The sequence below is a fragment of the Novosphingobium sp. genome, assembly GCF_036820275.1.
In the GTDB taxonomy this organism is placed as follows: domain Bacteria; phylum Pseudomonadota; class Alphaproteobacteria; order Sphingomonadales; family Sphingomonadaceae; genus Novosphingobium.
Genome location: NZ_DAISLT010000014.1, coordinates 57,672 through 115,342, shown reverse-complemented (window position 1 = coordinate 115,342; position 57,671 = coordinate 57,672). Strand labels below are relative to the sequence as shown.

Genomic DNA, 57,671 nt, shown 5'->3' with positions numbered 1-57,671 from the left:
CCTGGCTGAACTGGCGCTGGCGGTTGGCCTGCTGGGCCTTGGTGACGATCGGCAGGGAGGTGCTGTCGCCGTCGTTGGCCGGGTTCCAGTCCCACCAGCGGTAGGCGGTGATCGAGGTCAGTGCCGCATTGCCGAGGTTCCAGTTGACCTCGCCCGAGACGCCGTAACCGGCCATGTTCGACTGATAGTGGCTGTTCGCCTCGCCCACGCGGTCGAATGGATCGAAGGTGGGGAGGGTGTAGCCCGGGAAGCGCGCGGCGCGCTGTGCCCAGTTGTTGGCGATCGTCGCACCGTTCTCGTAAGTCGTGTGCAGGCCGGCGAAGACGTTGAGGACGTGGTTCTGCTTCTGCTTGGCATAGTCGCCGATGATGCGGACTTCGAGATCCGGGTCGGGCGTGAAAAGCAACTGCCCGCGGATCGACTTGTTCAGATAGTCCTGCGCGCGGCGGTTAGTGGTCTTGTTCCAGAGGAAGCCGTCGTTTTCGCTGATCGCGCCGGAGAGGCGCACGGCGAGCAGGTCCTTGAAGATCCCTGCCGAGCCCGAGGCGCGGAACTGGTAGAAGCCGTAGTTGCCGATGCTGGCCTCGGCCGAAAGCTCGGGGTCGAAGCTGGGCTTGCGCGACGTGACGTTGATGACGCCCGAAGTGGTGTTCTTGCCGAACAGCGTGCCCTGCGGCCCGCGCAGCACTTCTATGCCCTGAAGGTCGACGAGGTCGAACTGCGCAAGGCCGACGCGGCCGTAGTAGACGTTGTCGATATAGAAGCCGACGCCGTTCTCCAGCCCGTCGTTGGTGAGCGAGATGTTCGAGCCGAGGCCGCGGATGTTGATGTTGGTGTTGCGGGCGTTGTAGGAGATGACCTGAAGGCTGGGCACCTGTTGCGAGATGGCGCCGAGCGTGTAATCGCCCCGCTTTTCGAGGCTGGCGGCGCTGATCACGCTGATGGCGACCGGCACGTCCTGGACATTCTCGTCGCGGCGGCGCGAGGCGGTGACGACGATGGCTTCTCCGCTGCCGCTTTCTGCGACGGCTTCAGGCGCCTCTTCGGCAGCGAGAGCGGCGGGCGCGACGGCGATCAGCGAAACGGTGAGGGCGAGCGGACTGGTGGCGGTGACGAAACGGCGAAACATGCAAGTCGATCCCTGTTTTCATGAGTGCGCACCGATCTTTCGTCGGGCGTGACTTTTCCGGTCTTTCGGGTGTTCTGGCTGACGGTCTTCAAGGCGCGAGGCGGCGGCCGGGGCCTGCGATCAGGCCTCGGAAAACCGGCTCGGGACACGCGTGTCCTCTTCGCGAAACCCCCGGTTTCGGATCGAAGTGCGTGAAGTCTGTCAGCAAGGGCGCGGGTCCGCTGAAAGCGGTCCGCCGTTGCGCGTCAGGCGCGCGGATTCATGGTCTGCATCGTATCACCTCATCGTTGGCGTGAGGGGAACACGATGCCTGGCGCTGTCGCCTGGAGCATCGCGCGCTTTAGCGGTTGGTAACGCGGAGCAAGCTGCTTCCCTATCAAATGCCGCGGACCCGTGAACCTTGGAATGCACGGGCGGACTGGTCAGCCGTTTGCCGTGCGGTGTGCTTGTCTAGCTATTTGGTTGAGAAAGCGGGGTCAATGCAAGGTTTTCTATCGGGGGCTATGGCAGGGATTTCGGGGTATTCCCTTTTGCCTCGTGAATATCGCATGATATCCTATGCTTGCATGGGATCGGCTGATCCGGCTTGCGTCCCGGATAATCCTTTTGGAGATGGCTGGTCCGTTTCGGGAGAGGGTTGTAACGAAGCGGCATGACCGTCTTGCCTTCCGCTTCGCCCGCGAAACCCTCTCTCCTGCCGCTGCACGGCCGCCGGGCGCTCGTTACCGGCGCGGCGGGCGGTTTCGGCAGGGAGATTGCGATGGGTCTGGCGCGGGCCGGGGCGCATGTGATCCTGCATGGACGGCGCGGCGAACAGCTTGCCGCGGTCATCGGGGAGATCGCCGCGGCGGAGGGTTCCGCCGAGATTGCCGCGTTCGATCTCGCCGATGGCGATGCGGCAAGGGATGTGCTGGGGAAGCTGGGAAAGGTCGATATCCTCGTCAACAATGCCGGTCATCGCGATCGCCGCGAGATGGCGGAACTCGATCGCGATGCCGTGCGCCGGATGCTGGAGATCAACCTCGTCGCGCCGTTCGATCTGGCGCGAATGCTGGCGCCGGGCATGGAGGAAGGCGGACGGATCATCAATGTGACATCGATCGCCGGACAGATCGCCCGCTCGGGGGACGCTGCCTATACGATGGCCAAGGGCGGGCTGGACGCGATGACCCGTGCGCTCGCGGCGGAACTCGGCCCGCGCGGGATCACGGTGAACGCGGTCGCTCCCGGCTATTTTGCGACCGAAGCCAATGCCGCGATGGTCGCGGACCCGGAAGTGGCCGGACATCTGGCGCGGCGGACATCGCTGGGGCGCTGGGGGCGGCCCGAGGAAATCGTCGGGCCGGTCCTGTTCCTCGCCTCCGATGCGGCGAGTTATGTGACTGGACAGGTCATCGGCGTGGATGGCGGCTATCTCGCGCATTTCTGAATGTTGCGCGTGACGCATTTGAATCAGCGTTTTGTGCAACATTGATGGCATAGCGCTGGATGGCCTGTATTTGCGAGGCCATCCAGCGGCGAAGTTGCGCTTCTTGCGAGGGAAACGCCCGACCGGGCAGGTGCCAAAATTGTTTTAAAGCCGAAGCGGTATCGAAATCGCGCAGCCTCAAGGCATCGCCTTTTGAATGACTAATGTAATAAAATCATGATGTTGATGTCGGTCTGGAGGGCGATCGGCTGATATCGAGGGAAGGTGTAATGCGATGTAGAAAGTGCAATTGCGAGATCGCCCGACTGCCTCGCGATGTCCACGAACCTTCGCAAAACGGCACTATGTTGCACAATATGCAACTACGCATTTCTTTTCTTCATTTGCGTTAATCCCGATTCTCGCCCAATTAGAGCGGGCCTTTCAGGCATCCTCTCCCAAAAACTTTCCAAGGGCTGGTCTTCGGACCGGCCCATTTTTTTTGTCCTTCGCGCGCGAGCACGCTTGCAAATCCGGTGGTGCTGCCCTGAAGGCGATGGTCGGGAATTTGCACGCAGCAGGGAGATTTCGAATGCGCCTCGGGAAATTTGCAGGTCTGGCCTCTGTTGCGCTTGGCCTCGGACTTGCGGGCCTCAACGCCGCTTCGGCCAGCGCGGCTCCGACCGCCACCCCCGCTGCCGCAAAACCTGCCGCCCCGCGCTGGTCGCTGGCGATCCATGGTGGAGCGGGCGTGATCGAGCGTGGTTCGCTCACGCCGGAGCAGGAAAAGGCCTATCGCGAGGGTCTGGACGAAGCGCTTCGTGCCGGTGCCGCCGTGCTGGACAAGGGTGGTACCTCGCTCGACGCCGTGGCCGCCGCCATCCATGTCCTGGAAGACAATCCCCTGTTCAACGCCGGACGCGGTGCGGTCTTCACTGCCGAGGACCGCAACGAACTGGACGCGGCGATCATGGACGGCCGCACGCTCAAGGCCGGTGCCGTCGCCGGGATTACGCGCACCCGCCATCCCGTGGATGCCGCGCGCGCGGTGATGGACCATAGTCCGCACGTCATGCTGGCCGGCGAGGGTGCCGATACGTTCTCGCGCGAGCAGGGCCTAGAGCAGGTCGATCCTTCCTGGTTCCGCACAGAGAAGCGCTGGGAGCAACTGCTCAAGTGGCGCAAGGACCATCAGGCCGCGCTCGATCCGACCCATCTTTACGGCACCGTCGGCGCCGTGGCGCTCGATGCCGCCGGAAACCTGGCCGCGGCCACGTCGACCGGGGGCATGACCGGCAAGCGCTGGGGCCGCATCGGCGATTCCCCGATCATCGGTGCGGGCACTTATGCAAGAAACGGCGAGTGCGCGGTTTCGGCGACCGGCTCCGGCGAATACTTCATTCGCGAGAGCGCCGCGCGGCAGGTCTGCGACCGGGTGGGCTACCTTCACCACACCCTGGCTGCGGCTGCGCAGGAGACGATCGATTCGGTCGGCGCGATCGGCGGCGACGGCGGGCTGATCGCGATGGGACCGGAAGGCATTCCGGCCTTCGCGCTCAATTCCTCGGGCATGTACCGCGGGCAGGTCTCGGCGGTCAGCGCGCCGCAGACCGCGATCTATGCCGACGAGGCGCTTCCCGTCCGACAGTGAGTGGCGGGCCACTCCTCGGCGAGGAGGCCGAAGAGCAGCGTGTCGCGAATGCCGATATGGGTGTGCCATTCTGCGCGCAGATGGCCCTCACGTTGGAAGCCAAGGGCCTCCAGCAGCGCTATCGATCCGCGATTGTCCGGATCGGTATCGGCGAAGATGCGCCTTTGGCCTTCCACGAAGAGCCTGTCGATCACCGCGCTGACGGCTTCCCGGCCGATCCCGCGACCTTGCGCTTCGCGGGCTAGAAGGTAGCCGATCTCGCTGACGCCGGGCCGCTTCTGCCCGGCCGACACGAAGCCGATCGCCCGGTTTTCGCCGCGCTCGACGATGGCCCATGTGCGCCACGAACCGGCCCTCTCCAGCGCAAAATCGGCGCGCAGTTCATCGAGGTCCGCGAAGGGCGCGCGCGACCACCATGTCATGCTGTCCGGATCGGACATCGTCGGGAACAGGGCTTCGGCGTCGTCCGGCGTGCGGAGGCGCAGGGTCAGGCGTTCGGTCGCGAGCAGGGGGAGGGCTATGTGGTTCGAGGTCATGATCCATGCCGTCGTATCACGGCGAGTTGTCGGGCTGCCAGAGTTCGATCGGATTGCCTTCCGGATCGTGGATGCGGGCGAAGCGGCCCACGCCCGGCATGTTCCATTCCGGGTTGGTGACGACGACGATGCCCGCCACGAGCAGCCGGGTGCAGAGTTCGTCGAGGTCATCGACCCTGAAGTTGAGCATCCACTGGCGATCCGATGGAAAATAGTCGGTATCGGCGGGGAAGGGCGCGAAGACGCTGGGGCCTGCCTGGGTGTCCCAGGCGCCGTAGGGCGCGGAGCCGACGCCGAGATGCTCGGCATACCAGGCGCGCAGGGCTTCCGGGTCCCTTGCACGGAAGAAGAAGCCGCCGATCCCCGTCACGCTCATGTTTTCGTCTCCCTGCGAGCGCGAAGGCATATCACGAGTGGATGCCTCAGGCGATATCCAGAGCGACCGGCATTTACGAAGTTCACATTTTGTTCGCTTGGTGCTAGGTCGAGTCCATGCCGGATGCAGCGGACAGGAAGATCATCCACGTGGACATGGACGCGTTCTTCGCGTCGGTCGAACAGCGTGACGATCCCTCCCTGCGCGGCAAGCCCGTGGCAGTTGGCCATGCGGCCGCGCGTGGCGTTGTCGCGGCGGCCAGCTACGAGGCGCGTACGTTCGGCGTGCGCTCTGCCCTGCCTTCGGTCACGGCGCTGCGGCGCTGCCCGGAACTGATCTTCGTGCCGCCCCGCTTCGAAGTCTACAAGGCGGTGTCGCGGCAGATCCATGCGATCTTCGCCGACTATACCGACCTGATCCAGCCGCTTTCGCTGGACGAGGCCTATCTGGACGTCACCGCCAACCGGCGCGGCCTGCCCACGGCGTGGAAGACGGCCAAGGAAATCCGCGCCCGCATCCTGGAGGAAACCGGGCTGACCGCGTCGGCGGGGATTTCCTACAACAAGTTCCTCGCCAAGCTTGCCTCTGACCAGCGCAAGCCCAACGGCCAGTTCGCGGTGACGCCGGATATGGGCGCGGACTGGGTGGAGACCTTGCCGGTCAAGCGCTTCCACGGCGTCGGCCCGGTCACGGCGGCAAAGATGCAGCGGCTCGGGATCGAGACCGGGGCGGACCTGCGGGCGAAGTCGCTGGCGTTCCTCCAGCAGAATTTCGGCAGTTCGGCCGAATGGTATTTCCAGATCGCGCGCGGGATCGACGAGCGACCCGTCAACCCGGACCGCGAGCGCAAGTCGTCCGGTTCGGAAACCACGTTCGACCGCGATCTGATGCTTGATGAAGAGATCGAGGCGGGGGTGCTCGGGCAGGCCGACGACGTCTGGGCCTGGTGCGAACGCGCGCAGGCATTCGGGCGCACGGTGACGGTCAAGGTGAAGTATGCGGACTTCCAGATCATCACCCGCAGCCGTACGCATGGGGGCGTCGTCTGTCGCCACGAGGACTTGCGGGAAGCGAGCCTGGCGCTGGTCCGCTCGGTACTGCCGACCGAGAAGGGCATCCGCCTCGTTGGCGTGACGGTCTCCAACTTCGACCGGCCTGCCGAGGATGCCGCACTTCCGCTGTTCGGGGCGGTGCCGGCGCCTGCGGATTGACGGGCGCCGATGGAAGAACCGGTGCGGAAGGCGTGGCTCCCGCGCCGGTCCGTCGGACAATGTGCCGGATTACATGCGATAGGAGGCGCGCAATTAGCCGAACTGGCCGGGCACGTTGGGGGCAATTGCCTGACGATGGGGTGCCTCTGGAATGCGCGGAAATATTGCAATTAATTATCAATAGATATAAATTGCGACCCCATCCCGGGGAGGTGATGACGTATTTGGAAGAACTGCGAGTTCCTGCACCCGGCCTAGCGCAATCACGTCACGGAGATCGAGATGAACCTGAAATATCTGACCCCGCTTGTCCTCGCCTGCCTGGCTCCGAGTGTGCAGGCCCACGAGGTATGGATCGAGCGTGACGGTGCGGGGCCTGCCCGCGTCTATCTTGGCGAGCCGGGCGAGCCGTTGCCGCAGGGGGGCGATCCCGAGTTCGACCACCTCAAGGCGCCGAAACTGATCCCGGCCGCCGGTGCCGCCGGTGTTCGCAAGGCGGGCTATATCGAATACGCGGTCCCTGCCGGAGACGTGCGCGCCCATGACGACAGCGTGTTCGCGCCCTGGGGGCCGGACGACAAGAAGGAAGGCATCGTCTACTATGCCCGTGCCGGTCGCGGCGAAGCCCGAGCGGCGATGCCGTTCGAGATCGCGCCCGTCACCGCGCATGGCAACGGCTTCGTTCTCGTTCGTGACGGCAAGCCGGTGGCGGACGCGTCTGTTACCGTGATCTCGCCGGACAAGTGGTCGAAGTCGGTCAAGACCGATGCCCAGGGCCGCTTCACGCTCCCAGCGCGGGAAAAGGGGCGGTATATCCTGACCGCCTCGCACAAGAACGAAAGCGGCGGCGAGACGAGCCTCGGCAAGGTCGCCACGCTGCACGCCGTCGCGACGACCACGTTCGTCGTCGATTGATCGAACCTGCGGGCAAGCCGTCAGGAGGCGGGGTTTTCCAGCCCTAGCCGCCTGACCGCCTGCTTGCGGCGCACTTTTCCCTGCAAATGGCGGCAGATCGTCTCCAGCCCCGCTTCGGCATCGGCTTCCCGGCCGCAGACGAAGAGATCGACGGCCGCGATTCCGTGTTCGGGCCAGGTGTGGATCGAGATGTGGGATTCGGCGAGCAGGGCCACCCCGGTCACGCCCATGCCGGGGCCGAAATGATGGAGGCGCACGTCGAGCAAGGTGGCTCGTGCCGCCCGTGCCGCCTCGCGCAGGCTCGTCTCGATCAGGGAGATGTCGCCCAGGCCCCGGCAGTCGTCGAGGTCGGCGATCAGGTGCAGGCTGCTGTCGGGACTATGCGCCATGTCAGGCGAGACTTTCGAAGGCGTGGCCGAGGTGGTCGAGGGCCTTTTCCGCCGCGATCACGCCGCGATGATGGGCTTCCTCGAACAGCGAGAGGCCGCTGAGGTCCGAGTGGGCGAACAGGATCGGCGGCGCGGCATCGTTCGCCGCGCGGCGCGCCGGGTCGCTCAGGAAGCCGGGTGAGGGGCGGACCATGGCATGGCCCCAGCGCCAGACGTCGATGCGCTCGACGGCGCCTTCGAGGTCCGGGTTCATGGCGAGGAGGTCGTTGCGGACGAGGTTCTGCCAGTCGCGCAGCGGACGGGTCATCATGATCTTGCGCGCCTCCTTCGGAGCTTCCCTGGAAAGCGGCATGTACCACGTCAGCACCGTCTTGCCGCCGTCGGTCGCCTCGCTCTGGTGGGTCGCGACCACATAGCCGAGCGATTCGCTGGCGGTGGAGACATTGTCCCAGGCCAGCGAGGTGCCCTTGCCTTCGGGGTGGCGCGCGACCGTGACATTGGCCGTGACCCATGGCGCATAGCTGAAACCGCCCGCCTCGGCGGTTTCCGGCGCGACGCGGGCGGCGACGAAGTGGGGCATCGCCAGTACCGCGACTTTCGCGCGCAGACGGCGGCTGCGGCGGGAGCGGTGGTCGAAGACATCGACATGCGCGCCTCCCTCCACGGCGGTGACCCGAAAAACGGTGTGGGCGGGGCGCAGACGGTCGGCGATGCTCTTGGCCATCTGCGAGGCGAGGCGGTCGTTGCCTTCGGGCCAGGTCAGTTCGCGGTCCCCGTCGTCATCGGTTGCCCAGCCCCGGCGTCCGGCGAAGTAGTGGATGCCCGCCCAGGCCGAGACATGTTCGGGCTCGCTGCCGTAGTCGTCGCGGCAGCAGTAGCGCAGCCAGGCGCGCAGAACGCCGGAGGTGAAGCCTTCCTTGTCCAGCCACGCAGCAAACGTCTCGCGATCGAGCGACCGGAATCGCGGGTCTTCGCTGGAGAAGGCCATCGGGATCGCGAAGGCGGGTCTGCCGTCGCTGCCGGTCGCGGCGCGGTATTCGGCCATGCGCCGTTCGAAGGCTTCGTGCTGGGCGCGGTCCTGCGCGGTTATGCCTTGCCGCGGGAACAGACCCTCCTGCCAATGGCCGCGCCAGAGCAGGCGTTCCTCCAGATCGGCGCAGAGCTGGTAGGGATCGTAGACCGGAACGCCGTCCCGCTCGCCGGTTATCATGCCGAATTGGCGGAGCATGTGCCGTAAGGCGCTCGCTTCCCGGTTCGGCACCGGCAGGTAATGGGCGCCGAGCGGATAGGCGCTCACGGCATTGCGACCGGAACGGGCATTGCCGCCGGTGCGATCCTCCAGTTCGAACAGGACGAAGCGGTCGAACCCCGCTTCGGCGAGGCGCCAGCCCGTGGCAAGTCCGGCGACGCCGCCGCCCGCGACGACCACGTCGACGTCCTCGATCGCGCCTTCCGGTTCGGGAAAACGGCCGTCGCGCAGCAGGTGGCCGCGCTGCCAGTCGGCGCCGCCGAGCGTGCCGGGGAGGGTTTCCTCGCCGCACCCGGAGAGCGCGCCCGCCGCCAGCGCGCCACCGGCCGCGAGAAGTTGCCGCCGCGTCGGCTCAGCCTTCATACTTCCCCCATTCCTCGGCGAAACTGCGCACGAGGGCCTGGTTGTCGAGCCGGTTCACCGGGGCCGGGCGGCGTGCCATGTCGGGCGGGAAATCGAACATCGCGCGTTCGCTGGCCGGGGTCAGGAAGCGCAGGCCCTTGGGCAGGCGCACCGTATCGCCGATCGGGCGGTGCGCGGCCAGGGTGAAGCCCCACTCGCCGAAACTGGGCACATAGGCGTGATAGCCGCGCGCCGTGAATCCGGCGGCCTCCAGCGTGCTTGCGACCGTCCAGTACGAGCGGGGGGCGATCAGCGGCGAGGTACTCTGCACCGTCATCAGGCCGTCGGGCGCGAGCAGGCGGGCGACTTCGCGGTAGAAACTCTCGGTGTAGAGCTTGCCCAGCGAGAACTCGGTGGGGTCGGGAAAGTCGACGAGGATCGCGTCGTAAGGTCCCTGCGCCTCGCGGACCCAGCGGAAGGCGTCGGCATTGTGCACGGTCATGCGCGGCGAGGAGAGCGAGCCGCCGTTCAATGCGGCGAGTTGCGGCGTGTCGCGGAACAGATGCGTCATTTCCGGGTCGAGATCGACCAGGGTGACGTGGCGCACGCGCGGGTCGCGCAGCACTTCGCGCGCGGCGAGGCCGTCGCCGCCGCCGAGGATCAATACCTTCGCAGGATGGGCGACGCGGCCCAGCACCGGCCAGACGAGCGCTTCGTGATAGCGATACTCGTCGCGGGTGGAGAACTGGAGGTTGCCGTTCAGGTAGAGCCGCAGGTCCTCGCCGCGCCGGGTGATGACGATGCGCTGGTAGGGCGTCGAGCGGGCGTGGACCACCGGCTCGGCATAGAAGGCCACTTCCGACCAGCGCTGCATGCGGTCGGCCATGGCGAGGCCCGCGATCAGGCTTGCGGTCACGACCAGGGCGGCGGCCATGTCGGTGGCGACGCTGCGCTGGCGGCGCAGCGCGAAGAGCAGGGCGAGCGCCACGGCGACATTGGCGAGGCCGAAGACGAAGCCGGTGCGGATCATGCCGAGCCATGGCACCAGCACCAGCGGGAACAGCAGCGAGGCGATCAGGGCGCCGACATAGTCATATGTCAGCACGTTCGACACGAGTTCGCGGAAGGCGAAGCGGTGGCGCAGGATGCGGATGAGCAGCGGGATTTCGAGGCCCACCAGCACGCCGATCGCCAGCACCAGCGCATAGAGCACCACGCGGAAGTCGCCCACCAGCGGGAACAGCATGAACAGGCCTGCCGCCGACCAGCCGCCGAGCGCCGCGATCATGATCTCCACGCGCACGAAGACGCCCATCTCGTCGCCGCGAACGTGGCGCGAAAGCCAGCTGCCTACGCCCATGGCGAAGAGGTAGGTGCCGATCACCGTGGAAAACTGGGTGACGCTGTCGCCCAGCAGGTAGCTGGCGAGGGTCCCGGCCAGCAGTTCGTAGATCAGCCCGCACGTGGCGACGACCAGGACCGAGACCAGCAGAATGACCGCGAGCGAGGCGGGCGCTTTCCCGCCGTCCGGACTCGCGGCCGCAATGTCTTCAGCCATGAATGGCCGCGGCGATGATGTTCGAGATGCCGATGGCCACGGCACCGGCAAGGATCGAGACCGCCACGTTCTTGTGTTCGATGATCTCGCGCCAGAGTTCGCCGGGCGTCAGCCGGTCCACCAGCACGAAGCTGACGACGAAGATCACGATGCCCAGCCCCGCGTAGAGCAGCGTGGCGAGGAAGACGGAAAGTGTGAGCATGTCGGCTCCTTCCAGTGAGAGGGCTTTGGTGGACTACTTGTGGGTGGGACCGACGCGCCCGCCGTAGAAGCCGCCGCTTCTGCCGCCGCTTCCGGCCTCTCGGGTCTCGTCCGAATAGGGCGACCAGGCATAGTAGGTGGCAGTGGCGGTTCCGGCGACGAGCAGCAGACACCACAGTGCGAACAGGATCACGCGCGGGGTCATGAATTCTGGTTCCGGAAGCGCCGCCAGACGAGGATGCAGGGATAGATCGAAAGCAGGATCACCAAGGTCCACCAGTTGCCCCAGGGCAGGCTGCCGGTCCGGGCGTCGATGCGGATATCGATGGCTTCAGGAACGGGCCAGGGGCTGCTGCCGTCCGGAACCGTATCGACCGGCCACGAATGCGCGGCGGCATCGACGTAGAGGTCGTAGGTTCCGCGCGGAATTTGCCCGAACAGGGTGCTGGCGCTGCGGCTGCCTTCGGTCCAGGAGCCGTCGGAGTCGCGGCCCGAATAGTGTTCGGAAAGGCCGTAGCCGTCTATCGACTGGCCCGTGGCCCGGTCGACCAGGCGGTAGTCGAGTTCGATCCAGCGATTGTCGAAATCCTCGCCGCTGGCGGTAACGGTGACGAACTGCCAGGCCCGCCGCACCGTGATCGCGCCGATTTTCTGGCCTTCGCGCGTGGATCCGAAAGGCGCGGTGACGGTGCCACTCGCGCGCTCGGCAGGTCCGGCGATGACGATCATCGCCAGCAGGGCGAGGATCGCGCTTGCCAGCACGAGCAGGCAGACGCGGCCGAGATCGTCCGGTTTTCGGGTCTCGCTACTGCGCGCACGAAGCGCGGAGCGGCTTTGCGGAGCCGGGCGCGGCGGCGCGGTGCCGAAAGCCGTTTCGACCTCACCCGGCGGCAGGTCGATAAGGCGGGTCCAGTTGACTTCTCCGTCCGTGTCCTCGCGCGAAAGGGTGAAGTCGCGGGAGGCGTAGGAGGTGGCGCGGGCAGTATCACCGGTCGCGACGCGCCAATAGAATTCGCCGACCAGCACGCCGGTCACGGCCTCGCTCTCGTCATCGTCCTGAAGGAAGCGCTGGCCTTGCCAATGCACGAAATCGTCCCGGATTTCGGGGCGGTCGAGCAGAGGGATGCCGAACTGCCACTCGCCGTCCCATTCGACCAGCCAGCGATAGCCGACGTAGGGATTGAACAGCAGGTACTCGAACCATAACGATTCCGGCCCGCGCCGGATCATCGCGCCGATCACTTCCCATTCGGTATCGAACAGGCTGCCGCGCGCGCCGAGCGGCAGCGAGAACTGCCCGGCAGCGCGCTTGTGGCGTTCGATGATCTGCACCTCGGGGCGCGAGACGTCGAGGATCGAGCCGCAATAGCGGCAGGCCAGATTGACCGACCAGCCCGCCGCGCGCACTTCCAGCGTGCCGCCGCAAGCGGGGCAGGACAGGGTGCGGGTGCCCTTCTGCGCCTCGGTCATTGCAGCGCTGCCGGGAGCGGCCAACCGTCGATCTCACGCAAGGCGCGAGGCGAGAGGCCGGAAAGTTCGTGCCAGGTGCCGAGCCAGGCGCTGGTGCCGTTCGCGTCGCGCTGGAGCGAGAGCGCTTCTCCGCCGGGCGCCCGGAAGTCGACGTTGGTCATCGACCAGCCGGGCAGGGTGGGAAAGGGCAGGTCGCCTTCGCTGCCGAGGCATTCGGCCTGCTTGATGTCGGAAACCTCGAAGGCGATGCCGTCGAGGTTCAGACCCTGCCCGACCAGCGGGTCGCGGCCTTCGGCGAAGGCGCGCGCCAGCGGATCGGCCATCGCCTCCGCCCGCTCCGCCGTGAGCATGTAAAGGCCCATCGCCTCGCCCAGCCAGCGTCCTTCGCCGCCGGGCGTCGCCAGCAGCCACTCGTTCCAGGAGCCTCCGCTCCAGCCCCAGCGCACGCGGCCCGCCGCCGTGTACTCGGTTCCGTCAACCGTGAAGCGGGTGCCCAGCCGGATCGGCGAGATGTCGAACGGGACTTCGGCCACTTTGCCGATCTCTTCGAGCGCCTGCCCCTTGCGCAGGATCAGCGACTGGCAATGCGTGCAGGTCGTATAGGGCACCGCAAGCTCGCGCACGGGCAGGGCGGCGCCACACGACGGACAATGGATCACGCTGTCGTCCCCCCCGAAACGCGGATCAGCGAATGCGCGACAGCAGTTCGGCCTTCTTGGCGTCGAACTCCTGCTGGCTGAGCGCGCCGAGCGTCACGAGCTTGTGCAGCTTCTCGATCGTGGCGATCGGGTCCTCATCTGCCGGTGCCGAAGATGGCGCCGCAGCGCCTAGACCTGCCGACATCGCCCCGCCGAGCGCTGTCGCCGCCGCGATGCCCGCGCCCACGCCGGCCACGCCGCCATCGACTCCGGCTGCCCGTTCGATCGCCTCCGCCGTCTGGAAGCGGGTATATTGCCCCAGGTCGCCGAGCACCCGCATCGACGAGCCCTTGTCGAGGTGCGCCTGGACTTCTTCCGGCAGCGACACGCTTTCGACGTAGAAGCTCAGGCATTCCAGGCCCCACTGTTCGAAGGCCTTGTCCACTTCGCCCTTGATGCGGTCCGACAGCGCCTGCTGGTTGGCGGCCAGATCGAGGAACGGGATGCCGCCGCTGCCCAGCGCGGTGGCGATCGCGGTCTGGATCGCGGCGCGAAGCTGCGGTTCCAGCGCGGAGACGTTCAAGCCCTCCAGCGTGCCGACGACGCGCGAGACGAACGGTTCAAGATTGGCGACGCGGAAGGAATAGGACCCGAAGGCGCGGATGCGCAGCGCGCCGAATTCGGCATCGCGCACCGTGACCGGCTGGGCGGTGCCCCACTTGAGGCCATGCTGTTCCTTGCGCGAAAGGAACACGACATCGGACTTGAAGGGCGACTTGAAGCCCTTGTCCCAGTTCATCAGGCTGGTGAGCACCGGCAGGTTCGCGGTGTTCAGCGTATGGAGGCCGGCCTCGAAGAAATCGGCGACGCAGCCTTCGTTGACGAAGACCGCGACTTGCCCCTCGCGCACCGTCAGCTGGGCGCCGTTCTGAATCTCGCGATCCTCGAACGGCACGCGCCAGGCGAGTTGGCCCGGCTGTTCGAGCCATTCGATGACGTCCACGAACTGCTTGCGAAGAAATCCGAACATGACAGACCCCGAAAAGATGGTCTGCCGAGCGTAGAGAGTTTGCCGCTTTCTGAAAAGGACGGAAACAAACTCTCTACGGTTAAGATGAACAGGGCTTCGCTCGACTGTCAGGCTTCTGCCAGATGAGGCTGGACGATCTTCATCGGTCGGGTGCCGAACAGCACAAGCAGCAGTCCCGTCACGGCCAGGAGGCTGCCGGTAACGGAGACCGCGCCGTAGCCGAGACCGAGCTTGACGACGGCGGCGCCGCTTGCCGCGCCCAGCGCATTGCCAAGATTGAACGCGCCGACGTTGATCGAGGAGGCAAGGCCCGGCGCTTCCGAGGCTGCGGCCATGACCCGCATCTGCACGGGCGGCACCAGCGCGAAGGCGGCGGCGCCCCAGAACAGCAGTCCGATCGCTGCACCGATCTGCGAGGTCAGCACCAGCGGCAGGACCAGCATGACCACGGCCAGCAGGGCGAGGAACAGCTTGGTCGCGCCGTCGAGAGACCAGTCCGCCAGTCGTCCGCCTGCCCAGTTGCCGATGGTGAAGCCGACACCGATCAGCGCGAGGGCGAGGGTCACGAACGTGTTGGAGGCATGGGCGAGCTGGGTCAGCGCAGGCGTCACGTAAGTGTAGAGCGTGAACATCGCGCCCGCGCCCATCACGGTCGTGGCCATGGCAAGCAGGACCGGCCCGCGGGTCAGGACCTTGAGTTCGCGCGCGACGTCCGGCCGCGTGCCGCTGCTGCCCTTGGGAAGCGCGGTCCAGAGCGCGAGGATCGCCGTGAGACCGATCAGCGCCGTGCCCGCGAAGGCGGTCCGCCAGCCGACCTGCTGTCCGATCCACGTCGCCGCCGGTACGCCGCCGATATTGGCGATTGTCAGGCCGAGGAACATCGTGGCGACGGCGCTGCCCTGCTTTTCCTTGGGCACGACACTTGCCGCGACAACGGCTCCGAGGCCGAAGAAGGCGCCGTGATTGAGGCTGGTGACCAGCCGCGCGAGCAGGAGCGTGTAGTAACCCGGCGCCATCGCGGACATCAGGTTGCCCAGCGTGAAGATGCCCATGAGCAGCATCAGCGCGGTCCGTTTCCCGAACCGGCTGAAGGCCAGCGTCATGACCGGCGCGCCGAGCATGACGCCGATGGCATAGGCACTGACGAGCAGGCCTGCTGTGGGAATGGAAACCTTGACGCCCTCGGCAATCACCGGGAGCAGGCCCATCGGCGAAAACTCGGTGGTTCCGATGCCGAAGGCCCCGATCGCCAGGGCGAGCAGGACTCGGCGGGGATGGAGTGAGTCTGGGCTGCTGGCCGTCACGGAAAAGTCCTTCGATCGATCGTCATACGGGGAGGGGAATAGTGAGTGATGCAAAAATGGACTGTTCCAGTCCGGCGCGGTAGGCTGCCCGGATGCGAAAGATTTTTGAATCAGATGCAAAGGTTCCGCTCGGCGCGGATCGCGCAAGGGCGCTGGAGGTCTTCGCGGCGGTGGTGTCGGAAGGCAGCTTTTCCGCGGCGGGACGGCTGCTCGACCTGACCCCTTCGGCCGTCAGTCGGACGGTCGACCGCATCGAGGCGCGGCTGGGCGTGCGACTGCTGCTGCGCACCACGCGCGCGCTGTCGCTGACGGCGGAAGGGCAGGCCTACCTCGGCGCGGCGCGGCGGATTCTGTCCGATCTCGACGATGCCGAACAGTCGATCGCCGATCGCGGCGCGCCGCGCGGGCGGCTGCGGATCAGCGTGTCCCATGCCCATGCCCGCCTGACCGTGGTGCCGCTGCTGGGCGAATTCGCGCGGCTCTATCCGCATATCCTGGTCGATGTCGGCGTCAGCGACCGGCTGGTCGACGTGGCGGCGGGAGAGGCCGACGTGGCGATCCGCTTCGGGCCGCTGGCCGACAGCTCGCTCACGGCCCGCAAATTGGGCGAGAACCGCCGCATCATCGTCGCCGCGCCCGGCTATCTGGCGCTGCGCGGCATGCCGCAGGTTCCGGAAGACTTGCTGGAGCACAATTGCCTGAACTTCAACTTCCGCCGCGCCGAGCCGGTCTGGCCGTTCCGGAAGGACGGGCGCGACTATGCATTGAGCGTGCGCGGCTCGATCGAGGCGAACAACGGTGAGACGCTGGGCCAGCTCGCGGCGGATGGCGTCGGCATCACCCGCGTCGGCCGTTTCAGCGTGGTGGAGGAGATCGCCTCGGGCCGACTGGTGCCGGTGCTGGAAGACTATAACCCCGGCGACGTGGAACTCGTCCACGCGGTCTTCGTTGGAGGGACGAACATGCCGGCGCGGGTTCGGGTCTTCGTGGATTTCCTGAGCGAGCAGATGAATCGCAGCCCGCATTTTTGACCTGTCGGCCCGATCGGGATCGGCTATATCGCCCAGCTTGAAGAGACCCCTGCATGAAGGAACCTAGACGATGACCCGGCCTCTCCTGCCCCGCGCCGCCTGTTTGGCATCGGTGCTGACGCTGGCCGCCGTTCTGCCTGCGGGCATGGCTTTTGCGCAAGTCTCGCCCGCTCAGTTTTCAATGCAGTCGCCGGTCGGCGCACCCAGCGCGCCGCCGTCGGAGGGCAAGGCTTCAGGCATGCCCAGCCCGATGGCCTGTCCGTCCGATCCCGTGGACCTGCCGCCCGAACTCGCGGCATGGACATCGCGCAAGCCCCTGCTGGCGGCCCGCGATACGCGCTCGCTGTCGGGCGCGAGGATCGATCCCGGCAAGGCGATCGAAGGCGGTCTGCGGCCGACCTCCGAAATGCGCTATGCCCAGCGTCCCGAGAAGCCCGGCGGATCGGTCAGCTTCGGTGGGCTTTACACATTCTCCGTAGCTGATGCGGGCAGCTACCGCGTCGCGCTCGGCGCGGCGGCCTGGGTCGACGTGGTGAAGGCCGGGGCCAAGGCAGGGAACGGCACGGTCATGACTTCGACCGCGCACGGCCACGGGCCGGACTGCTCGGGCATCCGCAAGATGGTGGACTTCACGCTCCAGCCCGGCACCTACCTGCTCCAGATTTCGGGCAATGCCATGGACCGGCTTCCCCTGCTGGTGACGCGCCTGCCCTGATCCCGTTCAGTTGCCCTGCGCGGGCAAGGGGTCATCGCGCACGGCGGTTTCCAGCGCCCGATATTCGTCGGACCGGCCCAGCGCGCCCATGAGTCCCTGAAGGTCGCGAAACTGCGCGAGCACCAGGCGGCCGGTTTCCGTTACCCGGGCGCCGCGCTCGCGGCCGCCACCGGCCACGGTCTCCACCAGCGGCGCCTTCCAGCAGCGGTTCATCGCATCGACCAGCAGCCAGGCGCGGCGGTAGCTCATGCCCATCGCCCGCCCGGCGGCGGAGATCGACCCTTCGCGGTCGATGGCATCCAGCAGGTCAGCCTTGCCCGGCCCCATCGCGATTTCGTCTCCACAATAGATGCGGGCGTGCAACTTCAGTTTCGGTTTGGCGGTCATGCTCGATCGGCGACGTGGAACTGATGCGACCCTACATCGTCTTGCCGTCTCAGGCGAGTGCCGCGGTTTGGCCTTGACCAATTGGATCCAATAACTCACATTGGATCCAATAAGCACGCCCCCGAGGCCGGAGAGGACCATGACCCAAGATACCGCTTTTGATTCCCCCCGTGAGTCGGCGAGCCCCGCTGCTCCCTGGCCGCGCAACGCCTGGTACGTTGCCTGCACGCCTGATGAGATCGATGGAAAGCCGCTCGGCCGGAAAATCTGCGGCGAGCAGATGGTCCTGTTTCGTGGGCAGGACGGTCGCCCGGCCGCCATGGACGACTTCTGCCCCCATCGCGGCGCGCCGCTGTCGCTGGGCTTCATGCGGGAGGGCAACCTCGTCTGCGGCTATCACGGTCTGGCGATGGGATGCTCGGGCCGCGCCGTGGACATGCCGGGGCAGCGTGTGAAAGGCTTCCCGCCGGTGCGGACTTACGCGGCGGTGGAGCGCTACGGCTTCATCTGGGTATGGCCGGGCGACCAGGAGGCGGCCGATCCGGCGGTGATGCACCACTTGCCATGGGCCGAAAGCGCGGAATGGGCCTATGGCGGGGGACTCTATCATATCGCCTGCGATTATCGCCTGATGGTCGACAACCTCATGGACCTCACGCACGAGACCTATGTCCATGCGAGCAGCATCGGCCAGAAGGAAATCGACGAGGCCCCGGTGAAGACCCGCGCCGATGCGGATGAAGTCGTGACCAGCCGGTTCATGGAGGGCGTCCAGGCGCCGCCGTTCTGGCGCATGGCCCTGCGCGGCGCGGGGCTGCCGGAGGATGCGGAGGTGGACCGCTGGCAGATCTGCCGTTTCTCGCTGCCCAGCCACGTCATGATCGAAGTGGGCGTCGCGCTCGCCGGGCAGGGCGGCTACGATGCGGACGATGCGGCGAAGGCTTCCAGCATCGTCGTCGACTTCATCACGCCCGAGACCGAGACCTCGCACCATTACTTCTGGGGCATGGCGCGCAAGTTCGCGGTGGGCGATGCCGCGCTGACCGACACGATCCGCGAAGGGCAGGGAAAGATCTTCTCCGAGGATCTGGAAATGCTGGAGCGCCAGCAGGCCAATCTGCTGCGCCATCCCGACCGCAAGCTGCTGAAGCTCAATATCGATGCCGGCGGTGCAAGGTCGCGGATGATGATCGATCGTGCCATCGCGGCTGAAACGGTGCCTGTGACGGCGCCTGCATAGGCTTCTTTCTCGGGCGGAAAAACGCGGCTAGGCTTTCGGCGATGAGTAAAGGAATGAAGCCGGGCCAGCATGTGATCGTCTCGCTGCGGCGCATGATCGCCTCGGGCGAACTGCAAGACGGCGAGCGCATTGCCGAAATTCCCACCGCCGAGGCCCTCGGCGTCTCCCGCATGCCGGTGCGGACGGCGCTGCGGGCGCTCGAACAGGAGGGCCTGGTGGTGAAGCTGGGCAACCGTGGCTATGCGGTGCGCGGCCCCTCCGCCGTGGAGATCGAGTCCGCCGTCGAAGTGCGCGGCGTACTGGAAGGACTGGCGGCGCGGCGACTGGCGGTGCGGGGGCTTTCCCCGCGCGAGGAACGGGCCTTCGAGCAATGCCTGACGGCTGGCGATGCGCTTTTCGCCAAAGGCTATCTGTCGGACCGGGATCTCGAAGGTTTCCACGCCTACAACCTGGCCTTTCACGAACAACTGGTGCGGGCCAGCGGCAACGGCGCGATCGAGATCGCGCTGGCCCGCAACAACCTTCTGCCGTTCGCCTCAGCGGCGGCCCTCGCGCTGGACTGGGAAGACGGCCGCGAGGCCGAGTTCGAGCACTTGCGCAAGGCCCATGCCCAACACCGGGCGGTCCTTGCGGCGATCCTTGCGGGAGATGCCGATCTGGCCGAGAGCATCATGCGCTCCCACGCCCAGGCCGCGACCGGCAGCGCGCGGGTGTTCGAGGGGCTGGGCCTGGGAAACCCGAATATTGCACCTGCGAAAGAATCCCGCTGAGGGGGCGCTCCGGGAAGGGTCCGCATTGCGCTGGAAGACCTTGCAAATAGCGGGTTGTTGCGCCTGTTTTCCGGCTCTCGACAGCGCCTTCGCAACTGCATAAACGGCGGGCGAATCACCCCTCCTGACGAGGATCTTTCGCCATGATTGCCATTCGCCACGGCCGCATCGAGGACATCTACGCGCTTGCGGTGGGCAGCCTGCTGATCGGGCTGGGCCTGACGATCCTCCATTCGGCGGGGCTGGTGACGGGCGGCATGGCCGGTCTGGCGCTTTTGGTCGGCCACTTCGCGCCGCTGCCGCCGGGCCTGCTCTTCGCCGCGCTCAACGTGCCGTTCCTGTTTCTGGCGATGCGGGCGATGGGCTCGCTGTTCACCTTGCGCACGATCGCGGCCAGCGGCGGCATCGCGCTTGCCTCGGTGCTTTCCGAAAATGCGCTGACGATCGAGGTCAAGGATCCCTTCGCCGCCGCCGTCGGCGCGGGCACGCTGCTCGGCATGGGGACGCTGGCGGTTGTGCGTCACGGGGCGGGCGTGGGCGGTGTCGGGATCGTCACCGTCTGGCTCCAGCAGAAGCGCGGCTGGAACATCGGGCGCTCGCAGATCCTGATCGATTTCGCGATCCTCGCGGCGTCCTCGGTCTTCCTGCCGCTCGACAAGCTGGCGTGGTCGGCGACGAGCGCGATCGGCATGGGCGTGGTGACGGCGCTCTGGCTGCGTCCCGGTCGCTATGCCGGTTTCTCGCCGCTGCGCAAGGCGCGCCCGGTAGAGGCGATTGCCGCCGGGAATTGCGCCGTTCGCCTAAAGAATTCATAAGCATCGCGGCGCCTTCGCGCGCGTGACTTACGTGAGAACAGGCGCCCTTCATGAGCGAGACTTCCGGGCACCACGCCCCCAATGAAAGCCTGACGGCGCTGTCGATCGGCGCCATCGGCGTCGTATTCGGCGATATCGGCACTTCGCCGCTCTATGCGCTGAAGGAAAGCTTCATCGGCCATCACCCGCTGGTGGTGGACCGGTTGCACATGTTCGGCGTGATCTCGCTGATGTTCTGGACGATGATGCTGATCGTCACGATCAAGTACGTCTTCATCATCCTGCGCGCCGACAATAACGGCGAGGGCGGCAGCCTGGCGCTGCTGGCGCTGATCGGCCGCACGATCGGCAAGAACCGCTGGACGCCGCTGATCGCGATGCTGGGCGTGACGGCGACCGCGCTGTTCTACGGCGATGCCATCATCACCCCGGCGGTTTCGGTGCTATCGGCGGTGGAGGGGCTGACGGTGGTGAACCCCGGCTTCGCCCGCTTCGTGCTGCCGATCGCGGTGGTGATCCTGATCGCGCTGTTCTCGGTGCAGTCGCACGGCACGGCGATCATGGGGAAGTTCTTCGGTCCGATCATGATCGTCTATTTTCTGGTCCTGGCCGTGCTCGGCGTATCGTCGATCCTGCGCGCGCCCGAGGTGATCTCGGCGCTCAGCCCGCATCACGCGGTCGAGTTCTTCATGGCGAACCCCAAGCTGGCCTTCCTGGCGCTGGGTTCCGTGGTTCTGGCCGTGACCGGGGCCGAGGCGCTCTATGCCGACATGGGCCACTTCGGCCGCAAGGCGATCTCGATCTCGTGGCTCTATGTCGCCTTCCCCTGCCTCCTGCTCAACTACCTCGGGCAAGCCTCGCTGGTGCTGCGCAATCCCGAGGCGATCAGCAATCCGTTCTTCTTCATGGCGCCGGACTGGGCGCGCCTGCCGCTGGTGGCGCTGGCGACGATGGCCACGGTCATCGCCAGCCAGGCGGTGATCTCGGGCGCCTTCTCGGTCTCGCAGCAGGCAGTGCAGCTCGGTTTCCTGCCGCGTATCAAGATCCTGCACACGAGCGCCAAGGCGGCGGGGCAGATCTACGTGCCGCTGGTCAACTGGGGCCTGCTGGTCATGGTGATCCTGCTGGTCTTCGGCTTCCGCAGTTCGGGCAACCTGGCCGCGGCCTACGGCATCGCGGTGACCGGCACGATGGTCATCACCGCCTGCCTGCTCGGCGTGCTGACCTTCACCGTGTGGAAATGGCATCCGGCGCTCGCGGGCGCGGTGACGCTGGGCCTGCTGGTCATCGACGGCCTGTACTTCGCCTCGAACGTCACCAAGATCCCCGACGGCGGCTGGTTCCCGCTGCTGGTGGCGGCAGTGGTCTTCACCCTGCTCACCACCTGGGCCACCGGCAGGCAGCTGGTGCGCACACGCCTGAAGGAGGACTCGATCCCCTTCGGCGTCTTCCTCAAGTCCGTGGGTGAGCGCGTGCGGCGGGTACCGGGGACGGCGGTGTTCCTGGCCTCGACCAACGAGGGCGTGCCGCCGGGGCTGCTGCACAACCTCAAGCACAACCACATCCTGCACGACCGCGTGGTGATCCTGACGGTGTCCAACCGCGGCGTGCCCCATGTCGCCGCCGATGACCGCTGCGAGGTCGAGGACATGGGGCAGGGCTTCTATCGCATGGTCCTGCACTACGGCTTCATGGACGAAGCCGACATCCCCGCCGCGCTCGCCGCGGAGGACCGCGCGGGCGGGCCGTTCAAGGCGATGGAGACCAGCTACTTCCTCTCGCGTCAGACGCTGATCCCGTCCGCACGGCCGGGCATGGCGCTCTGGCGGGAGAAGCTCTTCGCCGTGCTGGTCCGCAACGCCCAGAGCGCGATGGAGTTCTTCAAGCTGCCCACCAACCGTGTGATCGAACTGGGCAGCCAGCTGGAAATCTGAAGCCCGCCGGGATCCGCCTGGACCCGGGCGCCCCGGGTCTGCCGGAGCGCCTCGTGGAGATCAGAAGCGGGCGGTCACGCCCATCCAGACGCGGGCCGGGTCGATCATGTAGCCGGCCTCGTCGTAGTTCAGGCGCTTGTCTAACAGGTTCTGCACGCCGGCATGGAAGGTGAAGCCGGGCGAGACCTTGTACGAGCCGCCGAGGTCGACGGTCGTATAGGATTCGACGACGAGGTTGTTGCCGCTGATCTGGGCCTCGGTCACCGCTTCCTCGCCGCGATAGACGGCGCGGGCGTAAAGGCTGAGGCGGTCGTCGGGACGCCAGTTCAGCGAGGCGCTGGCCTGTTGCTTGGGCGTGTCGTTGAGCGCCATGCCTGCACTGGTGCCGGTGAGCTGCTTGGAATCGGTCAGCGTTCCGGTGGCGTTGACGCGCAGCGTCTGGGTGAGGTCGAGGGAGACGGTTGCCTCGATGCCGCGCACCTTTGCCTTGTCGACGTTCACGTAAGTCGTCGGCGGGCGGCCGATCGAGCTGAGCGGCTCGTTGATGCACCAGGCCCCGGCCTGTGCGCAGGTAAGCCGCGTGATCTTGTCGTTGAAACGGGTGTCGTAGGCGGTCAGGCTGGCCTCGAAGCCCTTGCCTTCGTACATCGCCACGGCCTCGATCGTGCGCGAGGTTTCCGCTTCGAGGTCGGGGTTGCCGTAGATCGTGCCGCCCCGGCTGCTCTGGCCCCAGTCGGGCAGGGTCTGGCGCAGGTTCGGCGCGCGGAAGCCCTGCGAATAGCCGCCCTTGAGAGTGAAGCGCTCGGTGGTGTTCCACACGAGATAGACGCGCGGGGTCCAGTGGTTGCCGTACTGTTCGTCGTTGTCCATGCGGATGCCGCCGGTCAGGCGCAGGTTGTCGAGGATCGACAGTTCGTTCTCGGCGAACAGCGCCCAGTTGGTGCGGCTGGCCCCCGTGCGCGTGGCACCGGCAAGCAGGTTGCCGACGGTGTCCGTAAGGTCTTCGTTACGGAAGAAGCCACCGAGGCTCAGCATGTTGGAAGGCAGCTGCACCGACCAGATCGACTGCGCGACGGTGTTCTTGATCCGCTTGGTGGTTTCCAGGTTCTTGGCGTCTTCGTACTGGACGTAGCTTTCCGAATTGGCGAAGCCCCAGCGGCCCGAGTGGCTGAGTGCGGCGACGTAGCGCTCCTGGGTCTGGGTATCGAGCGTGCCCTCGGGGACGGTGGCGGTCACTTCCACGGTCTTGCCTGCCGTAGCGGTCACTTCCTGGCGATAGTAACCGCCCTCGACGAGGAAGTCGTGGTCGGGACCGGCGGAGAAGCCGATCTTGCCGCCGAGGCTCTCGTCCTTGCGCTCCGGCGTGCCGCCGACGACGCGGTCCTCGGTACGGCGGTTGAGCGAGCCTTGCAGCTGAAGTCCCACGCCCTTGGCCAGCGGGCCGGAGAGGTAGAAGTTGCCGTCGTAGAAGTTACCGTAATCGCTGCCGAGCTGCATCGTGCCGTTGACGCGCACGCTGCCGCGCCATTCGCTGGCGATGCGGCGGGTGATGACGTTGACGACGCCGCCCATGGCATCCGACCCGTAGAGCGAGGACATCGGCCCGCGCACCACTTCGATGCGTTCGATCGATTCCAGCGGGGGCAGCATGCCGCCCTCGGAGTTGTTGCCGCCGTTGGTGCGGGTCTCGCGGCTGTTCAGGCGCTTGCCGTCGACCAGGATCAGCGTGTACTGCGGCGACATGCCGCGGATCGAGATGTCGCGGCTGTTGCCCTCGCCGGGGGTGACGGTGACGCCGGGGATTTCCATCAGCGCGTCGGTCACTTCGCGGTAGGGCAGGCGTTCCAGTTCCTCGCGGGTGATGACGCTGATCGAGGCGGGCGCATCCTTCACTTCCTGCTCGCGGCTGGTAGCGGTGACGACGATGGTGGAAGCGCCGGCGGTGCTTTCGGCCTCGTCGGCAAGGGCTGGCTGGGCGACCAGCGTGGCAGCGGCGAGGCTCAGGGTGGCCGCGCTTGCGCGCAGCCGGAACTTGTGGATCACGATTACCCCCCTTTGGGACACTACTACAGAGCTAATGCGAATGCTTTGCAGTAGCGCCCTTGGCGTGGAGGTCTTCGCAGGCCAACAATCAAGATCGGATATCGACTATTCAGGAATCGCGCGGCGCCTGTTGCTTGCAGATCTGCGCCAGACGTTCGCGCAGCCAGTGCGAGGCGGGATCGCGATGGCTGCGCTCATGCCAGAGCAGCCAGTATTGCAGAAGCCCCAACTCCGCAGGTGCCGGGCGCGTGGCCAGTCCATGGCGCGCATCGAAATGCGCGGCGGCCCGAGAGGGCAGGACCATGACCAGATCGCCTGCGGCCAGCATGGCGGGGGCCAGGCCGAAATAGGGCAGGCTGGCGACGACCTTGCGCGTGGCGGCGGCGCTGCCGAGCGTCATCGCCACCCGGTCCAGTTCCGCCTCGCTCACCGTGAGGCCGAGGTGCGGATGGGCGAGGAATTCGTCGACTGAAACCGATTCCTCGTTTCGGGCAAGCGGATGGTCGGCGCGGGTGACGCAGAGAAACTCGTCTTCGAACAGCAGGGCGCGGTGAAGCTGCGAGGGGTCGTGATCGAGACCGGAGATGGCAAGGTCGATATCGCCTTCGGCCAGTGCGCGGTGGGTGGCGTGGCTCAGCGGCACGATGTCGATGGCGATCGCAGGGGCCTCCTCGCGCAAAGTCGCCATGGCCGGAAGCAGCACGGACATAACCCCGAAATCGGTGGAGGCCACGCGGAAGCGGCGCTCGACGCGGGCGGGATCGAAACTGTCCTCCACCAGCAGGGCGGATGTCGTCGCCATCCAGTCGGCCAGTCGGCCCACCAGCTCCTCGCCCCGGCGGGTGCGGGCCATGCCGCTGCCCGACCGCACCAGCAACGGGTCCTTGAGCGCGGTGCGCAGCTGCGAAAGCGAACGGCTGACGCTTGGCTGGCTGACGCCAAGCGCAAGCGCGGTGCCGCTGACGCTCTTGGTCTTGAGCAGCAGCGTCAGGGTGAGAAGCAGATTGGGCGAGATCGGCAGGACCATGCTGCGCGAGTATTGCAACTTCTTCTCAGTCGCAATGATCGGGAATCGGGGCGGAAGCGCTTTATTGCGCCCGGCTTACCGAGGTGAAAGGTGCGAGAAACGGTGAAGAAACAAAGGCGTTTTGCACCGTCATGCGGAAGATCACTGCGGCGATTTCCGGAAATTGAGGAAAATGGCCGAAATTGCTCAGGAGCGGCGCCGATTTTCTCTCGACCGATGTGCCTGTCTAAGCTATGCGAATGACTCGCATTAGCTGGGTCGACAGGGCGGCCCTGTGGGTTCGATGGGGTTAGATCGCTTGACCATGTACGCCACCATTCCTCACCCGGACGCGCTCGCGCCGGATCGCCCGGCAAGTGCCCCGGTTCCGCCGCCGCGTCCTCAGGCCGAGATCGTCGCCCTTCCTGCGCCCTGGGCCGTCTCGCGCTATGGCGAAAGCCGCAGGCCCAATCTGGCGGCGATGCTGGGCGCCACGGCCATCGTCGTTGGCATGATCGCCTCCATGCTGGCGCTCAACATCGTCAAGGCGCATCGTGAGACGCACAAGCGGCTGGTCGTCGCCGATCTCCAGCAACTCAAGCCGCCGCCGCCGCCCCAGCCGCCCAAGCCTCAGCCGCAGCCGGAAAAAGTGACGGTGCAGCCGGTCTCCCCGGTCGTGGCGCCGCCGCCGCCGATCGTGCTGACTTCCGCGCCGGTCACGATCAGTACCTCGCCAGAACCGCCGGTGGTGCAGGTTGCGGTGCCCGGCCCGCCCGCGCCGCAGACCCAGAGCGTAGCCGTGGCTCCGGCCCCGCGCATCGAGAATGCCGGGGACCTGTCCTCGAAGATGATCTCGGCCGAACCGCCCCGTTATCCCGTGGAATCGCGCCGCAAGCACGAGCAGGGCACGGTGGTGCTGATGGTGATCCTGGGCACCGACGGCGCCGTGGCGAATATCTCGGTCTCGAAGAGCAGCGGCTTCGACCGGCTCGACAAGGCCGCGCTTGCCTCGGTGCGGCGCTGGAAGTGGTCGCCCACCAAGCGCGACGGCGCCGCCGTCATGGTGCGCGGGCTGGTCGAGATTCCCTTCGTCCTCCAGACCTGACCGCCTCTATCCGGCGGGGACCGCGCGCTCCTCGCCGCGAAGCTGGGCGACGACGGCAGCGGCCTCCATGCCGATCCCGCGCGTCAGCGCGGCAGGCAGCTCTACGCGGAATCCGCGCGCCAGCAGGCCTTCGATCGCCCATTTCACGCAGAAGTCCGCCGCGACGCCGACCACGGTAACATCGCGGAGGCCCTCAGCGGCGAGGCTGGCGAAAAAGACCTCGCGGTCGATTGCGGCGCCTTCCTTGTCCAGCGGTTTCAGCGAGAGACCGGACTCGGCCCACATGTCGAACACGCCCTTGTCCAGAGTGTAGACCGGGATAGACGGTGCAATCGCACCCGCATCCAGCACGCTTTCCCAGCCCGGCGTGCCGTGGACGCAGTGGATCGGGAACTGCGCGCTTTCGGGCGACGCGGCGTAGACATCGGGAACGTGGGTGTCGAACGTCAGCAGCACGCCCGCCGTGGTTGTCGGGTCGAGCGCGGCGAGCCAGTCCTGCATCGGCGCGACGATCGCTTCGGCATCCGGAACGGGCAGCGCGCCGGCGGCGTGGACGAAGTCGCCCTGCATGTCGACGACGATGACGAAGCGCTTCCTGCCGGAAACCGGAAGCGGAGTTGCCGAAAGTTCGATCGCGGTAAGGTTTGTCATTGGCGCATATCGTCCTAAGACTGGGTCATGGTCTATACGGATATTGCAACCCGCACCTACAATCACAACTGGCGGCTCGACCCGATCGTGCGCAGCCTGCTCGATACGGACTTCTACAAGCTGCTGATGCTGCAGATGGTCAGGCAGCTCTACCCGGATGTGCAGGCGACTTTCGAGCTGATCAACCGCACGAAGTCGGTGCGGCTGGCCGAAGTGATCGACGAGGCGGAACTGCGCGCCCAGCTCGATCATGCGCGCACGCTGCGGTTCGGCAAGAAGGAGCTGATCTGGCTGGCAGGCAACAGCTTCTACGGCAAGGCGCAGATGTTCAGCCCGGACTTCATCGCCTGGCTCGCCGATTTCCGCTTGCCCGAATACGAGCTGCACAAAGTTGACGGCCAGTACGAGCTGCGTTTCGAAGGCCCGTGGACGCATACGATGATGTGGGAGATTCCCGCGCTGGCCATCGTCAACGAACTGCGTTCGCGGTCGGCGATGAAGGATCGCGGCCGTTTTGCGCTCGACGTGCTCTATGCCCGCGCCAAGGCCAAGCTCTGGGAGAAAGTGGAGCGGCTCGCGCAGCTTCCCGATCTCGTGCTCTCGGACTTCGGCACCCGGCGGCGGCATGGCTTCCTGTGGCAGCGCTGGTGCGTGGAGGCACTGAAGGAGGGCTTGGGCAGCCGCTTCATCGGCTCGTCCAACGTCCTGCTGGCGATGGATGCCGATCTGGAGGCCATCGGCACGAATGCACACGAATTGCCGATGGTGCTGGCGGCGCTGGCGGAAAGCGACGAGGAACTGCGCCAGGCGCCCTACCGGGTGCTCAAGGACTGGAGCGACCACTACGGCGGCAACTTGCGGGTGGCGCTGCCCGATGCTTTCGGCACGGCCTCGTTTCTCGAACGCGCGCCCGACTGGGTGGCGGACTGGACCGGTTTCCGCCCCGACAGCGCCCCGCCGATCGAGGGCGGGGAGCAGATCATTCGCTGGTGGCAGGAAAAGGGCCGCGATCCCAAGGGCAAGCTGCTGATCTTCTCCGATGGCATGGACATCGACAGTATCGAGGCGACTTATCGCCATTTCCACGGCCGCGTGCGCATGAGCTTCGGCTGGGGCACCAACCTCACCAACGACTTCCGCGGCTGCGCGCCGTTCGAGACGGCGGACCTCGACCCGATCTCGCTGGTCTGCAAGGTCGTCTCGGCGAACGGGCGCCCGGCGGTGAAACTCTCGGACAACCCGGCCAAGGCGACCGGCAAGCCGGACGAGATCCAGCGCTATCTGCGCGTGTTCGGCGAGGCGGGCCGGGTGGCAAGCGCGGTTTCCGTCTAGAGCTGAGGGGGCAGTTCAGCCGATGCTCTGAAGAGCTTCGGCGTGCGGAAGCCGTGCGCGACGGGGTTGCGATCTGGTTGCTGGCCTTGATCTATCTGGGGAAGTCGAACCTCAGCTAACGTTTGCGGGCGGAGTTCGCGTGTTCGCTGCGAACGTCGTCGCGAGGCTTGCCCTTGCTGGTACGCTGCGCCGAGGCGGGAGCGGCCGACAGTACCGGACCGCAGGCGGCTGACTTCGCATCGCCCACATCGACGAAGGCCAGAAGTCCGGCGACCGGCGTTGCCGCCACGGCAAGGCCCAGTCCCACTCCGGCGCGGCCCAGCAGCTGGGGACTCACGACCCGGAGCGAGGGCTGGGCAAAGCGGCCGCCGACCCCGACCGGGGACTGGCCCGAGAACAGGCTGAATTTCTTTCCGTCCGCGCGAAATGCCAGATCGATCGCCTCTGTCCCGAAGTTGAAGCCCCCGCGGCCGGTGATCACGTTCTTCGAAGTGTCGATGAGGATCGGGTCGGCCCCTGCCGCGCCGCTGCGCACGGTGAACGCGATGAGGCCGCAATTGATCTCGACCGGCTTCTTCAACTTGCCCTCGAACATCTTCGAGGCAAAAGTCCCAAGATCCAGTTCGGCCAGTTGCACGTTGCGCGTCCAGAAGGTGCCTCTGGGCATCACGAAAGCGATGCGCCCGGATGCGGAAGCGAGCGAGTCGTGGATCGTGTCGCCCCTGCCTTCCAGCTTGATACGGCCACTGATGGTCCCCGTGGTGCCGGATTCCGCCACGCCGTAGCCTGCCAGGAGCCGGCCCATCGGCGTCGGCGAGAGGCGGATATCGTAGCTCGTCGCGGCGGGTCTCTGCCTGGTGTCGAACACCAGGTTGGACGATACGTCGCCGCGCGCCATGGAGAACGTCAGCGGCGAGAGGGCAAGCCGCCCATGGTCGAGCGAGAGCTTGAGCGCGATGTTCTGCACCGGGACGTTGCGGGAGCGGATGACGCCGATCTTCCAGTCCAGCCCGGCGTCGAAGCGCTGCATCGTCTCGACCGGCAGCGCGGCATCGGGCAGGACCCTGCTCGATCCGGCACCCGTGGCAGCGGCAGCAGCGACGGCGCCTTTCGTCGCCACGATGTCGGGATTGTAGCCGATGAACGGCGCTGCATCGACGATGTCGAGCCGCCGCGTCGCGAGTACGGCATCGAGACGCAAACGCTTGGCATTCGTGACCGTCAGCTTGCCGGCGATGTCGGATTGGCCGAAAGTGCCGTGAAGACCGGTGAAGCGGTAGGTTTCGCCGTCCTTCACGAGCTGCGCGGCGAGGCCGTAGCGGCGGGTTTGCGGAATGGCGACGTCGATGATGGCGAGCAGGTCCGACAAGTCGCTTCCGCGCGCCCGGACCTTCAGGGGGACTTCCTCGAAATCGGCGATCGAGGGCAGCGTGCCGGAAACGTCGATCCGGTTCCCGGCTGCCCAGGCGGTGAGGACCAGCGCATTGCGTCCGCGATTGACGGTGGCGTCCGGGGACAGCAGGTGCGCGGTCACGCGAAACGGGGTCTTGCGCAGGATGCCTTCGCCCTGAACGCCCACGGCCTTGTCGATCCGGGCATCGGAAGAGGCGATCGGATCGACCCGGAGATCGGCCAGCAGGGGCATCCGGGGGTCGGCATAACGGATGCGGGTGTCCGCCACGACGGCGCGGTCTATGCGGGGGAACTCGAATGGCTTGCCGCCTTCGCCGGTGCCGAAAGTCCAGGTATTGCGGGCGTGCGCCTCGTCCCATTCGAGATCGACGGTGCCGCCCCGAATATCCAGCGAATGAACGTGCCGCCGGCCGAACAGCAGCGAGAGCGGGGCGATCCGGGCGTCGATGCGCTTCGCCGAGATGAAGCGGGGGCGAGCGGCCCAGGCAGGATTGGAGATGCTGAGCCCTTCGGCCAGGAACTTGATCCGCAGCGGCGCGAAGTAGAGCTGGAAATCGCCGCCGACCTGCACCTGCCGTCCGACCAGCGACCCTGCCACGCGCTCGAACGGGTGCTTCAGGAAGCGGCCCTTGGTAACGAAGAGGACGAGCCAGGCGGCGAATATCGCGATCATGGCCGCGAGCAGGATGTTGCGCAGGATGCGCAGAGGCCGCCTCGGCCGCCGTCGCGGCGGTTCCGCATCCGTCGCTGCCGTGCGGGCATCCGTCCGCCCATCGATCTGCGTCGTCGCTTCCATATCGCCCTAAACGACGGGAAGCCGTCTGGTTTCGCAGGAAGGCGCAGATCCGCCACGACCGGACGATAAACCCGCTCCGGCCGCCGCTCGATGGCTTTACCCGGCCAGATCCAGCAATCGCCGTGCAAGTGCGTTGAGCGACAGGCTTTCGGCGCCCGGAACGAGGGCCAGGGCAGCGCGTGGCATGACCGGATAGGCGGCACTTGCGGGAGCCTCGACCAGAGCGGTGCCTCCGGCCTCGACCACGGCGCGCAGGCCCTCGGCTCCGTCATGGTTGGCGCCGGTCAAGACCGCGGCCACAAGACCGGAACCATAGGCATCGGCGGCGCTCTCGAACAGCACGTCGATGGACGGGCGGGAGAACTGCACCGGGCCCTCCACCGAAAGCGAGACGGTGCGGTCGGTCTCGACCAGCATGTGGTAGTCGGGCGGGGCGAAAAGGATCGTGCCCGGCGCGATCGGTTCCTTGTCGTCCGGTTCGCGCACTTCCAGGTTGCACTTGGCGGCGAACAGCGGCGCCAGCACGTTCCTGCGGCGGGGCGGTACGTGAACCACGACCAGGACCGGTAGCGGATAATCGCGGGGCAGGGCCGGGAGAATGCGGGAGAGCGCCTGCACGGCGCCCGCCGATGCTCCGAGGACGACGGCGCGGGGCCGGATCACGGATCGCGCCGCTGGTAGATCTTCTCCTCGCGCACGAATTCACCGAATGACCCGGCATATTGCGAGAAGCGCAGGCTTTCCTTCGCCCCGAGGCCGAGAAAACCCTTGCGCGCCAGCGAGCCACGAAACAGCCCGACGGCGCGGTCCTGCAAGCTGCGGTCGAAGTAGATCATGACATTGCGGCAGGAAATCAGGTGCATTTCCGCGAAGACCGCATCGGTGACGAGGCTGTGGTCGGAAAAGACCACGCGCTCGCGCAGGCTCTTGTCGAAGGCGGCGTGGCCGTAGGCGGTGGAGTAATAGTCGGAAAGCGAGGACTTTCCGCCCGAGAGCTGGTGGTTCTCGGTAAACGTGCGAATGCGGTCCAGCGGATAGATGCCCCGCGCGGCGGCATCGAGCGCATCCTGGCTGATGTCCGTCGCATAGAACAGCGTCCGGTCTTCCAGGCCTTCCTCGCGGAACAGGATGACGAAGGAGTAGAGTTCCTCGCCGCTGCTGCAGCCCGCGATCCAGATCTTGAGCGAAGGATAGGTGCGTAGGTGCGGCACGACTTTCTCGCGGATGGCGCGGAAGTAGGCTGGGTCGCGGAACAGTTCGCTGACCTGTACGGTCAGGAAGCCGAGCAGGCGCGAAACGGTGGCCGGATCGCGCAACATGCGGTCCTGGAGTGCCGAAAAAGTCGGCAGCCTCATCTGGTCGCGCGCCTGTCGCAGGCGGCGCTTCAACGAGGCCTGGGCGTAATTGCGGAAGTCGTAATGATAGCGGCGGAAGAGCGCCTCCAGCAGGAGGCGGATCTCGATATCCTCGATCTGCTCTTCGTCCATCAGGCCCTCCGCATCATCGCGGCATCCACACGCGCACCAGCGAGAGCAGCTTGTCCACGTCGAGCGGCTTCGACATGTAGTCGTTGGCGCCCGCCTCGATGCAGCGCTCCTGGTCGTCCGGCATGGCCTTGGCCGTGAGCGTGATGATCGGCAACTTGGCCCAGCGCGGGTCCTGGCGGATCTCGCGGGTAGCGGTGAGACCGTCCTTCACCGGCATCATCACGTCCATCAGCACGAGATCGATGCGGCGGGCCCTGTCACCTGCCGAGCTTTCGCCTGCCGAGCGATCCAGCGCATCGATGGCCTCCTGCCCGTTGCGCGCGATCTCCACCACCGCGCCCTGCGGTTCGAGGATGTTGGTGAGCGAATAGACGTTGCGCACGTCGTCCTCGACCACCAGGATACGGCGGCCTTCGAGGATCGCGTCGCGATTGCGGGCCTGCTGGATCATCGTCTGCTGCTCGGCCGGCATTTCGGTGACCACCTGGTGCAGGAACAGCGAGACCTCGTCGAGCAGCCGCTCAGGCGAACGCGCGCCCTTGATGATGATCGAATCCGAATAGCGGCGCAGGCGCTGCTCGTCGTCGGCGGTGAGGTCGTGGCCGGTGTAGACGATCACCGGCGGGAAGGCATAGCCGCCCTCGCGGCTCAGGGTTTCAAGAAGCGTAAAGCCGCTGGCGTCGGGCAGGGCGAGGTCCAGGACCATGCAGTCGAAAGTCTGGCCGGCCAGCAGCTCCAGGCATTCGGCGGCGGTTGCGGCAGCGACGGTTTCCACGTCGCCCGAAGTCAGCAGCCGTGCCACGGCATCGCGCTGGACCGGATCGTCCTCGACGATCAGCACCCGGCGCGTGGGGGAATCGAGCCGGGCCGCCAGCGTTTCCAGCACGTCCGAGAGATCCTCGCGCTTCACCGGCTTCACGAGGTAGCCCACGGCACCGAGTGACAGCGCCGTCTGGGTATGGTCGCTGCCGGAGACGACATGAACGGGGATATGGCGCGTCTCGACATCGCGCTTCAGGCGGTCGAGCAGGGCGAGGCCGGACTGGTCGGGCAGCCCGATGTCGAGCACGACGGCGTGCGGGCGGAAGCTGCGGGCCAGCTGGAGCGCTTCCTCGGCGGTTCCGGCAACGAGACACCGGAAGCCCATTTCCCGCGCCATGTCGCGCACGATGCCTGCGAAGGAGGAATCGTCCTCGACCACCAACAGGACGCGCTGGGCGGTCGCGGCCGTATCGCGGTCGTCCTCGACCTGCCGAAGCAGCATGGCGGGTTCCGGAGCGGGTTTCGCGCTGGGCGCCGGGGAGTGGGCCGGGGCGGAGGAGGCAGCGAAGGGCAGGGGATTGTTCGAGTTGATCTGCGCCGATCCGGCCCGTGCGGGATCGTAGGCCAGCGGCAGGCGCAGCGTGAAGCGACTTCCCTGACCGGGCACGCTCGTCAGCGAGATCGCACCGCCCAGCAGGCGGGCCAGCTCGCGCGAAATCGACAGGCCGAGGCCGGTGCCGCCGTACTTGCGATTGACCGTGCCGTCGGCCTGTCGGAATGCTTCGAAGATCGCGCGTTGCTGGTCTTCGGGAATGCCGATCCCGGTGTCGGTCACGGAAAGCAGCAGCGCTTCGGTGCCGTCTGCCTCGATTTCCAAGCGTACGCTGCCCTTCTCGGTGAACTTGAAGGCATTGGAGAGCAGGTTCTTGAGCACCTGCTCCAGACGCTGCCGGTCGGTGTCGAGCGTGACCGGGCAGCCCGGCGCGACACGGATTTCGAAATCCAGCCCCCGGTCTCGTGCGACCGGCTGGAAGACTTGCCGCATGTCGCCCGCAAGGCGTTCCAGCAGCACCGTTTCGGGCCGGATCTGCAAGTGGCCGGCTTCGATCTTGGAAAGGTCGAGAATGTCGTTGATCAGAGCCAGCAGGTCGTTACCGGAGGACTCGATGGTGCGTGCGTATTGCACCTGCTCGCCGGTGAGGTTGGCCTTGGGATTGTCGCCGAGGAGCTTCGACAGGATCAGCAGCGAATTGAGCGGCGTGCGCAGTTCGTGGCTCATGTTGGCAAGGAAATCGGACTTGTAGCGGCTGGCCTGTTCCAGCTCCTGCGCCTTGAGTTCGACCGCGGCGTTGGAGCGGGCGAGGTCGTCGCGCTGGTGCTCCAGTTGCTGGGCCTGCTCCTCAAGCTGCGAATTGGTCTGCTCCAGCTCGACCTGCTGGTGTTCGAGCCGGACCTGCGATTCCTTGAGGGCGCGCCCCTGTTCTTCCAGCTCCTCGTTGGAAACGCGCAGTTCCTCGCTCTGGACCTGGAGTTCTTCGGCATGGTGCTGCAACTCGGCCCGGTAGCGCGCCGAGCGCAGGGCAACGCCCGCCGCGTTCGAGATTTCGGCGAGGAAGGCCAGAACATGCTCGTCCACCGGCTGGAGGAAACCGAGCTCGATGACGCCGTGGACCGCGCCGTCGGCAATGGCAGGCGCGATCAGCAGGTGGCGCGGTTTGTCGCTGCCGAAAGTGGAGCCGATCGTCAGGTAGCTGTCGGGAATGTCGGCCAGCAGCACCGGCTCACCGTCCGCCGCGACCTGACCGAGCAGGCCTTCCCGCAGGGCGAAACGCTCGACGATCCCGGCATCGGCCGGTACGCCGTAAGAGGCGATCCGGCGGAAGTGGTGGCCGTCTCCGGAGAAGACCGCACCGGCCTGCGCGCCCACGAACTTGACCAGGAAGGCGAGGATGTTTTCGCCCAGTTGCTCGACCGGCTGGTCGCCCAATATCGCCGAGGCGAGTGCGACCTGCCCCGACTGGAGCCATTGGCGGTGTCCGGCGGCGATTGCCGCGCGGCGGATCAGGAAGCCGATCGCCAACGTCAGCGCAATTCCCAGGAGGCAGGACGCCACGCCGCTGGCCCAGGCCGAGCGATAGGCCTGTTCCATTTCCGCAAGCCGCTCCGTTCGCAGCCGCGCTTCTTCCTGCTGCATCAGGCCAAGCTGGGCGCGGATCGCGTCCATCTCGGTCTTGCCGCGATCCGATGCGACCAGCGGCAGGGCGGCTTCCAGGCCGCCGCTCTTGCGGATCTCGATCGTTTCGCGCAGTTCGGCGAGCTTGGCGTCGATATGACGGCGCAGCGGCAGGAGGCGATCCTGCTGCTCGGGATTGTCGCGGGTGAGATCGGTAATCGCCCTGAACCGCCCGCCGACATCGGCAAGCGCGCTGCGATAGGGATCGAGATAGCTCTCCCGCCCGGTCAGCAGAAACCCGCGCTGCCCGGTCTCGGCGTCCTGCACGGCGGAGAGCAGACCGTTCAGCGTGATGATGACTTCATGGGAATGGACGATCTTGCGCGTGTCGTCCCGCAGGACGCGCACGTTGAGATAGGCCACTGTCCCGCTGGCCAGGAAGAACAGGACGGCGACGGCAAGACCGAACGCAGTCCTGGGGTCCAGTCCTGGCACCGACCGCCGTGCCCCGGTGGAAATTTCGCGAGAACCGTCGAGCGTTAGCTTGGCAGGGGCTGCCTGCGTGAAAGTTGAGTGCATGAGCCTGCCAGAAAAGAGTACGCCGGGAACCGCCAGACTTCCCGCATGCGGGGAAATTCACCGGCGATCAAGGCGTTCCATCATGATGGAACGATAAGAAAAATTCTTTGCTTCCGCACAGGCCTTGGCAGTCTTTCAGGAAGAGCCGTTTCCGGCCGGCGGCGGAGCGGGACTCTGCATGCCGGGCTGTTCCTGCGGCGTTGTATCGCCTTGCTCTACGGCTTGCCGGGTATCGTTGACCCCGCCGGTGTCGCCGGGCGCTTTAACGGCCCCAACTATCCAGATCAGCGAGAGCGCCGCAATCGCCAGTACCAGGCTGATCAGCAGAACGTACCGAACCACGCCCGGGGTTGAACCGGCGCGGGCTTCTTCCTTTTCGAGATGCACTTTCTCGTCACGGCTATCCATCCTGCGCCTTCCAAGCTGCGGGTCCTGAAACCGGGGTCATCGATCAACGCATGCGGACCGCGGGCGTTCCCCGAGGATCCCGGGGCTTCGGTGCAAGCCGGGGATATCGCGAGAGAAATATCGTCAAATGCCCGGCAAGGACTGTTCGCAGAAACCCCAGCCGCGCAGATCCCGTGCCCTCTCGATCAGCCTGGACGCGTCGGCGATCGAGAAGGGGTGTGCGTCCTTCATGCCCTCCAGTTCGTCCCACGCGATCGGCACCGCGACCGGGGCGCCTTCGCGGGCGCGCGCCGAATAGGGCAGGACGGCGGTGGCGCCGCGCTGGTTGCGCAGCCAATCGATGAAGATGCGCCCCTTCCGCTTCGCCTTGCTCATGGTTGCGACGTAGCGCTTCGGCTGCGACAGGCTCATGGCCTCGGCGAAGCGGCGGGCAAAGTCCTTGTGGGTATCCCAGTCGTGCCCACGCTTCAGCGGGACGACGACATGCACACCCTTGCCGCCCGAAAGCATGGCGAAGCTCACCAGTCCGAGATCGGCCAGTCGCGCCCGAATGTCCTTGGCGGCGCGCGCGCACTCGGCGAAGTCCAGGCCCTCGTCGGGATCGAGATCGAAGATCATGCGCTCCGGCAATTCCACGTCGTCGGCGCGCGCCCCCCAACCGTGGAACTCGATCGTACCCATCTGCACACAGGCGAGCAGCCCTTCCGCGTCATCGAGGTAAAGATAGTCCTCCATCCCGCCATCCTTCTCGCGGATCAGCACATGATGGACGTGGTCGCCGAAAGTGCCGCTGTCATGCTTCTGGAAAAAGCACTTCTTCGCACGGCCCTGGGGGCATCGGACCAGGCTGATCGGACGGGCGGCGGCGAAAGGCAGCATAAGGGAGGCAACGGCGGCATAATAATCCGCAAGGTCGCCCTTGGTTTCGCCGCTTTCGGGGAAGATCACCCGGTCCCGGTTGCTGATCTTCATGTCGATCTCCGCTTCGGGCGCAGGCTGGGCGCGTTCCGGGGTGACGGCCTTGGCGTCCTTGTCGGCCCTCAGGCCGAGGAAGCTGCCATGACGCACACGCCCTTCGCCGGTGAATTCCGCGAAAGCGACTTCGGCCACCAGCTTCGGCGTGACCCAGGCGACTCCTCGCGCTTCCGCCCGCTCGACCTCGACCGGTGCCGTCTTGCGCGCAAGCTTTTCCAGCTTCGCGGCCACGTCGGCCAAAGTTTCGGCATCGAAGCCGGTGCCGACCTTGCCGCGATAGACAAGATCCTTGCCCTCGTACTGGCCCAGCAGCAACGACGAGAAGGGGCGGCCTTTCGCGGTCGACCGGGACCAGCCGAGGATCACGAACTCCTGCCGCCGCGTGCACTTGACCTTGACCCAGTTCTTCGTGCGTCCGGCGCGATAGGAGGCGTCCACGCGCTTGGCGATGATGCCCTCCTGCCCCGCCGCGCACATGGCATCGTGGAGCTTCTCGCCGGAGCCGATCACGTGGTCCGCAATGAAGACAGGCGGTTGCGCTTCGGCAAGCAGGGCTTCCAGCCGTTCCTTGCGTTCGATGTTGGGCATCGGGGCAAGATCCTCTCCATCCAGTTCGATCAGGTCGAAGGCATGGAATTCCAGTGCATCCCGGTCGGTCTGGCTGCCGTGACCGCGCTTGAGCACCGCCTGGAGGCTGGAGAAATCCGGATTGCCGTCCTTGCCCCGCGCGATGATCTCGCCGTCGATCAGGCAGGGCGGCAGGTTCAGCGCGGCCAGATGCGCGGCCAGCGGTGCGAACTTGTCCGTCCAGTCGAGACCGCTGCGGGTATGGACCATGATCTTTCCACCAGCCGCTGCGACAAGCGCACGGTAGCCGTCGAACTTGATCTCATGCATCCACAGGTTCCCGGTCGGCACGCTGTCGACCAGGGTGGCGAGTTGCACCGGGCGGAATTTCGGTGGCTTGCCGTTGTTCCGGCGGGCGGGGCGGGCCTTGCGCGCATTGCTGGCCGCCGCCTGTTCCATGATCTGCGCAAAGGCATCGCCCTTCCTGCCCTTGAGCGAATGGACGGCGCCCTTGTCGGCCTCGATCTCGGCCATGGTGCGCCCGGTCAGGACGCTGGTGAGCGCCTGCTCCACAAGGACATCGCCGTCCTGCGCGAAGGCATCGCCGACTTTGCGCAGGAGCCAGTTCTCGCGCTTTTCGCCGGGACGGGGCTTCATGCGCACGAGCAGCCATTCGCCCTTCATCCGCTCGCCGTCGAGCATGAAGTGAAGGTGGCCCTCGTCGATATCCCGCGCACTCTTTCCAGCGACCGGTGCCCAGGTTCCGCGGTCCCAGAGCATGACCGTGCCGCCGCCATACTCTCCCTTGGGAATGCCGCCTTCGAAGGTGCCGTAGGAGAGAGGGTGGTCTTCGGTCCGCACCGCCAGGCGCTTGTCGTCGGGATCGGCGCTCGGCCCTTTCGTCACTGCCCACGACTTGAGCACGCCGTCGACTTCGAGGCGAAAGTCCCAGTGCAGCCGGGTTGCCGCGTGCTTCTGGACGATGAAGCTGTTGCCGCCCCCCTTGCCGCGCTTTCCGGCAGGTTCGGCGGTCCTGGCGAAGTCCCGCTTGCGATTGTATTCGGCAAGCAGATCGGCGCCGGGATCGGGCCGGTTCACGGCTTTTCCTTGGGGGGCATGCCGATGCGGCGGTCCCGGCTCCAGTCGCCCTCGATGAACGCCAGGACCGTGAGCATCGCGACGCTGGCGACGGTACAGACGGCGACGAGCGGCCAGAGCCCGGTTCCGCAGGCGACGCCGATCACCGCCGTCAGCCACAAGTGTGCGGCCGTGGTCAGGTTGTGCAGCTTTCCGCGCGCGAAGACGATCAGTCCGGCGCCGAGAAAGCCGACGAAAGCTCCGGTCGCTTCGAAGATGCGCAGAGGGTCCATGCGGGTTGCCCCGCCCCGGTCGAACTGGAGGTACAGCGCGATCACCGCGATTCCCATGGCCGCCGCCGAAACGCAGATCAGTCCATGCGTGCGCAGTCCCGCGGCATGGCCGCGAATTTCCCGGTCGAGGCCGAGAAGCGGGCCGAGCACGGCTGCTACGCCGATACGCCAGAGCAGTTCCGCATCGATGGCCAGCACCGGAACGGGCGCGTTCAGTTCCATCGGTCAGGCGCGCTTGCGGCTGCGCGCACCGGAAGGGGAAGCGGTTTTCTTTGCCGCCGGTTTGCGGGACGAAGCCGGTTTGGCCGCTTTCGAGCCGCTTTCGCCGACCGACTTCTTCAGGGCCGCCATCAGGTCGATGACATTGCCCTTGCCGTTCGAAGGTTCTTCCACGTCCTCGAGGATGCGTTTGTTGCCTTTGGACTTCGCTTTCTTGTCGATCAGCCGATGGAGCGCATCGACATAGCGGTCATGGAATTCGGCGGGCTTGAAGGGGCCGGTCTTCTTGTCGATCAAGGTCGTGGCAAGGTCGAGCAGGTCGGCGTCGGGCTTGGCATCCTCGATATCGCGAAAATAGCCCTGCGCCTTCTGGACCTCGTCGGCGTAGCGCAGCACTTCCATGACGAGGCCCCGCCCGCAGGGCTTGATCGAGACGAGCTGCTCGCGGCCGCGCACCGCCAACTGGCCGAGGCCGACCTTGCGCGTCCGGCGCAAGGCTTCGCGCAGCACGGTATAGGCCTCTTCCGCCAGATCGTCGGCAGGCACCACGAAATAGGGCTTTTCGTAATAGAGCACGTCGATTTCGTCGGCGTCGACGAACTGCACGAGTTCCAGCGTCTTGCGGCTCTCGATCTTGACGGCCTCGATCTCTTCCTCGTCGAGCAGGACATAGTTGCCTTTCGAGACCTCGAAGCCCTTGATGATCTCGTCGCGGTCGACCGGGCCGACGCCGGGAGCGACTTTCTCGTAGCGAATGCGCTTGCCGCTGGGTTCGTGGATCTGGTGGAAGGAGATGGCCGCGCCGGATCGCGTCGCCGGATAGACTTCGATCGGGATCGAAACGAGCGCCAGGCGGATCTGGCCTTTCCAGTAAGCGCGTGCAGGCATGGGCGCGTCCTTTCTCGTCTGGAGAAAGACGCGAGGGACCCAGGAGTTCCCCGGATTTCGGTTCCATTCCGGCTGCGGAGATATCCGGGATGCAAGCCTGGACGGACCCTGCGGCGAATGCCTCCGGATGCGCGCCGGACAGTGGATCGTCCGCGCCCTTGCATCGTTTTCCTGACAGTCGACGCAAGAACGGTCCGGCAAGTCGGCCGGGTCGGTCTCGGCATAACATAGCGACATCAAGGAGAGCATCGATGAATCGGCGTGATTCAAACCCGGCCAGCCGACAGTCCGGCGGATATCGTGACGAAAGCTCCGATTGGGAATCGCCGCGTCAGGCCAGCCAGTGGCAGGACGACGCGCCCCGGCAGGCCGGAGGTTGGGGCAACGACGAAGGACGCGCGCACCGCGATGACGCGGCGCGCCGGAATTCCAGGCGAGACGAGAACGATGCGCGTTGGCGCACCGACGAGCACGGAGATTCGCGTTATCGCGAGCGTGGAGGCTATGGCTCGCAGGCGCGTGGCCAAAGTTACGGCGAAGGCCCTTACGGTGGCGACCGTCGTCCGGCAGGCAGCGAGCGAGGCTATCGTTTCTCGGGCGAACGCGAGGTCTATCCGATCCGGGAATATGACGCCAGCGGAGGCAATGACTTCGCCGATTTCACCGGCGAGGACTACGGCGGTCGCGATTTCTATGCTCGACGCGGCGGAGGCGGCGGCCTGAGTCCCAGCTTCAGCTATCGCCCGACGTTCGACACGTTCGGTCGGGGTTATTATGGCTCGCGCTCCTCTCGAACCGACAACGAGCAGGGTCGGCGCGACTACGGCGACTGGCGCGAATATGGCGAGGAACGCGGCTTCTTCCAGCGGGCGGGCGACGAGATCGCCAGCTGGTTTGGCGACGAGGATGCCGCGCGTCGCCGCGAGCAGGACCATCGCGGTCGCGGCCCTTCGGACTATACGCGTTCGGATGAACGCATCCGCGAAGACTTGAACGATCGCCTCACTCAGGATTGGCGCGTGGATGCGACGAACATCCGGGTGCTCGCCAAGGATGGAGAGGTCACGCTCGACGGTACGGTCGGCAGCCGCCACGCCAAGCGCCGCGCGGAAGACCTTGCCGAGGAGATATCCGGCGTGAAGCACGTGCAGAACAATCTGCGCGTGATCGGCGCGACGGATTGGACCGATACCGGGCAGGGCGGATCGACCAGCTCCGCAAGGTCGAGCACCACGACCGGGTCGGCGACCAGCACGAGTGCATCTACTAACCCAACGTCTGGATCGACGACGGGCAGTTCATCCTGATCCTTGGCGATCATTGGAAATGGCCGTGGCTCCCTTTGGGAACCACGGCCATTTTCGTTATCGGAAGGCTTCGGACGGCGCTTGCGTAATGGGAAAGTGCCTCTCCCACTAATGGGAAAGTGCCTCGGCGAGGCCGTCGATCTCGGTCTCCGGGATGCGGCGGGCGATGACAGCCATGGGATCGCGCGGCTTTCGGGCATCGACCACAGTCTCCTCGCCGCGCCATAGGCGCAGGCGCGCGGCGAGGTATTCCGGGCGCTGGCCGGACAGGAGCGGAGCCGTCTTCCCCGGGGCGTGACAGGAAAGACAGGCGGGAAGCTGCTTGTCCGGCAGACCCCGGTCTGCGATCGAATGACTCCTGGCGGGCGAACCGGCGCGGAGGCCGGGCAGGTTCGCGAAGTATCTTGCCGCCGCGCGCATTTCGGTTTCGGTCATCCCGGCGGCCGCAACCTGCATGACTGCCCCCTCGCGCTTGCCGGAAGCAAAGTCGCGCAAGGCGGAAAGGAGGAATGGCTCTTTCTGCCCGGCAATGATCGGGATGTCGGCTTGTCCGCGCCCCCTTCCGTCGCTGCCGTGACATCCCGTGCAGCGCGCGAGCGGTCCCGGAGGAGCCGCCGTCAAGGCCCGATAGTCTTCGGCGCTCATGTCCGGCAGGCAGCGCAGGAAACCGACCATGCGGCGCACTTCGTCGGGGCGCTCGCCGGCGGGCCAGGCGGGCATGCCGGTGTATTTGACGCCGTGGCGCACGATCCAGAAAAGCTCGCGGTCGCTGTAGTGGCCCACCGTTTTGGCAAGATCCGGCGCGGGCGGGGTGGCCGCCTGCATGACCGGGGAAGGCGGCGTGCCGGGGGCGCCATGACAGACCGCGCAGGATTGGTGGAAATGCCCGGCGGCGCTGACCGGAGCGCCGTCGTCGCGAACGGCTTGCGGCGTCTGGAATGTGCTGTAGGTCCGCGCCGAATTCTGCATGGTCCAATGCAAGAACCAATCGGTGATCGCCCAGTGGCCCGACGAGGCGGCGATCGGGAACAGTCCCGACCAAGCGAACCCCATGCCGAGCAGGGCGAGGGCGGCAAGGCCGAGCACGAGGCGTTTCCAGGTCAGTCTGATCGTCATGTCGAGGTTTCCGGCCGGGTCCTGAGCAGCCCGGCGAGCAGGGCGAGGCCGCCGAGAAGATAACTGGCGCCGCCGATCACCAGCATGGCCACGCCGCCGAGCTGCTGGTCGGCGAGGGCATCGAGACCGAAGGGTGCGGCATGGTGGTGCATGGCGTAGAGCGGACGAGGCGCAAGACAGATCAGCACGCCAAGCAGTGTCATGTGCATCGATGTCAGGAGCAGTGCTCCGATCCCGGCGGCGCGGTTCGGGGCGTGGATCGCCGCGCTCCAGAGCAGGAGTCCGGCGGCAAGGAAAGTGGCATGTTCGGCGGCGGCGAGGGCGGGGAGGTTCATGGTCAGGCGCCGCAGCGCGGGCAGATGCCAGGACCAGACCGCCAGGAGTTCGACCAGCATCATCGCCATGGGCGTCACTACGCGGGGCCAGCGTTTGGCGAGATCGAGCGGGCCTCCCGCCAGACCGAAAGCCAGGAGCGGCGCGGAGACGGCGACTGCGATCATGTGTCCGGTCATATGCCCGGTCATGCCCGCGAGCGCGATTGCCCAGCCCGGCGGCAGCAGCGCGAGGCCTGCAACGAGAGCCGCCCGCTTCACCGGCAGTCTCCGATGAAAACCACGGGCAGGGCGGTGAACAGCACCCCGACGAAGCTCAGGCCCGCCAGCAGCAGCGTGGATTTCGCGAGGAAGCGCAGACGGTCGATGTCGGTGCCCTGTTCGTGCGGAGGGGGATTGCCGCGCAAACGTGTCTGGCGGTGGGCGATCCAGCCCGAGGCCGAGATGACCACCAGCGCCAGCCCTGTTCCGACGACGAAGAGCGTGGGAAACTCGGCAAAGAAGCCTGCCTTGGCACAGGATACCGCCGCCCAGAGGTAGGCGAACAGGAAATGGGTCGCCCAGACGATCGGCGGGACGATCAGCGTCCAGAGCGTGACTTGCAGCCGCTCGTGCCACTTGCGCTTTTCGTCGCTCATGCCACCTCCGGGAACAGGCCGATGGTGGCGTAGGCGACCACGGCGGTGAGCGCGAAGAAGTGCATGTAGACCGCGACGTTGCGGATATCGGCGTCGTGGCGGGGCGTCATCCGGCCCGCGAGGCTGCGCGCCAGGACATAGGCCTGCATGATCGCGGCGACGGCGGCATGGAGGCAGGTCCAGATCGCCAGGGTCCAGACGATCGCCGGATAGCTGTGCGCGGTAGGGTCCATGCCGGAGAGCCATGGTCCGGCAAGTCCTGCCGGGACCCCGGCGATGCTTGCTGTGAGGCCGAGCAGCAAGATCAGGCGTGCCGCGCCGATCCCGCCGCCCGCATGGACCTCCCGCGCCGCGATGGTCGCGAGCCACCCTGCCAGTGCGAAAGCAAGCGCAAGGAGCGGCCAGGCCATGCCCGGAGCAGCGGCCATGTCGGCCGGCGGGAATGCCTCGTGCCGGGTCCAGAAGAAGAAGTAGCCGAAGACCAACCCGGAAAAGGCGGTCGCGTCCGCCATCATGGTGATGAACATCGCCCACCACCCCGGCGAGGCGCGGCCGGAGATATAAAGCGGCAGTTCCATCCCGTGGCCGATCGACTTGCACGGTTTCTCCGGGATTTCCGCGGTTCCGGTCCAGAGCCACCACAGGACCATGGCAAGCGTCGCTACGCCGGAGACGAGCGCCGGCCAGTAGAGATGGTAGGTCGTCAGGATGAACACCCCGCCCAGCGCGAGCGCCGTCAGCATCGGTTTCCAGCTCGGTGCGCCGAGGCGGATGACCGAGACCGGGCGGGCGTCGAGCACCGAGGTGATGATCGTCTCGCGGCGGCCTTCTTCGGCGTCGGGCAGGAAGTAGCGGCCCTCGTCCACCTTGCGCACGAAGTCTTCCTGGTCCCAGATCGGATAGCGGCTTTCGATCAGCGGGATCGAGCGGATGCCCCAGTTCTCGTCCTCCGGATGAGCGAGCCATTCCAGCGTACCGGCCTGCCACGGGTTGCGCGGCGAGCGCGGTCGCCAGGGCGAGCGGGCAAGGTCGAGGACGATCACCGCGACCCCGGCAGCGATCACGAAGGAGCCGATGGTGGAGGCGAGATTGAGGCCGCCGAGGCCCAGGTCCGCGGGATAAGTGAAGACCCGGCGGGGCATTCCTTCCAGACCGGAAAGGTGCATCGGGAAAAAGCACAGGTTCGCGCCGACGAAGACCAGCCAGAAGGCGGTGCGCCCGAGCCGGTCGGACAGTTTCTTGCCCGTCACCAGCGGCCAGTAATAGTAGAGCCCAGCGAAGAGCGGCATCAGCGTGCCGCCGATCAGTACATAATGGAGGTGCGCGATGACGAAGTAGGTGTCGTGGGCCTGCCAGTCGAACGGGGCCAGCGCCACCATCACCCCGGTGAGGCCGCCGATGACGAAGATCGCGAGGCTCCCGGTCGCGTAGAGCAGCGGCGTCGACCAGACCACGCGGCCTGCCCAGAGCGTGACGATGAAGACGAAGATCTGCACCGCCGTGGGGATCGCCACGGCCTCCGATGCGGCCGAGAAGAAGCCGAGGCTGATCTTCGGCAGCCCGGTCGCGAACATGTGATGGACCCAGAGGCCGAACGAAAGAAAGGCCGTGCCCACCGCCGCGAGCACGATCCACGGGTAGCCCAGCAGGTGGCGCCGCGCGAACGTCGGCACCAGCATGGCGAAGAGCGCGATCGAGGGGAGGAAGACGATGTAGACTTCCGGATGGCCGAAAATCCAGAAGAGGTGCTGCCAGAGCAGCGGGTCGCCGCCGCGCGAGGCGTCGAAGAAGGGCCAGTCCAGCAGGCGCTCCATTTCGAACAGCACGTCTCCCGCGATCAGCGGCGGGAAGGCGAAGAGGATCATCACCGCCACGACCAGGATATACCAGGCATAGAGCGGCATGAGGTTCAGCCGCATTCCGGGCGGGCGGCACTTGAGCACGCCCACGATCAGTTCGACGGCGGCGGCGACCGAGGAGACCTCGATGAAGGACAGGCCGAGCATCCAGATGTCGGCGCCGAGGCCGGACAGGTCGGTTCGCGTCGTCAGCGGCGGGTACATGAACCAGCCGCCGTCGGGCGCCGCATCGAAGAAGATCGATCCCGAGACGAACACCCCGCCGAGCAGGAACGACCAGTAGCCGAAGGCCGAAAGCCGCGGAAACGGCAGGTCGCGTGCGCCCAGAAGCTGGGGCAGCAGGATGATCGAGACCGCCTCGAACATCGGCACCGCGAAGAGGAACATCATCATCGAGCCGTGCAGGGTGAAGAGCTGGTTGAAGGTGCCGGGACCAACGAGATCGTTGTCCGGAACCGCCAGTTGCGTCCGCATGATGAGAGCCAGCACGCCCGCGAAGAGCATGAAGGCGAAGGCGGTGAGCACGTACCAGTTGCCGACCTGGTTGTTGTTGGTGTCCGTCCAGCGCAGGAACAGGCCTTTCGGCGGCGCCCAGACTGCGCGCAGGCGCTGTTCCTGCGCGGCGCGGAGGGTTGGATCGTCCTGGTCGTGAAGGCTCATCGGCCCGGCTCCTGCATTTCCGGAGTTCCGGCTCGCTTGAGCCAGGCAGCCAGGGCCAGCGCCTCGTCCTGCCGCAAGTTGCGATAGGCGGGCATGCGGGCGCCGGGCTTGAAGCGATGCGGATCGCGGATGAAGGCGGCGGTGTTCGCCACCGTCGGCGCGAGGATGCCCGCGCCGAGCGTCCGTCTCTCGCCGTAGCGGGTGAGGTCGGGGCCGATTTCGCCGGACGGGGCGCCGCTTGCGGAATGACAGCTCCCGCAGCCTTCGCGCGCGAAGAGCATCGCGCCATGGTCGCGAATGGCGCTATCGGTTCGGCGCGGAGGAACACGGGCGGCCGTGAGCCAGGCGTCGAAGGCAGCAGGCTCCATGGCGATGACGTCGAATGCCATGAGGGCGTGGCTCAATCCGCAGAACTCGGCGCAAACCCCGCGATAAGTGCCCGGCTTCTCGGCCTTCACGACAAGCCGGTTGATGCGGCCGGGGATCATGTCCATCTTGCCGGCGAGGCCGGGTATCCAGAGGCTGTGGACCACATCGGTTGCGGTGAGTTCGAACACCACCGTGCGTCCTACCGGCATACGGATCTCGTTGGCGGACAGCAGCGGTTCCGCTCCTGCCTGCCGATAGGCGACGCGCCACCAGAACTGTTCGCCTTCCACCCGGATGTGCAAGTCCTGCCCGGTGGCGGGCATGGGGCGCATGGCGGGAAGGGACCAGATCAGCAATGCGGTCAACACCACGGTGGGAACAACCGCGCCGAGCCACAGCACGAGGCCCATTCCGCGTTCATGCGTGAGCTTTCCTTCCGGTGCGCGGACAGCAATCGCGTAAATCACCGCGACGCCCAGCGCTATGACGAGGCCTCCGGCGGCGAGAACTATCGTAAGCCCCAGCGTCGAGCGCGCTTCCAGTCCGAACGGGGCGAGCGCCGACTGATGGCGGTTGCAGCCAGCCAGCATCAGCGGCCACAGGGCCAGGAATTTTCCAGCGTCGGATCTTCGCAAGAGGCTTTCTTCCCTGAGGCGTTCGGGAGCAACGCGTCAGGGCCAACACGGTTCGCCGTTATCGATCGATCACCGCGTTACAAATGGTTGCTGCGCTCCTGCAGCATGAGGGGCCTTCAGGGATGCAGGCCAGCCGCGATATCCGGTCCGGGATCCGATATCTCGCATCCCGCCGCGCATCACTGCGATCACAGGAAGCCGACGCGTTCCAGTTTTGAAACCGACTCCCGGGCGACAGGTGCACATGCACCGTTGCGCAGGCGGATAGTCCGTTTCCGGCCATCGGTCTCGACGGCCTCGATCCCGCCCGCTGCTATCCACCAGCTGCGATGAACCTGTTGACCGGGCACGGTATCCATTTCGGCGATCGCATCACGCAGCCGTATGAATAGCAGTTCGCTTCCCTCCTCGCCGTGCACGCGAACGTAATGATCTTCGCTCTGCAACGCGAGGATGCGCCCCTGGAAGGTCGGTGAAAGCCGCTTTGCCAGGCGAGGTTCGTCATCATTTTCTTCTGGGGCGGGCACCTCGGTGGAGGGCGAACCGGCCACGTCTTTGGAAGGCTGGATGTCTTCTTCCTTTACGGCGGAAACGGGACGCATCTTCCGGTCCGCCCAGCGCGCCCAGGACGTTACACCCAGTACGGCCAGCGCGCAAAGCACGGCAAACGGCAAGAGCACCGAGAAACCGGTCAGCCCCCGGAAGAATGCGCTCGTGCTCCAGGCCCAGAGCAAGGCCAGCGGGAAACTGGAGAGAAGCACGCCCCAGAAAACCAGCTGCCGCCGCGGCAACGACGTGGCCTGGGCGATTTCCTCCCACAAGAGGATCGAAGGGCGGACCAGCACATAGGCGCCCATCAACTGCATTAGCCAGTGACCGCAGCGCGACAGGAACGGCGCATCGTTGTAAGTGCCGAACGGGCCGAGAAATCCCACGATCGCCGAAAGCACGATCATGGCCCAGAGTTCTATCAGGACTGACCGTAACCGGTTCACGCGATTTCTCCCATTTCACGATGCGCCAATTGTAAAACGCTCGACTTTCCGGTCATTTGGCGTCGTCCTTGCGACCGTAACGTAAATCCGGTTGCCGGCCAATCGCGCCATGCCATTTCGACCTCGACAGCGCCCGGGCGTCATCTGCCCGCGGCCGGGAGGTTTTCATGATTGCTTCGTCCTATCGCCCCGTGGCTTTTGCAGCCGCCTTGGCCTTTCTCGCCCATGCCCTTGCCTTCGCCATTGCCTTGAGCTGACCTGTACGATGCCAACCTTTCTCAGCGGCGAACATGCGCTCCAGATCTGGCTCTGGGCTTTCGTGAGCATCGGGATCGTCGCCGGCGTGGCCAGCGGCTTCTTCAAGGCCAGAAAGATCCAGCCGCGCGGGTTCAAGTGGAAGATCTTTCGCAACGAGGCGATCGTGGCCGTCGTCACGCTGACGATCTCTGGCACCGTCATCGGCACCGCCAGGACCTGGCTGACCGCCCACGGCTGGATAAGCTTCCATTCCGGACCGGCTTCATGGTGGGTCGTCGCGTTGGAATTCGCGGTCTACTTCGTCCTGTTCGATACCTATTTCTACTGGCTCCATCGCTGGATGCACAAGGAACCGGTCTATAGCCTGGTCCATAAGTTGCATCACAAGTCGACTTCGCCGAACCTGTTGACGACCTTGTCGGTCAATCCCCTTGAATCGATCATAAACGGTGGTTTCGTGCCGCTGTTTCTGGCCGTCTTCACCATTCACGATGCCACGATGGCGCTTATCCTGCCGACTAATATCGTAATGGGTCTCTACGTGCATTCGGGATACGAATTCCTGCCCCGCTGGTGGAACCGCACTTGGGCGACCAAGTGGTTCATCACCGCCACTTTCCATGACCAGCACCACCGCTACTTCACCGGCAACTTCGGCGGTTACACCACGGTATGGGACAGGATCTGCGGCACCATGCGCAAGAAGTACGAGGCGGATTTCGAGGCGATAAGCCAGCGGGCCCGGCAGCCCGGCGCGAAGCACGGTGAAGCCGGGACGGAAATCACGGCGGCGGAAGCCGCGCAAGGCTGAGCGGGAGCCGGTTGAGACGACCCTACAAAACAAAATAATCACAGCTGGAGAGGTTCATGGAAAATTCCCGCATTTGCGCCGCTGCGACGGCCGTTACTTTTGCGCTGGCGATCGGAGCTTCCTCGCAGGCCGCCACCGAGCGACATTCGCCCGATGTCGGGCGCGTGGAGATTTCCACCGTTCCCTTCGACGAGAAGCTCGATCTGCGCAGCGCGACTTACACGCCTTCGGGCAAGATCCTCGTAGCCTATGCCCGCAGCAAGGCTGACGATCCGCGCCTCGTTTCGCTTGCGGTCATGGATGATGATGGCCGCAACATGCGCCCGTTCTTCTCCCAGGCAATCCCCTCTCGGCCCAAGGACAACGGTTTGCGGTTCATGGTCTTTCCCGACAACCGCCGGATATTCCTCGGCGATTTCGTGGTGGAATGCGCGCAGAGCATCGACCGCTGCGATCGGCCGGCCCTGATCCCCGTGGATTACCCCCGCGAGATCGCCGATGGCGATATCGTCGCCCATCGCTGGTCGGAGATGATCGTCGCCCCTGACAATCGTCACATCGCCTGGACTTCGCTGCTTTCGAACTTCTCCGCCGTCGTCTTCACCGGCACATTGCAACGCGAGGGCGCACGCTACGTGATCGATAGCCCCGCGATCGTCAGCACCGTCGAGCCTTTCACCAGAGATCCGAACCACCCTGACGGCGTTGTTCCCGCCCCGGTGCGCGGCGGCGAGGTGAAGCAGTTCGTCCGGGGCGGGACGGCTATCTCGTTGGTCGGCGCGATCGGGCGCGATATCCCTGACTCGGTCGTGCAGCAGCTCGATAACGGTGCGCTGGAGGCGATAACCGATACGCCCGGCTATACCGAGACGACGATCTTCTCTCCCGACGAGCGGCTCGGCATGACCATGACGACGCGCTTCTCGCCGGAAACCGATCCGGCGGTGCTCGGCCTGGTGCCGCGACCCTATCCAGCCGCTCTCAACATGGGGCTGAGCATGTTTGCCTATACCCATAGCGTGACCGGCGTCAGGGGAACGCGGCCCGGCAATATCGGACCGGCGCTGATCGACATCCGGGCATCCGGAACGACGGACGGCTATCTCGGAACGAACCTGAGTGCGGATCGGGACTGGGTCTTTCGCTCGCCCATGTCCTGGCATCCGGGAAACCAGAAGGCGCTTTGGGTCGAAGGGCGCAAGGGCAGCGAAGAGGTGCGGATCAGAATGGTCAGCCTGCCCGACTACAAACCGGGAAAGGCGGTTCCCGCCGCGCGCACGCCCGACGACATGGCCTATGCATCCCGCGACCTGTCGATCATACCGAGGCTGGCTGCGAAGAGCCGCGATGTCGACGTGAAAATCTATGGGCGGGTCTCGGGCTACATCACGTACCGCCGCACGCCGACCTCGATCGAGAAGGGCTACACGGATTTCAGCGACGACGGCAGGAACAGCTGGTCGGGGCGGGAGACCCTGAAGCTCGATCCTCGCGGCAATTCGACCTATGAAGCAAAAGTACGTCTCGACGGCGCCAAGCCGGGCATCATGGACCTCAAGCTGACTTTTGGACCACTGGGCGGGCAACCGGGCGGAGCGGCTCCCGCTGCCATCGTTTTCTCGCCCGATGCCCAGGGCAAGGCCTTGAGCTACGGATATGCCGAGTATGCGGGGAAGCGGCTCGACGTAAGCGCGCTTGTTCCCTGAACGCGGGGCGGCCGACCTTCTCCGAGCCGGGACCAGAGCGTCCCGGCTCGGATTTGTCTGCGGTCAGAGGCGCACGCCGATCGTCGCGAAAAGCGTCCGGGCCTGTCCCGGCACGACCCGCAGCGAGTTGCCCGAGGACTGATCGTAGTTCCGGTTGGTCAGGTTGCGCAGCGTCAGACGCGCATAGGCGCTGTGGCCCGAGCGCATGGGCAGTACATAACCGGCGTTGAGGTCGAACGTCGTATAGGCGGCCAGATGGAACGGTACCGTCGTCGTGCCGTTCGGAGCCTGTGACAGCCCGCCGTAACGGCGACCGACGTGGAATACCCCGCCGCCCAGCGACAGCCCTTCCAGAATGCCGCCCGGCCGGTAGGACAAGGAGGCGCTGCCGGTATGACGCGCAACGTTGACCACTGCATCGGCAAGGGTACTCTGGGGGTTGCGGGCGTCGGTATAGGCGTAGGAGACGATCGCGCTCAGCCGCCTGGTGATCTCGCCGGCGAGATCGAACTCGATGCCTTTCGAGGTGACCTTGTCGCGGGCCTCGGTGATCGAATTGCCGTCGCCGATGTCGACGGTTTCCAGCACGTTGTTCTTGCGGATGTCGTATGCGGCGAGTGTCGCGATCACGCCGTCGAGAACTTCGCCCTTGATGCCGATCTCATAGCTGCGGCTCTTTTCCGGCGGGAAGGGGCCGGAAGCGGGTTGGTCGCCCTGTGCGGGAACCGAGGGGTTGGGCGCAAATGCCCGCGCATAACTGGCGTAGAGCGAGACGTTCTGCCGCGGCTGGTAGACCAGCCCTACGCGGGGCAGGAAAGTGTCGCTCTTCGACTGGTTCCGCGGGCGCGCCAGAGTGCCTTCGCGCTGGAAATCCCGGAACGTCTCGTAGCGTCCACCGAACACGAAAGTCCAGGAATCGTCCAGCATCACCAGATCCTGGAAATAGAGACCCGTGGTCTTGTAGCTGTCGATCGTCGCCGAATTGGGCGTGACCGTGAGATCGGCGTAGTTCTGGTCGAGCAGGCCGTAGACCGGATCGAACACGTTGAAGCCGCCGCGCCGCGGGGAATCGACCTGGTATCCGCGCCGGCTCCGGTAGTTCTCGTAGTCGGCGCCGAACAGCAGCTTGTGGCGCAGGCCCAACCACCCGAGATCGCCGTGCAGGTTCAGCGAAACGTAATCGCGGTCGTCGCTGAGATCGCGATTGCCGTCGAGGCTGCGGATCAGTTCGCCGGTCGGCTGCCCGTCGGGACCGACGACGAGGCTGCGCGGACGGACCTGAAGGTCGGACCCCGAGGTGCGCTGCATCGCGTACTTCGCCTCGACCCGCCATCCGGGGGCGAACCTGTAGGTCAGCAGCAGATTCCCGGAATGGAGCCTTTGCTTGAGCGTCGTGAAGGCCTCGCCGAAATAGCGCGTCGAGGGCGTGTCGACGCGCTTGCCGTTGAAGTAGACGCGGCCCCGATCGAACGGCTGGGTGCTGTCGGTATACTCGTAAGCCGCGAGAACGCTGACCTTGCCGCCGGTCCACGACAGGCTCGGTGCCACGTAAGTACGCTCGATGTCATGGCCATGGCGGCGCCAGTAGTCGCTGTCCTCGTACTCGCCGATGACCCGAAAGGCGAAGCCTGCGCCGAGCGGGCCGGTCACGTCGGCGACCTGCCGACTCTGGCCCCTCGAACTGAAATTGGTGTTGAGGTTGTAGTGAAGGGTGTCGAGCGGCTTCTTGGTGATGACGTTGATCAGCCCGCCGGGTTCGAAACGGCCATAGAGGAGCGAAGCCGGTCCTTTCAGCACCTCGACCCGTTCGGTCGAGGCATTGAGCGCGCGGACCTGGACGCTGGTATAGCCGTCGCGCAGGACAGTGCCTTGCCCGCTTTCGAAGCCGCGGATCATGAAGTTGTCGCCGGTATTGCCGAAGCTGTTGGCCTCGGTAATGCCGCTGACGTTGCGCAGGACATCCGTCAGCGTCTGGGCCGACTGCTCAAGGATCACTTCGTCGGTAACGGCTGCGACCGATTGCGGCGTCTTGAGCAGCGGCACGTCGATCTTCATGCCGGTCGTGGCCGACGATATGCCGTAGCGGCCCTCGGCGACGCCGTTGACGATAATCGAATCCGTCTCATCCGCTTCCTCCGCCAGGGCCGGAATCGAGAGGAACGGCGCGGCCATAATTGCAACGGCCGCGTTGGAAAATCGGGAAATAGGAATTGTCGCACCCCTTGTCACACATGTTGCAATGCAGCGCGATGATGCAAGTGCGAATCGTTTGCAACTAAACTTAGGTTTAAAACGCCGCGAGCCGTCTTGGCGGCGGGGCGGCGTGCTGCTGCGACGAGCCGGAGTGCGAAATGTTTCTATGATGTTGCATGTGATAGTCATTCGCATTAGCAGGCCCGCCTGAGCCGGTGCCGGATTCTCCGAAAGCACCATAATGAGGGGGCCAGAGAATTGTCCGTCAGAATGAATATCCGTGCACGCCATTCCGTTTCGTCGGTAATGGCATTCTGCCTGCTGGCCGCCGCCGGTCTGAGCGCCCCGGTCGCCCATGCGAAGACGGCGGCCGAGGAACCCGATCCCGATGCCATCGTTGTGACGGGCGCCACGGAGACGACCGGACTCAGCCTTTCCTCGCGCGAGACGCCGCAGTCCGTCACCGTGCTCGACAGCGTGCGGATGCAGGAGCAGGGGCTTTTCGACATTTCCCAGGTGATGGAGCAGATCGTCGGCGTCCAGACCAACCGGACGAGCGCTCTGGGAACGGACGGCACGAACTACACCTCGCGCGGTTTCCAGATAAAGAACTATCTGGTGGACGGTATCGCCCGCCCGGCCAACATCTACGGCTTCACCGAGGATACCGCCGACATGATCGCCTATGAGCGGGTCGAGGTGATCCGCGGTTCGGCAGGCATGATGACCGGTACCGGCCAGCCTTCCGCGGCGATCAACATGATCCGCAAGCGTCCCGGCACCGAGACCCGCGCCAGCCTTTCGGCCACGACAGGGTCATGGGACATGTACCGCCTCGAAGGCGATCTGGGCGGGGCGCTGACGTCCGACGGGCGGATTCGCGCACGGGTTGCCGGGGCCTGGCAGGAGAACGACACCTTCATCGACCGTGAGCATGTCAAGCGCCATGCCCTCTACGGCGTCGTCGAGGCGGACCTCACTCCCGATACCCTGCTGACGGCCGGCGTGGAGTACCAGAACTTCAAGAATACCGGCGCCTCGCGCGGCGGCCTGCCGATCTACTTCACCGACGGCACGGAGACGAACTTCCCCCGCTCGGCCAACGGCGGTGCCGACTGGTCGGACTTCCGCCGCAAGAGCACCAACCTGTTCGCCTCGCTCAAACATGCCTTCAGCCCGAACTGGAACCTGGAGATCGATGCCGAGCACAAGTCCGGCTCCTACGACGAGACCATCGGCTATTTCTTCGGAAACGCGATCGACAAGCAGACGGGTCTCGGCGGCACGCTCTATTCCACCCGCTGGGCTTCCAACCTGAAGCTTGACGCGGTCTATGCCAACTTGCGGGGCAGCTTCGAGGCGCTCGGACAGGAACAGCATGTCGCGCTGACCCTCAGCCATACGCGGTTCGACGACAAGGGACCGCTCTATCCGGGCTGGTGGGACGGCCCGGACTACATGAAGCCGATCAACGCGCTCGAATTCTTCGAGACGGGGCAGACCCCCAAGCCCGATCTGGAGGCGACCGGTGGCGGCACCGGCAAGCGCATCGAGACCAGTTCGGCCGCCGGTGTCGCCCGGTTGAAGCCGATCGCGCCGCTGTCGGTGATCGTCGGCGGGCGGCTTACCTGGTGGAAGCAGGAAACCTATTCGAGGGACACGGCCGGGGGCGGGACCTATACGCCCGAGCTGAACGAAAAGGCGGTGGTGACCCCTTACGCCGGTCTGGTGTTCGACTTCAACAAGGTCATCTCGGCCTATGTCAGCTATGCCAGCGTGTTCGAGCCGCAGACCTATCGCGACCGGAACGGCAAGATGCTGGCGCCCTTGGAAGGCAATACCTACGAAGCCGGTCTGAAAGCGGACTTCTTCGACGGTAAACTGAGCGCGAGCGCGGCGGTGTTCCGCATGAAGCAGGACAACTATGCCGTGGCCGACGAAGGCCCGATCACCCTGCCGGACGGCAGCACGGCCTATCATGCGGTTTCGGGCATGAAGTCGTCCGGCTTCGAGGTGGAGGTCAATGGCGAAATCCTGCCCGGCTGGCGGGTGGCGGGCGGTTTCGCCAATGCCCGGGCGGAAGACCGCGACGGCCTGCGGCAGTTCCCGCAAGTGCCGAAGAACAGCTTCAAGATGTTCACGACCTATCGCCTGCCCGGCGATCTGGACGGGCTGACGCTGGGCGGAAATCTGCTTTGGCAGGGTAAGACCCGTGCCGAATATGCCGGGCCGAACAATGTGTTCTACACCCAGGGCAGTCTCGCCACGCTCGATCTGATGGCCAGCTATCGCTTCTCGGAGCGCCTGTCGCTGACGGCCCATCTGGATAACGTCTTCGACGCGAAATACTACTCCGGGCTGGCCACCGGCAGCGCCCGCTATGCGACGCCGCGCAATGTCTTGGTAACGCTTCGCGGCACTCTGTAAGGGCTGCGACCGGGAGTCGCGCGCTGATGGGGGGCGCGGTTCCCGGCCTACCCCGGAATAGTCATTGCCGGGGCCGTGCCGCTGTCCCGGTGTCGGTCCCGATATGCTATGTCCTCCGGCCGGGGGCCTGCTGCGGAATCGACGCGGAGGATGCCATGACGGAACCCATCGACGAAGCGAGGCTTCATGCCTTCGTCGGCAAGATGCTGGGCGATCTCGGCGGCGCGCTGGCCGTCCCCACCGTGCGGATAGGATTGCGGCTGGGCCTGTTCGAGGCCTTGGCGCAGGGGCCTGCCACGGCGCCGGAACTGGCCGCGCGCGCCGGTGCGCTGCATGAACGCTATGTCCGCGAATGGGCGATGGCACAGGCGGCGAACGGCTATGTCGAATATGACGCGGGGGCGGGGACGTTCAGCCTCTTGCCCGAACAGGCGATGGTCTTCGTCGCGAAGGACAGTCCGGTCTATCTGGCCGGTGCCTTCGAACTGGCCGCTGCGATGATCGAGGCGGAAGCCAAAGTCGAGCACTGCTTCCGCACCGGCGAGGGCGTGCGCTGGGGCGACCATGCCGGTTGCCTGTTCTGCGCGACCGGCGCCTTCTTCCGCCCCGGCTACGTCAACAACATCGTCCAGAACTGGATACCCGCGCTGGAGGGCATGGAGGACAGGCTGCGCAGCGGGGCCAGGGTCGCGGATGTCGGTTGCGGGGTCGGTTTCTCGACCTTGCTGATGGCCGAGGCCTACCCACAGAGCCGTTTCACCGGCTACGATTTCCACGAACCTTCGATCGCGGAAGCGCGCCGCCATGCCGCCGAGCACGGGCTGGGCGAGCGCGTCGATTTCCAGGTTGCGACGGCCAAGGACATTGCCGAGCGCGGCTTCGATCTCGTCACCATGTACGATTGCCTGCACGACATGGGCGATCCGCGCGGCTGCGCGGCGCACATGCGCGAAATACTGGCGGACGGGGGCAGCTGGATGATCGTCGAGCCGATCGCCGGCGATGCCCCGCAGGACAATCTCAACCCGGTGGGGCGTCTGTACTACAATGCCTCGACGATGATCTGCGTGCCGACTTCGCTCGACCAGGAAGTGGGCGAAGGACTCGGCGCGCAGGCCGGGGAGGCGCGGCTTGCCGGGATCGTGCGGGACGGGGGCTTCGCGAGGGTCCGGCGCGCGACCGAGGGGCCGTTCAACATGGTGCTGGAGGCGCGCTGATCTCAGGCGGCAGGTGACGCCAGCATGGCCTCCGCCGCGCCGAGGGCCTCCCTGAGCGTTCGTTCGATCGTGCCGTCCTGCTGGTCCGCATCGAGACCGGCGAGTGCTTTCGTGCACCATTTCCGGCACTCGATCACATGCGACATGGCAAGGAAGACCGGGGCGCTGGCCGCGGCAAGGCGCACGCCGGTCGCGATCTCGCCGTCCGCGCCGAAGCACCAGTCGAGCGCACTGCGGATATTGCCGAGTTGGGGGCGCAGGGTCTTGAGGTCCCGCAGGGCTTCGGCATCGCGCTCTGCTGCGGTTTCCAGTTCGCCGAGGAAGAATCCGGCGTGGCGCCCGGCCGCCGCGCGATAGTCCGCCGACCCGCGCGAGCGCAGCTTCTCGCGCGAATAGGAGCGGGTCATTTCGAGCAGCCGGTAGGCACCGGTATCGAGCGCGCGATTGGTCGAGACGAGCGATTTGGTGACGAGTTCGTCGAGCGCGAGCGCAACCTCGTCGAAGCCGATTTCGGCATCCGCGCCGACTTCCAGCGCGGCATCGATCGAGAAGGGGCCGACGAAGATCGCCAACCGTTCGAGCACCGCCTGTTCGGATCGCGAGAGCAGGTCGTAGCTCCAGTCCAGTGTCGATTGCAGCGTCTGCTGGCGCGGGCTGGCGGTGCGCCTGCCGGGCCATGCGAGGCTGAAACGTTCTCCGAGTTGCCGCGCGGTGGCGGCGATGCCGTGGGTGGCGACGCGAACCGCGGCCAGTTCGATCGGCAGGGCCATGCCGTCGAGACGGCGGCACATATCGGCGATGAGCCGCGCGGCTTCCTCGTCGATCTCCAGCGCAGTGTTCGCCGCACCGGCCCGCTCGCAGAACAGTTCCACCGCCGGATAGGCGAGCAGTTCGGCCCGGCCCAAGCTCTCGGGATCCTCGGGATAGTCGAGCGCGTCGAGGCGATGGACGTTCTCGTCGCGGATGCGCAGCGGCTCGCGCGAGGTTACGAGAATGTGGGCGTTGGGCGCCTGCTCGACGATCCGTTCGACGATTTCGGCGGTGGGATCGATCACATGCTCGCAATTGTCGAGCA

Annotated in this window: 49 protein-coding genes (2 of these 49 cut by a window edge); 17 read left to right on the top strand and 32 right to left on the bottom strand. The window is 65.8% G+C overall.

All coding sequences use genetic code 11. The annotated features are described in order from the left end of the window. Positions 1-1,129 carry the 5' end (the start) of a TonB-dependent receptor gene (locus V7066_RS13220; RefSeq protein ID WP_334183508.1) on the bottom strand. Its footprint begins 1,250 nt before the window's first position, so only the first 1,129 of its 2,379 coding nucleotides appear in the window; its start codon is at positions 1,127-1,129; its stop codon lies beyond the left edge, outside the window. A 652-nt stretch (positions 1,130-1,781) separates the two neighbouring features. Here V7066_RS13220 and V7066_RS13215 point away from each other — a divergent pair. Next, positions 1,782-2,558 carry an SDR family oxidoreductase gene (locus V7066_RS13215; RefSeq protein WP_334183507.1) on the top strand — a complete coding sequence of 259 codons (777 nt, stop codon included), beginning with the start codon at positions 1,782-1,784 and terminating at the stop codon, positions 2,556-2,558. Between the two features lie 571 nt (positions 2,559-3,129). Further along, positions 3,130-4,188, top strand: a complete 1,059-nt coding sequence (locus V7066_RS13210) for an isoaspartyl peptidase/L-asparaginase family protein (protein ID WP_334183506.1) — start codon at positions 3,130-3,132, stop codon at positions 4,186-4,188. Here the strand turns inward: V7066_RS13210 and V7066_RS13205 are convergent. Next, a complete protein-coding gene (locus V7066_RS13205) occupies positions 4,155-4,724 on the bottom strand; it encodes a GNAT family N-acetyltransferase (protein WP_334183505.1) in 570 nt (189 codons plus the stop codon). The two genes, V7066_RS13210 and V7066_RS13205, sit on opposite strands and share 34 nt — an antisense overlap. 16 nt (positions 4,725-4,740) lie before the next feature. Further along, positions 4,741-5,100, bottom strand: coding sequence for a VOC family protein (locus V7066_RS13200; protein ID WP_334183504.1), 360 nt, complete (start codon positions 5,098-5,100; stop codon positions 4,741-4,743). 116 nt (positions 5,101-5,216) lie between these two features. On the opposite strand from V7066_RS13200, the gene dinB reads away from it, so the two are divergent. Then, complete coding sequence (gene dinB, locus V7066_RS13195) at positions 5,217-6,311, top strand: DNA polymerase IV (RefSeq protein WP_334183503.1); 1,095 nt, start codon at positions 5,217-5,219, stop codon at positions 6,309-6,311. Positions 6,312-6,593: 282 nt separating this feature from the next. After that, complete coding sequence (locus V7066_RS13190; protein ID WP_334183502.1) at positions 6,594-7,226, top strand: DUF4198 domain-containing protein; 633 nt, start codon at positions 6,594-6,596, stop codon at positions 7,224-7,226. A gap of 20 nt (positions 7,227-7,246) precedes the next feature. Here the strand turns inward: V7066_RS13190 and speD are convergent, their stop codons facing one another. The 9 genes from speD to V7066_RS13145 form a co-directional block, all read right to left on the bottom strand. After that, positions 7,247-7,615, bottom strand: coding sequence for an adenosylmethionine decarboxylase (gene speD, locus V7066_RS13185; protein WP_334183501.1), 369 nt, complete (start codon positions 7,613-7,615; stop codon positions 7,247-7,249). A gap of 1 nt (position 7,616) precedes the next feature. Beyond that, the gene (locus V7066_RS13180; protein ID WP_334183500.1) at positions 7,617-9,227 is read right to left on the bottom strand and encodes an FAD-dependent oxidoreductase; all 1,611 of its coding nucleotides are present in this window, start codon (positions 9,225-9,227) and stop codon (positions 7,617-7,619) included. Next, entirely contained in the window at positions 9,217-10,764 is a 1,548-nt protein-coding gene (locus V7066_RS13175) for a polyamine aminopropyltransferase (RefSeq protein WP_334183499.1), read from the bottom strand. The genes V7066_RS13180 and V7066_RS13175 overlap by 11 nt, the downstream gene beginning before the upstream one ends. Beyond that, the gene (locus V7066_RS13170) at positions 10,757-10,966 is read right to left on the bottom strand and encodes a DUF350 domain-containing protein (protein WP_334183498.1); all 210 of its coding nucleotides are present in this window, start codon (positions 10,964-10,966) and stop codon (positions 10,757-10,759) included. The genes V7066_RS13175 and V7066_RS13170 overlap by 8 nt, the downstream gene beginning before the upstream one ends. Positions 10,967-10,999: 33 nt before the next feature. Further along, entirely contained in the window at positions 11,000-11,170 is a 171-nt protein-coding gene (locus tag V7066_RS13165) for a hypothetical protein (RefSeq protein WP_334183497.1), read from the bottom strand. Continuing rightward, positions 11,167-12,435 (bottom strand): DUF4178 domain-containing protein, encoded by a 1,269-nt coding sequence (locus V7066_RS13160; protein ID WP_334183496.1) that lies wholly within the window; start codon positions 12,433-12,435, stop codon positions 11,167-11,169. The genes V7066_RS13165 and V7066_RS13160 overlap by 4 nt, the downstream gene beginning before the upstream one ends. Continuing rightward, positions 12,432-13,058, bottom strand: a complete 627-nt coding sequence (locus tag V7066_RS13155) for a DUF4178 domain-containing protein (RefSeq protein ID WP_334183495.1) — start codon at positions 13,056-13,058, stop codon at positions 12,432-12,434. The genes V7066_RS13160 and V7066_RS13155 overlap by 4 nt, the downstream gene beginning before the upstream one ends. Positions 13,059-13,119: 61 nt before the next feature. Then, the gene (locus V7066_RS13150; protein ID WP_334183494.1) at positions 13,120-14,103 is read right to left on the bottom strand and encodes an SPFH domain-containing protein; all 984 of its coding nucleotides are present in this window, start codon (positions 14,101-14,103) and stop codon (positions 13,120-13,122) included. Positions 14,104-14,210: 107 nt separating this feature from the next. Continuing rightward, positions 14,211-15,407 carry an MFS transporter gene (locus V7066_RS13145; protein WP_334183493.1) on the bottom strand — a complete coding sequence of 399 codons (1,197 nt, stop codon included), beginning with the start codon at positions 15,405-15,407 and terminating at the stop codon, positions 14,211-14,213. 92 nt (positions 15,408-15,499) lie between these two features. Between V7066_RS13145 and V7066_RS13140 the strand changes: the two genes are divergently transcribed. Further along, positions 15,500-16,438 (top strand): LysR family transcriptional regulator, encoded by a 939-nt coding sequence (locus tag V7066_RS13140; protein WP_334183492.1) that lies wholly within the window; start codon positions 15,500-15,502, stop codon positions 16,436-16,438. A gap of 70 nt (positions 16,439-16,508) precedes the next feature. Continuing rightward, the gene (locus V7066_RS13135; protein WP_334183491.1) at positions 16,509-17,153 is read left to right on the top strand and encodes a homogentisate 1,2-dioxygenase; all 645 of its coding nucleotides are present in this window, start codon (positions 16,509-16,511) and stop codon (positions 17,151-17,153) included. 6 nt (positions 17,154-17,159) lie between these two features. On the opposite strand, the gene V7066_RS13130 is transcribed toward V7066_RS13135, so the two are convergent. After that, positions 17,160-17,540 (bottom strand): winged helix-turn-helix domain-containing protein, encoded by a 381-nt coding sequence (locus tag V7066_RS13130; protein ID WP_334183490.1) that lies wholly within the window; start codon positions 17,538-17,540, stop codon positions 17,160-17,162. Between the two features lie 139 nt (positions 17,541-17,679). On the opposite strand from V7066_RS13130, the gene V7066_RS13125 reads away from it, so the two are divergent. The 4 genes from V7066_RS13125 (at position 17,680) to V7066_RS13110 (ending at position 22,299) form a co-directional block, all read left to right on the top strand. Beyond that, positions 17,680-18,780 (top strand): aromatic ring-hydroxylating dioxygenase subunit alpha, encoded by a 1,101-nt coding sequence (locus tag V7066_RS13125; protein WP_334183489.1) that lies wholly within the window; start codon positions 17,680-17,682, stop codon positions 18,778-18,780. Positions 18,781-18,821: 41 nt separating this feature from the next. Then, complete coding sequence (locus V7066_RS13120; RefSeq protein WP_334183488.1) at positions 18,822-19,550, top strand: GntR family transcriptional regulator; 729 nt, start codon at positions 18,822-18,824, stop codon at positions 19,548-19,550. Between the two features lie 143 nt (positions 19,551-19,693). Next, positions 19,694-20,365 carry a YitT family protein gene (locus tag V7066_RS13115; RefSeq protein WP_334183487.1) on the top strand — a complete coding sequence of 224 codons (672 nt, stop codon included), beginning with the start codon at positions 19,694-19,696 and terminating at the stop codon, positions 20,363-20,365. A 50-nt stretch (positions 20,366-20,415) separates the two neighbouring features. Beyond that, positions 20,416-22,299, top strand: coding sequence for a potassium transporter Kup (locus V7066_RS13110; protein WP_334183486.1), 1,884 nt, complete (start codon positions 20,416-20,418; stop codon positions 22,297-22,299). A 60-nt stretch (positions 22,300-22,359) separates the two neighbouring features. Here V7066_RS13110 and V7066_RS13105 read toward each other — a convergent pair whose 3' ends face one another. Then, on the bottom strand, positions 22,360-24,342 hold the full coding sequence (locus tag V7066_RS13105; RefSeq protein WP_334183485.1) for a TonB-dependent receptor domain-containing protein: 1,983 nt from the start codon (positions 24,340-24,342) through the stop codon (positions 22,360-22,362). 109 nt (positions 24,343-24,451) lie between these two features. Next, positions 24,452-25,387, bottom strand: coding sequence for a LysR family transcriptional regulator (locus tag V7066_RS13100; protein WP_334183484.1), 936 nt, complete (start codon positions 25,385-25,387; stop codon positions 24,452-24,454). Positions 25,388-25,673: 286 nt separating this feature from the next. On the opposite strand from V7066_RS13100, the gene V7066_RS13095 reads away from it, so the two are divergent. Beyond that, positions 25,674-26,453, top strand: a complete 780-nt coding sequence (locus tag V7066_RS13095) for an energy transducer TonB (RefSeq protein ID WP_334183527.1) — start codon at positions 25,674-25,676, stop codon at positions 26,451-26,453. A gap of 6 nt (positions 26,454-26,459) precedes the next feature. Here the strand turns inward: V7066_RS13095 and V7066_RS13090 are convergent, their stop codons facing one another. Beyond that, positions 26,460-27,104 (bottom strand): cysteine hydrolase family protein, encoded by a 645-nt coding sequence (locus V7066_RS13090; protein ID WP_334183483.1) that lies wholly within the window; start codon positions 27,102-27,104, stop codon positions 26,460-26,462. Positions 27,105-27,131: 27 nt separating this feature from the next. On the opposite strand from V7066_RS13090, the gene pncB reads away from it, so the two are divergent. Further along, a complete protein-coding gene (gene pncB / locus V7066_RS13085; RefSeq protein WP_334183482.1) occupies positions 27,132-28,436 on the top strand; it encodes a nicotinate phosphoribosyltransferase in 1,305 nt (434 codons plus the stop codon). 115 nt (positions 28,437-28,551) lie between these two features. Here the strand turns inward: pncB and V7066_RS13080 are convergent, their stop codons facing one another. The 8 genes from V7066_RS13080 to ku all read right to left on the bottom strand — a co-directional run bounded on the left by V7066_RS13080 (position 28,552) and on the right by ku (position 40,073). Beyond that, positions 28,552-30,645, bottom strand: coding sequence for an AsmA family protein (locus V7066_RS13080; protein ID WP_334183481.1), 2,094 nt, complete (start codon positions 30,643-30,645; stop codon positions 28,552-28,554). A gap of 96 nt (positions 30,646-30,741) precedes the next feature. Further along, on the bottom strand, positions 30,742-31,308 hold the full coding sequence (locus V7066_RS13075) for a chemotaxis protein CheB (RefSeq protein WP_334183480.1): 567 nt from the start codon (positions 31,306-31,308) through the stop codon (positions 30,742-30,744). Next, entirely contained in the window at positions 31,305-32,132 is an 828-nt protein-coding gene (locus V7066_RS13070) for a CheR family methyltransferase (RefSeq protein WP_334183479.1), read from the bottom strand. The genes V7066_RS13075 and V7066_RS13070 overlap by 4 nt, the downstream gene beginning before the upstream one ends. Before the next feature lie 13 nt (positions 32,133-32,145). Next, a complete protein-coding gene (locus V7066_RS13065) occupies positions 32,146-35,562 on the bottom strand; it encodes a response regulator (RefSeq protein ID WP_334183478.1) in 3,417 nt (1,138 codons plus the stop codon). A 219-nt stretch (positions 35,563-35,781) separates the two neighbouring features. After that, a complete protein-coding gene (locus V7066_RS13060) occupies positions 35,782-36,054 on the bottom strand; it encodes a hypothetical protein (RefSeq protein ID WP_334183477.1) in 273 nt (90 codons plus the stop codon). Positions 36,055-36,177: 123 nt separating this feature from the next. Then, complete coding sequence (gene ligD / locus V7066_RS13055; protein ID WP_334183476.1) at positions 36,178-38,694, bottom strand: DNA ligase D; 2,517 nt, start codon at positions 38,692-38,694, stop codon at positions 36,178-36,180. Further along, positions 38,691-39,188 carry an MgtC/SapB family protein gene (locus tag V7066_RS13050; protein WP_334183475.1) on the bottom strand — a complete coding sequence of 166 codons (498 nt, stop codon included), beginning with the start codon at positions 39,186-39,188 and terminating at the stop codon, positions 38,691-38,693. Before V7066_RS13050 ends, ligD begins: the two co-directional genes overlap by 4 nt. A gap of 3 nt (positions 39,189-39,191) precedes the next feature. Further along, positions 39,192-40,073, bottom strand: a complete 882-nt coding sequence (gene ku, locus V7066_RS13045; RefSeq protein ID WP_334183474.1) for a non-homologous end joining protein Ku — start codon at positions 40,071-40,073, stop codon at positions 39,192-39,194. Between the two features lie 251 nt (positions 40,074-40,324). Here ku and V7066_RS13040 point away from each other — a divergent pair, with 251 nt between their 5' ends. Beyond that, positions 40,325-41,380: a BON domain-containing protein gene (locus V7066_RS13040; RefSeq protein WP_334183473.1), complete on the top strand. Its 1,056-nt coding sequence runs from the start codon at positions 40,325-40,327 to the stop codon at positions 41,378-41,380. Between the two features lie 108 nt (positions 41,381-41,488). On the opposite strand, the gene V7066_RS13035 is transcribed toward V7066_RS13040, so the two are convergent. The 6 genes from V7066_RS13035 to V7066_RS13010 form a co-directional block, all read right to left on the bottom strand. Beyond that, positions 41,489-42,496 (bottom strand): c-type cytochrome, encoded by a 1,008-nt coding sequence (locus tag V7066_RS13035; RefSeq protein ID WP_334183472.1) that lies wholly within the window; start codon positions 42,494-42,496, stop codon positions 41,489-41,491. Then, positions 42,493-43,089, bottom strand: a complete 597-nt coding sequence (locus V7066_RS13030; protein ID WP_334183471.1) for a cytochrome c oxidase assembly protein — start codon at positions 43,087-43,089, stop codon at positions 42,493-42,495. Before V7066_RS13030 ends, V7066_RS13035 begins: the two co-directional genes overlap by 4 nt. Next, the gene (locus V7066_RS13025) at positions 43,086-43,466 is read right to left on the bottom strand and encodes a hypothetical protein (protein ID WP_334183470.1); all 381 of its coding nucleotides are present in this window, start codon (positions 43,464-43,466) and stop codon (positions 43,086-43,088) included. Before V7066_RS13025 ends, V7066_RS13030 begins: the two co-directional genes overlap by 4 nt. Continuing rightward, on the bottom strand, positions 43,463-45,985 hold the full coding sequence (gene ctaD / locus V7066_RS13020; protein ID WP_334183469.1) for a cytochrome c oxidase subunit I: 2,523 nt from the start codon (positions 45,983-45,985) through the stop codon (positions 43,463-43,465). Before ctaD ends, V7066_RS13025 begins: the two co-directional genes overlap by 4 nt. Continuing rightward, positions 45,982-46,989, bottom strand: coding sequence for a cytochrome c oxidase subunit II (locus V7066_RS13015; RefSeq protein WP_442947327.1), 1,008 nt, complete (start codon positions 46,987-46,989; stop codon positions 45,982-45,984). The genes ctaD and V7066_RS13015 overlap by 4 nt, the downstream gene beginning before the upstream one ends. 188 nt (positions 46,990-47,177) lie before the next feature. After that, the gene (locus tag V7066_RS13010) at positions 47,178-47,945 is read right to left on the bottom strand and encodes a LytTR family DNA-binding domain-containing protein (RefSeq protein WP_334183468.1); all 768 of its coding nucleotides are present in this window, start codon (positions 47,943-47,945) and stop codon (positions 47,178-47,180) included. Between the two features lie 304 nt (positions 47,946-48,249). On the opposite strand from V7066_RS13010, the gene V7066_RS13005 reads away from it, so the two are divergent. Beyond that, positions 48,250-49,053 (top strand): sterol desaturase family protein, encoded by an 804-nt coding sequence (locus V7066_RS13005; RefSeq protein ID WP_334183467.1) that lies wholly within the window; start codon positions 48,250-48,252, stop codon positions 49,051-49,053. A 56-nt stretch (positions 49,054-49,109) separates the two neighbouring features. Next, the gene (locus V7066_RS13000; RefSeq protein ID WP_334183466.1) at positions 49,110-50,759 is read left to right on the top strand and encodes a hypothetical protein; all 1,650 of its coding nucleotides are present in this window, start codon (positions 49,110-49,112) and stop codon (positions 50,757-50,759) included. A gap of 63 nt (positions 50,760-50,822) precedes the next feature. Here V7066_RS13000 and V7066_RS12995 read toward each other — a convergent pair whose 3' ends face one another. Next, complete coding sequence (locus tag V7066_RS12995) at positions 50,823-52,931, bottom strand: TonB-dependent siderophore receptor (RefSeq protein WP_334183465.1); 2,109 nt, start codon at positions 52,929-52,931, stop codon at positions 50,823-50,825. A 291-nt stretch (positions 52,932-53,222) separates the two neighbouring features. Between V7066_RS12995 and V7066_RS12990 the strand changes: the two genes are divergently transcribed. Both V7066_RS12990 and V7066_RS12985 read left to right on the top strand, forming a co-directional pair. Continuing rightward, positions 53,223-55,379, top strand: coding sequence for a TonB-dependent siderophore receptor (locus tag V7066_RS12990; protein WP_334183464.1), 2,157 nt, complete (start codon positions 53,223-53,225; stop codon positions 55,377-55,379). A gap of 155 nt (positions 55,380-55,534) precedes the next feature. Next, on the top strand, positions 55,535-56,596 hold the full coding sequence (locus V7066_RS12985; protein ID WP_334183463.1) for a class I SAM-dependent methyltransferase: 1,062 nt from the start codon (positions 55,535-55,537) through the stop codon (positions 56,594-56,596). Positions 56,597-56,598: 2 nt separating this feature from the next. Here V7066_RS12985 and V7066_RS12980 read toward each other — a convergent pair whose 3' ends face one another. Continuing rightward, positions 56,599-57,671: the 3' portion of an ATP-binding protein gene (locus V7066_RS12980; RefSeq protein WP_334183462.1), read on the bottom strand. 760 nt of this gene lie beyond the right edge of the window; the window shows 1,073 of its 1,833 coding nt (coding positions 761-1,833); the start codon falls outside the window, past its right edge — the gene reads right to left on this strand; the stop codon is at positions 56,599-56,601.

Bases quoted from the DNA above. Each gene is read 5' to 3' on its own strand.
- V7066_RS13165 (WP_334183497.1), bottom strand. From the start codon at position 11,170: ATGACCCCGCGCGTGATCCTGTTCGCACTGTGGTGTCTGCTGCTCGTC.
- V7066_RS13040 (WP_334183473.1), top strand. From the start codon at position 40,325: ATGAATCGGCGTGATTCAAACCCGGCCAGCCGACAGTCCGGCGGATAT.
- V7066_RS13205 (WP_334183505.1), bottom strand. From the start codon at position 4,724: ATGACCTCGAACCACATAGCCCTCCCCCTGCTCGCGACCGAACGCCTG.
- V7066_RS13140 (WP_334183492.1), top strand. From the start codon at position 15,500: ATGCGAAAGATTTTTGAATCAGATGCAAAGGTTCCGCTCGGCGCGGAT.
- V7066_RS13005 (WP_334183467.1), top strand. From the start codon at position 48,250: ATGCCAACCTTTCTCAGCGGCGAACATGCGCTCCAGATCTGGCTCTGG.
- V7066_RS13135 (WP_334183491.1), top strand. From the start codon at position 16,509: ATGACCCGGCCTCTCCTGCCCCGCGCCGCCTGTTTGGCATCGGTGCTG.
- V7066_RS12990 (WP_334183464.1), top strand. From the start codon at position 53,223: ATGAATATCCGTGCACGCCATTCCGTTTCGTCGGTAATGGCATTCTGC.
- ctaD (WP_334183469.1), bottom strand. From the start codon at position 45,985: ATGAGCCTTCACGACCAGGACGATCCAACCCTCCGCGCCGCGCAGGAA.
- V7066_RS13160 (WP_334183496.1), bottom strand. From the start codon at position 12,435: ATGACCGAGGCGCAGAAGGGCACCCGCACCCTGTCCTGCCCCGCTTGC.
- V7066_RS13060 (WP_334183477.1), bottom strand. From the start codon at position 36,054: ATGGATAGCCGTGACGAGAAAGTGCATCTCGAAAAGGAAGAAGCCCGC.
- V7066_RS13150 (WP_334183494.1), bottom strand. From the start codon at position 14,103: ATGTTCGGATTTCTTCGCAAGCAGTTCGTGGACGTCATCGAATGGCTC.
- V7066_RS13210 (WP_334183506.1), top strand. From the start codon at position 3,130: ATGCGCCTCGGGAAATTTGCAGGTCTGGCCTCTGTTGCGCTTGGCCTC.
- V7066_RS13180 (WP_334183500.1), bottom strand. From the start codon at position 9,227: ATGAAGGCTGAGCCGACGCGGCGGCAACTTCTCGCGGCCGGTGGCGCG.
- V7066_RS13215 (WP_334183507.1), top strand. From the start codon at position 1,782: ATGACCGTCTTGCCTTCCGCTTCGCCCGCGAAACCCTCTCTCCTGCCG.
- V7066_RS13190 (WP_334183502.1), top strand. From the start codon at position 6,594: ATGAACCTGAAATATCTGACCCCGCTTGTCCTCGCCTGCCTGGCTCCG.
- V7066_RS13200 (WP_334183504.1), bottom strand. From the start codon at position 5,100: ATGAGCGTGACGGGGATCGGCGGCTTCTTCTTCCGTGCAAGGGACCCG.
- V7066_RS13095 (WP_334183527.1), top strand. From the start codon at position 25,674: ATGTACGCCACCATTCCTCACCCGGACGCGCTCGCGCCGGATCGCCCG.
- pncB (WP_334183482.1), top strand. From the start codon at position 27,132: ATGGTCTATACGGATATTGCAACCCGCACCTACAATCACAACTGGCGG.
- V7066_RS13090 (WP_334183483.1), bottom strand. From the start codon at position 27,104: ATGACAAACCTTACCGCGATCGAACTTTCGGCAACTCCGCTTCCGGTT.
- V7066_RS13125 (WP_334183489.1), top strand. From the start codon at position 17,680: ATGACCCAAGATACCGCTTTTGATTCCCCCCGTGAGTCGGCGAGCCCC.
- V7066_RS12995 (WP_334183465.1), bottom strand. From the start codon at position 52,931: ATGGCCGCGCCGTTCCTCTCGATTCCGGCCCTGGCGGAGGAAGCGGAT.
- V7066_RS13080 (WP_334183481.1), bottom strand. From the start codon at position 30,645: ATGGAAGCGACGACGCAGATCGATGGGCGGACGGATGCCCGCACGGCA.
- V7066_RS13050 (WP_334183475.1), bottom strand. From the start codon at position 39,188: ATGGAACTGAACGCGCCCGTTCCGGTGCTGGCCATCGATGCGGAACTG.
- V7066_RS13120 (WP_334183488.1), top strand. From the start codon at position 18,822: ATGAGTAAAGGAATGAAGCCGGGCCAGCATGTGATCGTCTCGCTGCGG.
- V7066_RS13010 (WP_334183468.1), bottom strand. From the start codon at position 47,945: ATGATCGTGCTTTCGGCGATCGTGGGATTTCTCGGCCCGTTCGGCACT.
- V7066_RS13025 (WP_334183470.1), bottom strand. From the start codon at position 43,466: ATGAGCGACGAAAAGCGCAAGTGGCACGAGCGGCTGCAAGTCACGCTC.
- V7066_RS13115 (WP_334183487.1), top strand. From the start codon at position 19,694: ATGATTGCCATTCGCCACGGCCGCATCGAGGACATCTACGCGCTTGCG.
- V7066_RS13070 (WP_334183479.1), bottom strand. From the start codon at position 32,132: ATGGACGAAGAGCAGATCGAGGATATCGAGATCCGCCTCCTGCTGGAG.
- V7066_RS13130 (WP_334183490.1), bottom strand. From the start codon at position 17,540: ATGACCGCCAAACCGAAACTGAAGTTGCACGCCCGCATCTATTGTGGA.
- V7066_RS13035 (WP_334183472.1), bottom strand. From the start codon at position 42,496: ATGACGATCAGACTGACCTGGAAACGCCTCGTGCTCGGCCTTGCCGCC.
- V7066_RS13110 (WP_334183486.1), top strand. From the start codon at position 20,416: ATGAGCGAGACTTCCGGGCACCACGCCCCCAATGAAAGCCTGACGGCG.
- ku (WP_334183474.1), bottom strand. From the start codon at position 40,073: ATGCCTGCACGCGCTTACTGGAAAGGCCAGATCCGCCTGGCGCTCGTT.
- speD (WP_334183501.1), bottom strand. From the start codon at position 7,615: ATGGCGCATAGTCCCGACAGCAGCCTGCACCTGATCGCCGACCTCGAC.
- V7066_RS13170 (WP_334183498.1), bottom strand. From the start codon at position 10,966: ATGCTCACACTTTCCGTCTTCCTCGCCACGCTGCTCTACGCGGGGCTG.
- dinB (WP_334183503.1), top strand. From the start codon at position 5,217: ATGCCGGATGCAGCGGACAGGAAGATCATCCACGTGGACATGGACGCG.
- V7066_RS12985 (WP_334183463.1), top strand. From the start codon at position 55,535: ATGACGGAACCCATCGACGAAGCGAGGCTTCATGCCTTCGTCGGCAAG.
- V7066_RS13000 (WP_334183466.1), top strand. From the start codon at position 49,110: ATGGAAAATTCCCGCATTTGCGCCGCTGCGACGGCCGTTACTTTTGCG.
- V7066_RS13175 (WP_334183499.1), bottom strand. From the start codon at position 10,764: ATGGCTGAAGACATTGCGGCCGCGAGTCCGGACGGCGGGAAAGCGCCC.